Genomic DNA, 57,523 nt, shown 5'->3' on the forward strand with positions numbered 1-57,523 from the left:
TGTAGGCGCTTGCAACCGTAGCAGCTTCTGCTCGCAAACAGCGCCTTTTCCTGCCCAGATTACCTGACAACGAGCCGACTATGCTGCTCACGCTATCCGACAATGTGCTCGCCATCATCCGCGTCTGCTCGCAAACGGCAAAGGGCCGCTCATGGTATCTGCCAACTACAAAGTCGAGATTAGCAGTCATTTGCTGATGCGCGATGCTCACGCAGCTTTGTGGAACCCAAGATCAGAAAGTACACGATGGGGCAAACCACCATCAGCATCACTGCTGGATCGGTAGCCCATCTCGTTGGGCCATCGCTGTCCGGCTCACTTGCTACCGCGAGCATGAGCGCGATTGATCCTCGCACAGCGGCGTAGGTGGCAGGAACAAGCAGGATGTGGAGAAGCCACCCGTAGCGGAACCGCATGGCGCCAAACCAGCAGAGTACAGCTATGGCGGGTGGAGCGAGTGTGGCGGCTACGAAGCCGCAGAACCAAATGGCAAACCCTGCCGGAGTCAGCGTATCGCGATAGTAGCTGGCGATCCCATCCGGTCGCAATCCGAGAGCGACGAAAGAGCCTGCGACGACAACGGCACCCAAAGCCGTCAGTCCGACGCCACGCAATGTCCCGTGTCTCGGCATCAATCTATGCAATCCAGTAAGCCATTGATCAGGCTGCTCGCACTTTGGCTCGGAAGAAGGTCGTTTCCGACCCAATCAGATCGGGGTCGATCCCGCTCTCCTCGGCGGCCAGTTGCTGGATGATCCGCCAAATCTCGGGGGCGGTGAGGCGCGCGCCGTCGCGGGCAAGCCTGCCACGGTTCTGCTCCGTGACCAGTCGGGCGAGATCGCCGATAGTGTCGCACCTCCGAGGTAATCGCCGGCGGTCGAGGTGCCGTAACCATAGCCCCGCGTAGGCGCTCGCTCCAGCAGCGAAGATGCGAAGGGGAGGTGCCAGCGTCGTGAAGGCGAGGATCGCGACCGCGACAGCGAAGCAGAGACCACTGACAATCCCAAGCCATCCGGCTCGCGTCGCCGGCATCTTGAGGTCGGTATCGGCTTCCAGGTCGCTGAACGCTTGGCGCAGCTTCCCACCGATCAGCGGCGCCAACGGCGCATCCGGCCCGACGTGCCGGCCAAGCCCGAGCGCGCGTCGAAGCCTGTAGAACGTCATCTGCGTGGCGCATGTCGTGCCGCCCCCGCTGTAGGCTGCGACATGCGCGACGACATGGTCACGCACCTCGCCGAACGTTGTCCAAGGCAGGTTCGAGCGCAGGCGCAGATCGAAGGTGCGCTCGATTGCGAGGAAGAAGTCGGTGTCGTCGCCATCACCGACCCAGCCAACCGTATCGAGCACCTGCATGAACCCGGCTCCTCAGCGGTTCTGCAAAACGACCGTTTCTGACGAGCCGATCGCCTTGCTGGGCCGGCAACGTAAATCTGCGGGCCGCACTTTGTCAAAACTGTTCTGGAAACCCGCGTCGCAAAACGGTATGCCCCGCACGAGTTTGGAGAAGATCAGACGCTCATGCGGGTCGGCTATGCCAGGGTCAGCACCAGCGACCAGAACCCCGAGCTCCAGCTCGATGCGCTGCGGCGGGCCGGCTGCGAGCGGGTGTTCACCGAAAAGGCGTCGGGCGCGCGCGATGACCGGCCCGAACTGGCGCGCATTCTGGAAGACGTGCTGCGCGCAGGCGACACGCTGGTTGTTTGGAAGCTCGACCGCCTCGCCCGCTCGCTCAAGAAGTTGATCGCCACGGCCGAGGATCTGGAGCGCGAGAAGATCGGGCTGGTGTCGCTGACCGAGAGCATCGACACGACAACGCCGGGTGGCATGCTCACCTTTCACGTGTTCGGCGCCATCGCGCAGTTCGAGCGTGCCCTGATCCGCGAGCGAACTACCGCGGGGCTAGTGGAGGCGCGCCGGCAGGGTCGCAAGGGTGGCCGCCCATCGGCAATGCGCCCGAGCGACGTCGCCGCGGCACGGGCGATGATGAAGGAGGGCACGTTGCCGGTGCGCGACATCGCCAAGCGCATGGGCGTGTCGGTCGCGACCCTCTATCGCTATGCAGGCAAGCGCGGCAGCGGTGCATCGATCAAGGAGGCTGCAACAGCCCATGGCTGACCGGGCGAAGCGACCGCCTGGAGAGGCGCTGATCGATCTTCGCCGACGGTTGTCGCTGTTGCCCCCACGCGACCCCGGTCGCACCGAGATCATCGCCCGTGCGGCCGAGGCCTATGGCATCTCCATCTGGACCCTTTACCGGGCGTTGCGCGAGCTGAACCGCCCCAAGTCGGTGCGCCGGTCCGACCATGGTGCGACGCGGGTTGCCCCGCAGGCCGAGATGGAGCGCTACGCCGAGATCGTCGCCGCACTGAAGATCAGGACCACCAACAAGAAGGGCCGGCACGTTTCGACCGCCCGCGCCATCGAGTTCCTGGAAACCGATGGCGTCGAGACGCCGGAGGGCCTGGTCAAGGTAGCACCCGGCCTGCTGAAGCGGGCGACCATCGACCGGCTGCTCCGCTCATCAGGGCTGGACTATGCCCGCGTGACCCGCCCCCACGCAGCCGTTCGTTTTCAGGCGCGGCGATCCAACGAGCTGTGGCACTTCGACATGAGCCCGTCCGACCTCAAGCAGGTCGAGGCGCCGCTCTGGATCGAGCAGGGTCGCGGCAAACCCACGCTGATGCTGTTCTCGGCCGTCGATGACTGCTCGGGCGTGGTCTACCAGGAATATCGCAGCGTCTATGGCGAGGATGCCGAGTCCGCGCTGCGCTTTCTATTCAACGCCTTCGCCGCCAAGCCTGAGCCCGAACTGCCGTTCCAGGGCCTGCCGGTCACGATCTACATGGACAACGGCCCGGTCAGCCGGTCGCGCGTGTTCCAGTCGGTGATGGGCAGCCTCGGCGTGCGCGTCCTCACCCATCTGCCGCCGAAGGCCGACGACCGGCACACCGCGGCCCGCGCCAAGGGCAAGGTCGAGCGGCCGTTCCGCACGGTGAAGGAGGTGCACGAGACGTTGTACCACTTCCACAAACCCAAGGACGAGGCGGAAGCCAATCTGTGGATGCGGCGTGCGCTGGTCACCTACAACAACGGCGACCATCGTTCCGAGCCACACGCGCGGATCGAGCACTGGCTGCGGCACCTGCCCGGCGATGGCGTGCGGGCCATGTGTTCATGGGAGCGGTTCTGCGCCTTCGCTCGTGAGCCCGAGCGGCGCACCGTTGCGGGCGACGCGACCGTCTCGGTTGAGGGCGCTTCCTACGAGGTCGAGCCCGAGCTCGCCGGCGAGACGGTGACGCTGCTCTGGGGGCTGTTCGACCAGCAGCTCTTCGTGGAGCATGACGGCAAGCGGCATGGCCCTTACGAGCCGTCGCGCGGCGCCGTGCCGCTCTACCGCTATCGCAAGTATCAGAAGAGCCGCGCCGAGGAGCGGCTCGACAAGGTGGTCCGGCTCGCTGACCAGCTGGGGCTGCCCCGCGCGACCGTGACGGGCGGCGACCGGCCGCTGCCGTCGCTGCCGCCCTCCACCGCAGGGCTCGCGGTGCGGCAAACACCTTTTCCGGAGCCGGCGGTCGAGACGGCATACCCGACCGGGCTCGCGGCGCGCCACGCCATCGTCGACCAGCTCCGGCGACCGCTCGGCTCGCTGCCTGAGGCAGACCGCGCCTTCATCGACGCGCTGCTGGGCGAAACGCTCGACAAGACCATCATCGCTGACCGCATCCGAGAGCGGTTCCAGTCAAGACGGGGGACAAGCTGATGCTCGCCGACGTTCAATCCAGCTACGGGCTCGCCCGCCCGTTCCAAGGCGTCGGCAACTTCGAGACAGAGCATCAGCGCAACCTCGTGCGCGAGGTCTGTGCGGCCGTGCAGACCGGCAGGTTGATCGTCGTCTCCGGCCTGGTCGGATCGGGCAAGACGCACCTGCTGCGCCGCATCGAGGACGAGCTGGCCCGGGCGGGCAAGGTCGCCGTCGCCAAGTCGCTTGCGGTCGACAAGCGCCGCACCTCGTTGCCCTCGCTGATCGAGGCGCTGTTCTACGATCTCTCGCCCGGTGACCGTGCCCAGGTGAAGATTCCCAAGCAGGCCGAGCGCCGCGAGCGCGACCTGCGCGACATCATGCGCAAGGGCAAGCGCCCGGTCGTACTGGTGGTCGACGAGGCGCATGACCTGCACCACAAGACGCTGACCGGCCTCAAGCGGTTGATGGAGGTGGTGGCTGATGCCGGCGTGCTGCTGTCGGTCCTTCTGGTCGGCCATCCTCGGCTACGCAACGACCTGCGCCGCCCGCAAATGGAAGAGATCGGCTACCGCACGACCACCTTCGACTATGAGGGCATCGGCGCCGAACGCCGCGACTATGTTGCCTGGCTGCTCGGCGCCTGTGCGGCCGAGGGGGTCAAGGTTGCCGACTTGATGAACGAGGACGCGATCGACCTCATCGCCGAGCGCCTGCGCACCCCGCTCCAGATCGAGATGCACCTGACACTCGCCTTCGAGCAGGGCTTCCGCTTCGCTGCCAAGCCCGTCACGGCCGAGATCGTCGAGCAGGTGCTGTCGCGGGCGATTGACGACCTCGAACCCACGCTGACGCGCAACGGTTACGATGCGGGCGCGCTCGCCAGCCAGCTCAACACCCGGCCGTCCGACATACGCGCGTTCCTCGCCGGAACGCTGGACGCCGAACACACCCGCGACCTGACCGAGCGGCTCCGCGAAGCCGGTGTGCCGATATGATACTGGCTGTCCTCGCCTTGGTATCTCCCGCACGCGGACGCAACGCATGTCGTCTGTGCCACCGATTGTGGACGTTGCGCTTCTCTCATAGCCTGCCGGCATGAACAGGCATCTTACCGCAGCTTCTTTATCGATCGTCAGCTTGCTCAGCGCGTGCTCGGCCTCGGCCGAGAGGAGGTTGGAGGGACGAGTCTTCGACATCCCGAGAGCCAACGACATATCCGACAATGATAAGCCGTTCTTTCTACCAGCGCTCGATCCCAGCGACGGGTTCTCGTTCTACCTAAATCCGAGCGCAAGCTTGCCGGAGCGAAACTTGGTGGGCGTGGCAAGCAAGAAGCGGATGTGTGCCCGCGCAGCGGGAACAGAGGCGCTTGTCAACTCGACTGTCTGCGCAAGTCGCCCGCTTTCATGGCGCGGCCGAACACTGCGCAAGGTAAGTGATGGTGTTTTCTGGACATACCAGTTGCCAGCCGAAGCAGGTCAGAAGCGTCCTCCATCGCTGGCGAGTTGCTCCGCCATGGGCGGAGGCTCGCGGCCGGGGCTCTGCACGGCCAATCTGCCGTATGACAATCTCGTGCTGACGATTCACTTCCGAGACAATCAGGTCGGCTCGCTCCAGGCATTATACGATCAATCCGTTGCTAGCCTGAGGAAGTGGGAGCGCTGATGCTTACGGCAAACCCGGCGGGAACGATCGCTGCCAGACCGCTCACCGGCACTCCTCGCTATTGGCAGAAAGCGAGAACAGGCCTTCTCCGTTTGCGAGCAGGCGCGGATGATGGCGAGCACATTGTCGCATAGCGTGAGCAGCATGGCCCACCTGCTGTCAGCAAATCTGAGCAGAAATCCGCGCTGTTTGCGAGCAGAGGCCAGTATCTTTGCAATCGCCTACAGCTAGCCAGTGCGGGCGAGACGTTGCGCCCCTGCAGCTTGGTGACCATCCCTGCGTAATACTTCAGGCCCTGCACCACGCTGCCCACCATCCATTCGGCGAAGGCGATGGGCATGCCGTTGTCGACCACCTCGATCTCCGCGATCGTGCGCGCGTCGCGCTCGAACAGTTCGGCAAGTTTCCACATTACGTCGGCGCGCTTTTCAGGCGTGAGGCCCTGCCAGCGCCGCTCGTCGAACGCGCGGCGGGCGGCCTGCACCGCGCGGTCGATATCGCGCGCGTCGCCCTCCGCGACGTGGGCGACGACTGTGCCGGTCGCGGGATTGCGCACCTCGAAGGTCTTGCCCGAAGCGGCATCGTGCCATTCGTTGTCGATGAACAGGCGGTGCTGTCCGCCGACATGCGCGAGAACGGCTTCGTTGGGATCGTGGAGGGCCATGGCGTGTTTCCTTGGTTCGGCCCCGCCGCTTTACGCAGCGGGGCCGTGGGGGGAGGGGAGGTCAGAAGCGGACGGTTCCCTGCAGCAGGACTTCGCGTGGGCGGCCGATGCTCACCCACACGGCGTCGGGCGTGCCGAAGGGTTTTTCGGCGCCGGCGACGCCGTAGTACTTGTCGGTCAGGTTGCGGCCAATGAGGGCGATTTCCCAGCCGTCGTCCTCGGCATGGAAGCGCGCCGTCGCATTGAGGACAGCGAAGCCCTTCTGGTAGCCAACGGGATTCTGGTTCTCCAGCAGCCAGTACCCGCTGGTGTAGCGCGCGTCCGCCGACAGGCCGAGCGCGAGCCCGCTGCCCAGCGGCGTGTCGTAGCCGATCCCGCCAGTCACGTTCCAGCTGGGTGCGCGCACGAGGCGGGTGCCCGAGAGGTCTTGCGTGGTGCCGTTGCAGCCTTCATCCGCGCTTTGCCCGGCATAGCAGGGGGCGGAATCGAAGTTGAGGTATTCGGCCTTGTTGTAGCCCACCGCGCCGCGCAGGGTCAGGCCCTCGCTGGCCGTGAACGAGGCGTCGGCTTCGACGCCGGTGGCGCGCGCCGAAGCCGCGTTGCGGATGGTGAAGGACGGCGGCGAGGGGTTGAACGAGGTCAGCTGCAGCCCCTTGAAGGTGTAGCGATAGCCAGTGAGGTTCACCAGCAGGCGGCGCCCCATCAACTCGCCCTTGAAGCCGATTTCGCCGCCGTTCGCCTTTTCCGGCGCAAAGCCGAGGTCGGCGACGGTCTGCCCGGCGGACAGGATCGAGGGGTTGGAGAAGCCGCCCGACTTGTAGCCGGTCTTGTAGGCGCCATAGATCGTCGTCGACGGGCTTGGCCGCCAGGTTACAGTGGCTTCGGGCGAAATCTGGTCGTCCGAGAACCTGCCCTCGGTGAACACTCCTTCGTCGGCGGTGATGCCCAGCGGCGCGAAGTTCTGATTGACGAAGCTGTTGCCTTGACGGGTCTTCTTGGTCTCGCGCGTCCAGCGGGCACCGCCAGCCAGTTCGACGGTATCCAGCACCTTCCAGATCAGCTGGCCGAAGGCGGAGTAGGTCTTGCCCGAGTTGGCGGTCAGGAACTGCCAGTTATTCGTCTGCCCGTTGCGTGGATCGGGGCCGACATTGGCGACGAAGCCATTACCGCGCGTGTCGCGCTTTGAGCTTTCAAAGTAGAACCCGGCTGCAAAGTCCAGCGGGCCGCCCAGGTTCGAATTGACCCGCAGTTCCTGGGAGAAAGCCTGCGATTTGTCCATGTTTGCGCCTGCGACGATCGGCGTCGCATCGAACGAGAAGTTGTCGAACCCGTCGTTCTTGTAGTGCCAGAAACCGGTCACCGATGTGAAGGTCAGCTTATCTGCGCGGTAATTCATCGTCAGCGAGGTGAGCACCGATTGGTACCGGGTGATCGGAACGCCGCCGTTGGCGTCGGGATAATTCGCCGTCAGATCGGGATTGAACGCACCGAGCGATCGCTTTCCGTTGAGCTTGCAGTCCCCGTAGGGATCGGTGACGTAAGTGCCGCTCAGAATATCAAGCGTGCGCGAGTTGCCCGAGCACAGCAGTTCCGTGCCCGCTGTCTCGCCATTGTCGCGCAGACGATCGCCGAAAAGCTTGAAGGTGGCATCGAAATCGCTGGTGGGTTTCCATTCCAGCGTCAGGCGGCCCAGCACTTCGCGGGTGCCGGGATCGCGGCCGTGAGCGGCGCCGACGCTCGGGAAATCCGGCGCGCTCGGCACGGTGACGGGACCGGCGACATTACGGATATACCCATCCATCTTGCTGCCGCGCGCGGCCACCCGGAAGCCCAGCGTATCGGTGATCGGGCCGGAGATCGCGCCTTCGACGAAGCGTTCGCGGGCGCGGAATTCATAGCCGGCACGTCCATAGCCTTCCAGGGTATCAGTCGCCCCCTTGGTGCGCAGCGAGACGACGCCGCCCGGACTGTTCTTGCCGAAGAACAACGCCTGCGGACCCTTCAGGACCTCCACCTGCTGGATGTCGAAGAAGCTCTGCGCGACGAGGCGGCCGCGGCTGATCTGGAGGCCGTCGATATTGAGCGAGACGGTCTGGTCGATACCGGCGTCGAGTGCGGATGAGCCGAGGCCGCGAATGGTGAAGCTGGCACCCGCACCGCCCCCGCCGGTCTTGGCCAGGATCACCTGCGGGATCATCTGGCCAATTTTCTGCAGGTCCGTAGAGCCGCTGCGTTCAAGCTGTTCGGCGCTGATGGCGGTAATCGCCACCGGCACGTCCATCAGGGTTTCCTCGCGGCGGCGAGCGGTGACGATTATGTCGCCCTCTATCGCGGTCGCCTTGCCGGTATCCTGCGCCTGAACTTGCGTTGGCATCACAGTGCCGGTGGCCAGCACCAGCGCAAGGGCGCACCCCGGATTCCATTCCTGTCTCATAGCCATTCGGCCTCCCCGGTTTCCTCATGCCCAACCGGCGCGATGGACTTCGCCATCTGTCACCACCACGGCCCGAGTTAGGTGCCGTTGCGGGCTCAGGTTAGAAGGGGGCAGAACGCGCGAGCAACGGTGGATTTGGAACCGGAAATACAGGTTTGAGATGGTTTCTGATTTGGATTTCTATTTATAAATAGAATCTACGAATTACGACCTATCATAAATCAACTAAATTATAATCGGTTCGATTAAAAAGTATGTTTATTGTATAAAAATTCAAAAACGACTGTTTTTTTCATTAAAATATAAGGATACTTGGTGGGCATAGGAAGATAATGTGAGAAATTTGTAGCGCAGTGGTGCCGTCAGATGGGTAGGCCAATCAGTGCAAACTGGTCTTCGAGGAACTTTTTCTGTCTGCGGGGAGACCAGCTGCGCGGTTCGAACATCGCTTGCGTAGCGATGCCTACCAGCAGCGTGACAATCTGACGGCTCGCCCGCCGGGCTTTTTCGCGCGGCAGGCCGTGCTCCTTGTGCAGCAGTTCCGCGAAATCGCGCGAGGCGATGCGCACTTGCACGCGCTCCTCGTGAGCGACGTCTGGGTCGGTGCAGGCGAGGTGGTACTGTGCAAGGTAGATGTGCCAGTCTTCGCGGCTTTCATGATCGATCGGCATCTGCGCCAGAGCGCAGGCGAGGGGGCTGCCGCCCGTCGCTTCGTAAGCGCGGCGGATGCGCGCCTGAGTGCGCAGGATCACTTTGCGGTACACCGCGATCCATAGCTCGCGGCGATCGGCAAAGTGGTGATTGATGGTTGTGGTGCTGCAGCCCATCGCGGCGGCGAGACGGCGCAGCGTCAGCCCTTCCAGCCCTGCTTCGCACACCAGCTTTATGGCCACCTCGGCAATATCATGGCGCCTTGCCGTGCGTTCCACGCGTGAGGCCTTCGGGCGGTGTATCACCCAGGCCGGCAGCGAATCGTTCCAGACGGCGAGAGGGTCGGTCGGGTCAATCAGTAGTGTCATGCGTCGCAAAATCCCTCTCCCAAGGGTTGCCTGCCGGTCTTGCGCCGGCAGGTCTGCGGGCCGAAAGCTGCAACCAACTCGCGCGTGAAGGCAAGTCTTGTGTTCCATCCTATGCCTATATTATCAGGCGATTGCCTTAATATAATGATGCCGATACATCCGCTCCGTAAGAACAATCGGGAGAACGGATCGTGAGAAGGCTCGAAGGACGGGTGGGAATCGTGACCGGCGGATCGTCCGGCATTGGCGCAGCCTGCGTCAGGCGGCTGGCCGACGAAGGCGCCAGCGTTGTGCTGGCCGATGTGACGCTCACCTCGGAAACTCACGGGGCGGCAATGTGTCTGCCGCACGACGTGCGCGATGAAGCCCAGTGGGAGCAGGTGGTGACGACCACCCTCGAACGGTTCGGCCGGCTCGACTTTCTCGTGAACAACGCCGGAATTACCAGCACTCAGCCGATCGAGGAGGTGACGCTCGACTTGTGGGAGAACATCCTCGCCATTAACCTTACCGGCACGATGCTGGGTTGCAAACATGCGGTGCGCGCGATGCGCGGCAATCCGGGCGGCGCGAGCGGTTCCATCGTCAACATCTCGTCGATGGCAGGCTTCGTCGGGCTGGCGCAGTCGGCCGGATACAACGCGACCAAGGGCGGCGTTCGGCTGCTGACCAAATCGGTCGCGGTGCGGTGCGCCACTGAGTATGGCTCGATCCGCTGCAATTCCCTGCACCCCGGAGCCATCGACACGCCGATCCACGAGCGGCGCCTGTCCTCGGCGCCCGATCGTCAGGTCGCGCGCGCAGCCATGGATGCGCTGCAGCCGGTGGGCCGCATGGGCACAGCCGAGGAGATGGCTGCTTGCGTGGCATTCCTCGTCAGCGACGATGCCAGCTTCGTAACCGGCACCGAACTGATCGCCGATGGCGGCTGGCTGGCGGATGGCGGTACCACTCGTCTGCCGCCCACGCGAACGATGTCCACGCAGCGACCGGCATGAGCGCCGCCGGGGTGCTGTTCTTGCCTATTCGCATCGGCGAGACCGGGATACGCGACCGCATGGCCATGGCGCCGATGACACGTGAGTTCTCTGCGGATGGGGTGCCGGGCGTCATCGTTTCCGCCGTGCATGGGGCGGGCAGGGAGATTATGCCGCAATTGTGGCACGTGGGCGTGAAGGGTTCTGCCACTGCGGTTAACCGCTGACCGCGAAGCGGAAGCCTCTCCACGTCTGGCCTGCTTGGGACCGGAGAGCCGATCGCTTCGTGCACCAATCTTGAAAGAATCCAGCAAAGCACTTGCTAATGCGATCCACTCTCATTAGCGGGGGCGCGGAAGAGGAAATCGGGGCTCGCAACGCCAATCGGCACGCGCCTTTTTCGAGGAGCACACCGCTTTTCGTGAATAGGGGTCGACCAGATAGTGCCACGTTGCTTTTCGCCGTCTCGCGCGCATTCCCTTGCGTCTTGCGTAGCCGCAATCCCGCTGATGCTTGGCATTGCCGCCCCCGCATCTGCAGATGAGGCACCTGTCGCCGATGATGCCGGAGAAAGCATCGTCGTAACCGCGCGGGCGCAGAAACTCTATCGCGTGACCAATACAGAGATCGGAAAGATCGCTGCCGATCCCATGGACGTGCCGCAGTCGGTGCAGGTCATCAACAGTGAGATGATCGAGGACCAGGGCGCGCGCGACATCCGCGATCTGTATCGCAACGTGCCCGGCGTCAGCGCCGACAATTACGCGACCGTCACCTATCGCGGCTTCAGCCAGGACGTGACTTATTACGACGGGCTTCGCGGCGATCCGTTCCAGACGTTTTCGGTTCCCCAGCTTTTCACCATCGAGCGGGTGGAGTTCCTCAAGGGACCGGCCGGAATGCTCTACGGTTCGGGCTCTCCAGGCGGCACGATCAACTATGTTACCAAGAAGCCTGGCGACGTGTTCGGCGGAAACGTGCGCGTGATCGGCGGCGGGCGCAACCGCTACGGCGGGTCGGCCGACGTGACGGGACCGCTTGATGCAGCGGGCGACATCACCGCCCGCGCAGGCCTGTTTTACGAGGACATGGACAGCTATCGTGACAAGGCCAGCAGCCGTACTTTCGTGGGCGATGCCGGCTTGGCCGTGAAGCTTGCTCCGGACACCAAGCTGACGGTGCAGCTGACCGACTACGATCAGAACCTGCCGGGTAATCGTCTGCGCGGCATTCCCATCGATGCCGATGGCAATTTCTACGCCAAGCGCAGCTGGAACCACAACGACCCGGATGATTACATCCGCTACAATGGCCTCGTTACCCAGGCCCGGCTCGACAGCAAGCTGACCGATGCGCTTTCGTTCAATGCCGCTGCCCGTTGGTTCAAGTATGACGAGGACCAGAAGTACCACGAGCCGGTCGCCCTGCGCGATACCGACGCTGATGGCGTCTACGACACCATCACCCGCGAATACCGCGACCAGAAGCGCAAGGTGGACGGGCTTTCGTTCGGTGCCAACCTCGTCGCCAAGGTGTCGACCGGGTCGGTCGACCACACCATCCTGCTGGGGGGTGACTGGTATCGCGAGAATTCGAGCGGCACCAATTACGCCACCCGCAGCGTTCCCACCCGCTCGCTGATCGACCCTGACTACACGACGGACAGCCGCCCCGATCTGTCGAACGTCACCCCGTCCTACTCGGACGCGCGGGCGCTGCGCCGGGGTGTTTACCTGCAGGAGCAGATGGGACTTGGCGAGCACGTGATCCTGGTCGCAGGCCTGCGCCGCGACTGGTTCGACGATGCCGACTATATCGAAGGCGCAGATGCCAGCGCCGCGGCGACGACCTGGCGCGCTGGCGCGATCTACAAGCCGCGCAAGGACGTCTCGCTTTACGTCAGCTGGTCCGAAGCGTTCGAGCCCCAGAGCGTGACCGACCAATCGCCGCTGGCGGGCGGTCCCTTCGCCCCCGAGACCGGCAGCCAGTGGGAAGTGGGCGCCAAGACCGACCTGATGGACGGACGCGTCCAGGCTACCTTGGCAGCCTATCGCATCGTGCGGCGCAATGTTCTGCAGATTGACGACAGCCAGGATGCCGTGAATGGCATAGACCAGCTTGCTCCCATCGGCGAAGTCACCAGCAAGGGTATCGAGGCGACGCTGACCGCCGACATCACCAATGACTGGCTCGTCTCGGCCAACTACGCCTACAACGATACTCGCGTGACCGGCTCGGTCGAAGGACAGGCGGTGGATCGCTCCGTCGGCGGCCGCTTCCCCAATGCGCCGCAGAACAAGGCGGGGTTCTGGACCCGCTACCAGGTTGCGGCAATCGACACCGCGTTCTCGGTCGGTGGCCAGTACGTGTCCTCGCAGATCGACCGCAGCGGCGACCGGCTGAAGCCCTTCACCGTCTTCGATGCCACGATTTCGCATGATTTCGGGATTTTTGACGCCAAGTTCCGTATCGAGAACATCTTCGACAAGTTTTACGCGGTTTCCGGTTTCACGGGTCCGAAAGGCGCTTACATCGGCAACGCACGGAGCTGGTTCGTCGAGCTACGCCGAAAATTTTGAAGCTCACCTAGGGGGCAGCCGCGTTTTCCATGTCGCGCCGAGCAGGGCTTGTCGCGATGCTTGAAGTGCTCAAGCGCGCGGAGGTCGACTTTGTCTGAGCGGCCATACCCAACGGCATCCCCGAGGCGGTGGGAGCCAAACGGGCGGCTGCGCGGATCGGCCTGTCGCTTGGCATCTGCTTCATGATGGATAGCGACCACCGCATTAAATCGGGAGCAAGCCTCAAAGGGCTGTAAAGACCGTCGATGCGCGGGCTGGCGACGCCAGAGCAGAATATTACGACATTAATTGCTCGCATTCGAACTCTCGCTCGAACCGGGAGACCGGGTCCGGTGCGTGCGCAGCGTTAGGCCAAATGTGATCGCAAATGACAAGATCGAGCTGTGTCCGAACTTACCACCTGTCTCTTTATTGCATCCATCCAGCTATTGCGGCGCTACATACTCCGAAAGTGAGCGGGTGCACGCATCCTCCCAGAATCCGCACCCGCTCACCTCGGGGAACAGTGGATGTTCGGTTCCCTGAAAAAGCACCACCCTGATTGAAAAGCGGCGTCAAGAGATGATGGGCCGATGCTACTGCCAGGAATATGGAGAGAATTCAGTTGGGCCTTTCCGCGCTACGGCGGCCTTGCCTGGCTAACAGTCGGGAGTGCTATTGCCGCAGCTACCCATAGAGATCTAGCTTTCTTCGGTTTCGCCCAACCATACGTCGAGCAGACGGTTCAGCACTTTGAGAACTGCTGCGAGGCTTTCGATGGGCAAACTTGCATAGGCATCGTCCAGCGCCCGTTCGATGTCGTCCTCTGTGACGGGGCCACCAACCATCACGGTCAGCACCATCGATAAGGTTGTCGCATCTTCAATAGGCAGTGCGGCGCCGGCAGCTGCGACCGCCTCGCTGGCGTCATCTTCAATGGCGTGACGAAGGTGTTCGATCGAGTCCATAAGGCGCTCCTGAGTCGGAACACCCTACTACGCTCATGGGCCGCTTCTGGCGAACGATCCCTTGAGGATTGCGCAATTGTCCGGGGGGATGCCGAAAGTTAATCGCAATATCCGATGGACATAAGTGAAGCAGGATCGCTCAAATTTATTGAGTCATGCCGATTTTATTGGGATACCGCCTCAGTGGTATCCGAGCGGTATGCGGATATTTTCGCTGAAAAGCCTGGCCTAATCACGCGTTTCCAGCCGTTTGCGCGATTATTTTAATATTTTTTAGTAATTGCAAAGCCGGTGGTTATTTCAAGCCAACGGCGCGGCCAGACCGTGACCCTGCGCCAGGCGATCTGGGTTGATGCCGCGTAACGCCGCAAACAAAATACTGGGCGCTTACCGCGAACCGATCGCCAGGAAGCGGTCTTCGCGCTGGCGCACGATTTCCGCTGGAGTGTACGCGGCCAGAACGGACAGTTCGCGGCAAAGCGCATCCGCCAAAGCGCGGGCAGTGACGGCAGGGTCGCGGTGGGCGCCGCCGGTGGGTTCGGGCACGATGGCGTCGATCACCTTGAGGGCGAGCAGATCCTGTGCCGTCACCTTCATCGCGGTGGCAGCGTCTGCAGCCTTGTCTGAGGTGCGCCACAGAATCGACGATGCACCCTCGGGCGAGATCACCGAGTAGATCGAGTGCTCCAGCATCAGCACCTTGTTGGCCGCCGCGATGGCGACCGCGCCGCCTGAGCCGCCTTCGCCCAGGATTGCCGCAACCATCGGCACTTCGAGCGCGAGGCAGGCTTCGGTCGAACGGGCGATGGCTTCGGCCTGGCCGCGCTCTTCCGCCTCGATGCCTGGGAAGGCGCCGGCGGTATCTACCAGCGTCACCACCGGCAGGCCGAACTTGCTGGCCATCTGCATCAGGCGGATCGCCTTGCGATAGCCTTCGGGCTTTGCCGAGCCGAAATTGTGTTTGATGCGGCTGGGCGTGTCATGGCCCTTCTCGTGGCCGATCAACATCACCTTGCGCCCGTCGAGCGTGGCCAGGCCGCCGATGATCGCGGCATCCTCGCCGTAGGTCCGGTCGCCGGCCAGCGGCACGAAGTCGGTGAAGATCAGGCGCAGGTAATCGACCATGTGCGGGCGCTGCGGGTGGCGGGCGACCTGCGTCTTCTGCCAGGGGGTGAGTTTGGCGTAGGTCGCCGCCAGCATTCCGGCGCTCTTCTTTTCGAGCTTGCCGATTTCGCTGTCGATGTCGAGGGCGCTACCGTCGGCGGTGGCGCGCAGTTCCGCGATGCGCGCTTCCAACTCGGCGATCGGCTTTTCGAAGTCCAGGAACGAAATCATGCTCATCCAGTCCGTACCGTCGTCGCCGGAGGGGGACGACACCACATTGTATTCACTCACCCGTCATCCTGAACTTGTTTCAGGATCCATCGCGCCGATCGACCTGCCGTGCGGGCCGAGGAATGGACCCTGAAACAAGTTCAGAGTGACGGTTTGGTGTGGGGCGGGCTGTGCGCTCGCCCCACAAACTTAGCCAGCCCGCTTGGCGAGCCATTCTTCCAGCCACTTGATCGTATAGTCGCCCGATTGAAACTCGGGATCTTCCAGCAGGGCCTGGTGCAGCGGGATCGAGGTTTTTACGCCATCGATCACCATCTCTTCCAGCGCGCGCTTCAGGCGCATGATGGCGCCGTTGCGGCTGCGGCCCGATACGATCAGCTTGCCGATCATCGAATCGTAGTACGGCGGAATGCGGTAGCCGGTGTACAGCCCCGAATCGACGCGCACGTTGAGGCCGCCCGCCGCGTGATAGCCCGTGACCTGCCCCGGCGAGGGGGTGAAGTTCCACGGGTCTTCCGCGTTGATGCGGCACTCGATGGCGTGGCCCTTGAACTCGATCTGGTCCTGCGTGAAGGCCAGGTCCTGGCCGTCAGCGATGCGGATCTGTTCGCGTACCAAGTCGACGCCGGTGATCGCCTCGGTCACCGGATGTTCCACCTGCAGGCGGGTGTTCATCTCGATGAAGTAGAACTCGCCGTTTTCCCAGAGGAACTCGATGGTGCCGGCGCCGCGATAGGCCATGTCGGCCATGGCCTTCGCCACGATGCCGCCCATGCGGTCGCGCTCGGCGGGGGTGATGACCGGGGAGGGCGCTTCTTCCAGCACCTTCTGGTGGCGGCGCTGCAGCGAGCAGTCGCGCTCGCCCAGATGGACCGCAGCGCCCTTGCCGTCACCGAAGATCTGGAATTCGATGTGCCGCGGGTTGCCGAGGTACTTTTCCATGTAGACGGTGGCGTCGCCGAAGGCGGCCTTCGCCTCCGAACGGGCCTGGCCCATCTGGCTTTCGAGTTCTTCGGCGCTGTTGACGACCTTCATGCCGCGACCGCCGCCGCCCGATGCCGCCTTGATGATAACCGGGTAGCCGATGGTCTCGGCCAGCGCGCGTGCCTCGGCAAAGTCCTCGATCGCGCCGTCGGATCCGGGGACCAGGGGAAGACCCAGCGCGCCTGCGGTGCGCTTGGCCTCAACCTTGTCGCCCATCGTGCGGATGTGCTCGGGCTTGGGTCCGACCCAGGCGAGACCATGGGCTTCTACGATCTCGGCGAAGCGGGCATTTTCCGAAAGGAAGCCGTAGCCGGGGTGGATCGCGTCGGCCTGCGTGATCTCGGCGGCCGATATGATCGCGGCTACGTTGAGGTAGCTGTCCTTCGCGGCCGGCGGGCCGATGCAGACCGCGTGGTCTGCCAGGCGCACGTGCATGGCGTCGGCATCGGCGGTGGAGTGCACCGCGACAGTCTCGATGCCCATCTCGCGCGCGGCGCGGTGGATGCGCAGTGCGATTTCGCCGCGATTGGCAATCAGGAGGCGCTTGATGGCCATGTCAGTCCCGTTCTCAGCCGATCACGACGAGCGGCTGGTCATATTCGACCGGCTGCTGGTTGTCGACGAGGATGGCCGTCACGGTGCCCGACTTGGGCGCGACGATCTGATTCATGACCTTCATGGCCTCGACGATCAGCAGGACGTCACCCTGCTTCACGGCCTTGCCCACCGAGATGAAATCGGCGGCGCCCGGCTCTGCGGCGAGGTAGACGGTGCCGACCATCGGCGACTTGACCGCATCGATCGGAGCAGCGGCAGGCGCGGCTTCGGACGCGACGGGCGCGGCTGCCGGAGCAGCGGCCAGAGGCGCAGCCGCGAAGGCCGGGGCCGCCGCCATCTGCTGGATCATCTGGCGCGAGACGCGAATCTTGCGCTCGCCGTCCTCGACCTCGATTTCAGACAGGCCGGTTTCGGCCAGTAGTTCGGCAAGCTCGCGAACCAGGGCGCTATCGATATTCACGCGACTTCCTTTCGTGCAAGATATCCGAGCAGCATAGCCAGCGTGCCTTTGAGGTCCTTGCGGTGGACCACCATGTCCACCATGCCGTGAGCATGGAGGTACTCGGCGCGCTGGAAGCCGTCGGGTAGTTTTTCTCGGATCGTATCCTGGATCACGCGCTGGCCGGCAAAGCCGATCAGGGCGCCGGGTTCCGCGATCTGCACATCGCCAAGCATGGCGTAGCTGGCAGTGACGCCGCCGGTCGTTGGATCGGTCAGGACGACGATATAGGGCAGGCCCGCAGCGGCAAGCCGGCGGGTGGCCACGGTGGTCTTGGGCATCTGCATGAGGGACAGGATGCCCTCCTGCATACGCGCGCCGCCCGCAGCGGTGCAGATGACGTAGGCGCAGTTCTCGGCGATGGCGGTGTTGACGCCGGCCACGAAGGCCTCGCCCACGGCCATGCCCATCGAGCCGCCCATGAACTTGAAGTCCTGCACGCCCAGCACGGCCTTCGCGCCCTCGATCGTACCGAGCGCATTGGTCAGTGCATCGGGATAGGGGTTGGCGGCGCGGGCGGCCTTGAGGCGGTCGGGATACTTCTTGGTATCGCGGAAATTCAGCGGGTTCTCGGGCACCTTGGGGGCGGCGAGAACGGTGTATCCGGCGTCCAGCAGCTGATCGAAGCGCGTTTTAGCGCCGATCCGGCCGTGGTGCTCGCACTTGGTGCACACGGAAAGATTGGCCTCGAAGTCCTTGGCGAACAGCATTTCGCCGCAGCTGGGGCACTTCATCCAGAGGGTGTCCGGGGTGTCGCTCTTCGCCAGGCTGGAGAGCGAATTGCGGACCTTGTCGAGCCAACTCATTACGGTTTCGTACCAATCCTGCAGAAAAAGGGCGACGAGATTTGGCCAATACCCTTGTAGGGCCGCGTCTCGAACACGTCCGGCAGGCGACCCGGTTGCCCATTTTCCAAGGTGCCGGTGCCAGAACGAGGCGGGCCCATTAGAGGAATCCTCGTGGAGGCCGCAAGGCAAAATGGCCTTGGTTGTGGGCAAGTCGGGTTCGGGGGCATCGCGTGGGCGTTGCGCCGGGGCGATATAGCGGCGTTGATTGGATTCATAAATAGCGAGGATCGCGAAATGTTCTTTGAAAGTATGAATTATTGGATACATCCATAGTTCGACGGCGGGCTTGAGACTAGCTGTGGAAATTCGTCGGCGGGATAAATCTTCAACAAGCTCTGCGGGCACGGATCTCGCGGAAATGCGACTTTGCCGTCATCCCGCCTATCCTCAGCTGTCGAAGGACTCCCGCCGGGCACCGCAACATGCTTGCCATTCGGCGCACCTGCCCCGACATGAGCCCGGCACGACAGGAGCGCGGAAGCTGGACGATACGCAGACCACCGGCGCAGTCGCGATCAGGGCGCTGCGCAGTGACTATACCGAAGCGGCGGGCAAGCGAACTGACCTGTCTGTCCCGGCAGAGGCCCCCATTGCCATAGAGACCAACGGCATCGCTTACGCAGTGATGATGGCGACCCCGATTGACCTGTCCGACTTCGTCACCGGCTTCCTAATGGCCGAGGGGCTGGCGCTGGTGGGCGAGGTCGGCGATGTCGCGCTCCATGCCACCGACAACGGAGAATGGGGGGCCGGCTATGTCGCCCGCGTCAACCTTCCGTCTGAACGTCTCGGCCCGATCCTCGAACGGGCACGGCGGCGGGTGGGGGACAGTTCCTGCGGCATTTGCGGCATCGAGGGGGTGGAGGCCGCATTGCGCCCCCTGCCTATGCTGGCGCGCCGGTCCGCAGCGAAACCGCAAGCAATCAGACGCGGCCTGGTCGCCATGCGCGAAGGGCAGGCGCTGGGCCGCCGCACCCGCGCCACCCACGCCGCCGCCTTTTGCGACGAGGAGGGCCGCGTCCTTCTGCTGCGTGAGGACGTGGGCCGGCACAACGCGCTCGACAAGCTGGTCGGTGCGCTGGCGCGGGCCGGTATCGAGGCCGGCCAGGGATTCATCATCATGACCTCGCGCTGTTCCTACGAACTCGTCGAAAAGACCGTGCGCGCCGGGTGCCCGCTGCTGGTGACGATTTCCGCCCCCACTGACCTTGCCGTGCGGCGCGCCCGCGCCGCCGGACTGGCGCTGGCGGTGGTGGCCCGCGACGATTCCATGCTCATCGTCGATCCCGGTCCGTCGTTCGTCGAGGAGTGATGCTGCGGGCCGTCCGGTTTTCCTTGTAGTCGCGCGGGCGGGCACATAAGTTTCGCACCGTCCGGGTTTTTCACGAGGATTAGGCTTACAATGGCAACGACCGCCACCGATACTGCAGGCGAACTCAAGCTCACGCCGCCCGATCCGGTGCCGACCGTCCAGCCCGAACGGGCCGCAGGACTGGTCCCGGTGGCCGACGAGGCAAAGTCCAAGTTGCAGGTACGCGTCGAGGAATTCGTCGCGGATCTCGTCTCGCAGGACGCCAGTTCGCCCGAATTCGGCCGCCGGGTCGACCAGCTGACCAGCATGGGCCGCAAGGAAATCGCCGAGGCTTCGGGCCATTCCAACCGCTTCCTCGATCGCCCGGTGCGCGCCATGGGCAAGGATGAAGGCGTAGGCGCCGATCTGGCCGAACTGCGCCGCACGGTGGAGGCGCTCGACCCTAGCCGCCAGGGCAACCTGATGGCGCCGCGCAAGCTGTTCGGGGTGATCCCGTTCGGCAGCAAACTGCGCAACTATTTCGACAGCTACGCCAGCTCGCAAAGCCACATCAGCGCCATCCTCGCCCGCCTTCAGGGCGGCAAGGACGAGCTGCTGATGGACAACGCCGCCATCGACGTGGAGCGGCAGAACCTGTGGGCCGCGCTCGGCAAGCTGGAGCAGATGATCTTCATGTCCCGCGCGCTCGACACCGCGCTGGAAGAAAAGGCGGACGACCTCGACCATAGCGATCCGGCGAAGGCCAAGGCGCTTCGCGAATCCGCATTGTTCTATGTCCGCCAGCGCACGCAGGATCTGCTGACCCAGCTTGCAGTCTCGGTTCAGGGCTATCTCGCGCTCGACCTCGTGAAAAAGAACAACGTCGAACTGGTGAAGGGCGTCGACCGCGCCTCGACCACCACCGTCGGCGCGCTGCGCACCGCCGTGACGGTGGCGCAGGCGATGGCCAACCAGAAGCTGGTGCTGGAACAGATCACCGCGCTCAACACCACCACCGCCAGCATCATCGATGCCACCGGCCAGATGCTCAAGGACAACACCGCGCGCATCCACGAGCAGGCGGCAAACTCGACGATCCCGCTGGAGACGCTCAGCCGCGCCTTCCAGAACATCTACGATACGATGGATTCGATCGACACCTTCAAGCTGAAGGCACTCGATTCGATGAAGCAGACGGTCACGGCGCTCGAAGGCGAAGTCGGCAAATCCAAAGCCTACATCGCCCGCGCACAAGGACAGTCCGAAGGGCTGGCGCAAGGTGACGGCGCAGCGGCCAAGTCGCTGCTGGAGGCTCTGGACTAACCGGCTATGGCACAGGTTCCGGCACGTGTTTCCCAGGATATCGTGCGCGCCGCTCGGCGGCAGCGTTCGATCCGGCTCTACAATGCCCGCAAGGAGCAGTGGCGGCATCGCGGCCGCCGTCTGCGCCGCGCGTTCCTGGCGATGGCGGGCATCTACATCGCCGGGCTGGTGGCGGCATTGGCATTGGGCGGTGTGTCTTTCACGGCAACCCTGCTCACGTTCCTTCTGGGCGCGGCGGTGTTCACCGTGCTGTCGATCTATCCGGCGAGCCCGCGCACGCACGTCGAGGATCTGAACAGTGCCAGCCTGATCGAACTCGCCGGTTCGACCGAGCTGTGGCTGGAAGGCAAGCGCCGCGCGCTGCCCAACGCCGCCGTCGATGCGGTGGACATGATCGGCGTCCGCCTCGAACAACTGGCGCCGCAGCTCGCCGTGCTGGACGAGCGCGGACCCGCCGCACACGAAGTCCGCAAGCTGCTGGCCGAGCACCTGCCCTCAATGGTCGAAAGCTACACCCGCATCCCTGCTGCCCTTCGCAGCAAGACCGGGGCGGGCGGTACCAGTCCGTCGGAGCAACTGGTCGACGGTCTTTCGGTCATTGCCGACCAGATCGAGGCGATGAGCGAGGACCTCTCGCAGGGCGACATCGACGCGCTGGCGACCCGCCGCCGGTTCCTCGAGGTCAAGTATGTGGGCAGTGATTGAGCTGCGGGCCCGCGCCAAGGCACCGTCAACTGCTGGCGTCCTTTACCGTTTCCATCGCCACGAACGTTGAAGTGCTGGCGACATGCGGCAGGCTGGAGATCTTCTCGCCCAGCACCATGCGGTAGCGGCGGATGTCGGCGGTGCGTACCTTGAGCAAGTAGTCAAAGCTACTGGCGATCATGTGGCATTCCTCCACTTCGGGAATGCGGCGTACCGCGCGGTTGAACTCCGTCAGGGCGCTCTCGCGGGTGTCGGACAGCTTGACCTCCGCGAAGGCGACATGATCCAGCCCCAGGCTCACCGGATCGACCACCGCCTTGAAGCCCCGGATCACACCGTTTTCGACCAGCCGCCGCAGCCGGATCTGGCAAGGCGTTTTCGACATGCCGACCGCCTTGGCGAGGTCCGTCACCGTGATCCGTCCATCGGCGCGCAGGACCGCGATGATCTTGCGGTCAAGTTCGTTCAGTTCGACCGTTTCCTTGACCTTGGTCATGCATATTGCCCTGATGGATAGCTCAAATAAGTTGATATGGATATATCGGTGGCAGTGAAAAGGCAGACCGACAAGCGCGAATCGGCTAGATTTTCCCTATGAGCACGTCGCCCGCACCCTTTGCCGCCTTCGCCCCCGCCATCCGTGAACTGTCGCCCTTGCGCCGGACTATCGCGGAGGCTCGCCGGCGGGACGAGGCCGCATGTCTGGCCCCGCTGCTGGATGCGGCAAGCCTGTCCGAGCCAATGCGCGCCGCAGTGCGCCAGACCGCGACCGATCTTGTGACGACCCTGCGCGCCAATCACAAAGGCACCGGGGTGGAAGGGCTGGTGCAGGAATACGCGCTTTCCAGCCAGGAAGGCGTGGCGCTCATGTGTCTGGCCGAAGCGCTGCTGCGCATTCCCGATCACGCCACCCGCGACGCCCTGATCCGGGACAAGGTTTCCGGCGGCGACTGGAGCGGGCACCTGGGCGGCGGCAAGTCTTTGTTCGTCAACGCCGCCACCTGGGGTCTGGTGGTGACCGGAAAACTGGTCGGCTCGGTGGACGACCGGGGCTTGGGAGCGGCGCTCACCCGCCTGATCGCGCGGGCCGGTGAACCGGTGATCCGGCGCGGCGTCGATCTGGCGATGCGGATGATGGGCGAGCAGTTCGTCACCGGCGAAACCATAGCCGAGGCACTCAAGCGCGCGCGCGAACTGGAGGCGAGGGGCTTCCGCTACAGCTACGACATGCTGGGCGAGGCGGCGACCACGGCGGCGGACGCGGCGCGCTATTACGCAGATTACGAAAATGCCATCCATGCCATCGGCAAGGCCTCGGCCGGGCGGGGCATCTATGAAGGGCCGGGCATCTCGATCAAGCTCTCGGCGCTGCACCCGCGCTATGCCCGCGCGCAATGCGAACGGGTCATGGGTGAACTGCTGCCGATGGTGCAGGCGCTGGCGGTGATGGCCAAGGGCTACGACATCGGCTTGAACATCGACGCCGAGGAAGCCGACCGGCTCGAACTCTCGCTCGACCTGCTGGAAAGCCTTGCGCTGGACCCGGCGTTGGCAGGGTGGAACGGGCTTGGTTTCGTGATCCAGGCGTACGGCAAGCGCTGCCCGATGGTGATCGACTGGATTGTCGATCTTGCCCGGCGCGCGGAGCGCCGGATCATGGTCCGGCTCGTCAAGGGCGCCTACTGGGACGCCGAGATCAAGCGCGCTCAGGTCGATGGCCTCGTCGATTTCCCGGTCTACACCCGCAAGGTCCACACCGACGTCGCCTATGTCGCCTGCGCGCAGAAACTGCTGAGCGCCCCCGACGCGGTGTTCCCCCAGTTCGCCACCCACAATGCGCAGACGCTGGCGACGATCTACCAGCTTGCCGGGCCGGACTTTGCCGTGGGCAAGTACGAGTTCCAGTGCCTGCACGGCATGGGCGAACCGCTCTATTCGCAGGTCGTCGGGCCGGATAAGCTGAACCGCCCCTGCCGCATCTACGCACCCGTCGGCACGCACGAGACACTGCTCGCCTACCTTGTGCGGCGACTGCTGGAGAACGGTGCGAATTCCTCCTTCGTCAACCGCATCGCCGACCCGGCGGTACCTGTTGCCGAAATGGTTGCCGATCCGGTCGACGTTGTGCGGGCCATGGTCAATCCCGGTGCGCGGCACGATCTGATTGCGCTCCCTGCTGATCTTTATGCTGGCCGGGCGAACTCTGCCGGCATTGATCTGACAGACGAGATCGCGCTGGACGTGTTGTCAAAAGAACTCGAGGCATCTGCACGAGCAGAATGGCGCGCGCTGCCCGAAGGCGTCGATGGTCTGGGCCTGCCGGTTCGCAATCCCGCCGACCACGGCGACATCGTCGGCACCGTGATCGAGGTGGCGCCTGACGACGCCGCAGCCGCCGTAGCCCGCTCCGCTGCCAGCGCATGGCCGCTTGTGCCGGTTGCGGATCGTGCCGCGGTCCTCTCCCGCGCAGCCGATATCATGCAGGACCGTATGGGCGCGCTCATGGGCCTGGCTATCCGCGAAGCAGGGAAATCCGCCGCCAACGCCATTTCGGAGGTGCGCGAGGCGATCGACTTCCTGCGTTATTACGCCCGCCAGGCCGAAGACACCTTTGGGCCTGAGCAGGCGCCGCTGGGGCCGGTGGTCTGCATCAGCCCGTGGAACTTCCCGCTGGCGATCTTCGCCGGGCAGGTCGTCGCCGCGCTGGTCGCTGGTAACCCGGTGCTGGCCAAGCCTGCGGAGGAAACCCCCCTTATCGCGGCTGAAGCGGTGCGCATCCTCCACGAGGCGGGGGTGCCGCGCGACGCGCTGCAACTGATGCCCGGGGCAGGCGAACTGGGCGCAGCACTCGTCGGCGCGCCGCAAGTTGCCGCCGTGATGTTCACCGGTTCGACCGAGGTGGCGCGCCTGATCCAGCGCCAACTTGCCGGGCGGCTTTCGCGCGAAGGTCGTCCGATCCCGCTGGTCGCCGAAACCGGCGGCCAGAACGCGATGATCGTCGATAGCTCGGCGCTGGCCGAACAGGTGGTGGCGGACGTCATCGCCTCGGCCTTCGACAGCGCGGGCCAGCGCTGTTCGGCGCTGCGGGTGCTGTGCCTTCAGGAAGATGTCGCCGACCGCACGCTGACGATGCTCAAGGGCGCGCTTGGGCAATTGCGCGTGGGCAATCCGGATCGTCTCGCCATCGACATCGGCCCGGTCATCAGCGCCGAGGCGCAGGCCAATATCGAGCGCCACATCACCGCCATGCGCGCCAAGGGCTGCAAGGTGGAACAGGTCGCACTGGGCGGAGAGGCCGCATCGGGCACGTTCGTTGCCCCGACCATCATCGAGATCGGCAGCATCGACCAGCTGGAACACGAGGTTTTCGGACCCGTCCTGCACGTCGTGCGCTTTCGCCGCGACGATCTGGCCAAGCTCATCGAAGCCATCAATGCCACCGGCTACGGCCTGACGTTCGGCCTGCATACGCGCCTCGACGAGACGGTCGCGCGGGTGACCTCGCAGGTCCGCGCGGGCAATCTTTACGTCAACCGCAACACCATTGGCGCCATCGTCGGCGTCCAGCCTTTCGGTGGGCGCGGGCTATCGGGCACAGGTCCCAAGGCGGGCGGGCCGCTCTATCTTGGGCGTCTGACCCAGGTGCCGCCGGCCGTGCTGCCTGGCGCCGCAGCGGCGTCGGCGCTGCTCTCCGATTTTGCGCAGTGGCTGGAAGCGCATGGCGAACACGCCGCCGCGGAGGCTGCCCTTGCACTGGGCGTGTGCTCGGCGCTTGGCATGGTGAGGGAGCTTCCTGGTCCGGTGGGTGAGCGCAACCTCTATGCGCTCCATCCACGGGGTCGGATCCTGCTGCGCCCGGCGACCCGAGAGGGGCTGTTCGGCCAGATCGCGGCGGTGCTGGCGACGGGCAATCGCGGCGCGGTGGAGGGCATGGAATTGCCCCGCGGGCTGCCGGCCGACATCGCCGCCCGGTTCGCTGCCGACCCGGTCGAACCTTTCGCGGCATGTCTCGCCGAGGGCGATGCAGCTGCGGTGCGCGGTGCCTGCGAATCGGTTGCCGCACTGGCAGGGCCGATCGTGCCAGTCCACCTGTGGGAGCACGGAAACCCTGTTCAGGGCTTCGGGCCCGGCGGCGCCTGGCTGCTGGAAGAGGTCTCGACCTCGATCAACACAACCGCTGCGGGGGGAAATGCCAGCCTGATGATGATCGGCTGACAAGTCTCTGGCGCAATTGCGAAAAACGCCTTGCGTCCGGGCATATTCCGGGTCGCGTCGCCGCAAATGCGGCCCCTTCCGGCGGATTGGATGCAACTCGTGGTCATTTTTACTGTTGCTTCATTGCTGCTTCACTGCGTTTCATTACCGTAATGCGGGGAGGGCACGGCAGGCTGGAGTTGTAGGATGGGCAGAATGATCATCGACGCCGCCACCAGCCTCGACGGCTTTTGGGCCGATGCACGCGGCCGCAGTGTCATGCGTGCCAGCGACTTGCACGGTTCGGGGCTATCGGGCCGTCTGGGCGATGTATGCGGGGCAGTGGTGATGAGCCGCCGCTCGTTCGACCTCTCCGGCGACCCCAGCTGGATTGGAGAGGCCTATGCGGCGCAGACCCCTGTTTTCGTGGTCACCGACACCCCGATAGCCAGCGTTCCGGCCAATGGACCGCCGGGGTTACGTTTTCTCGGTAGCTACGCGGATGCTTTCGCCGCAGCCAGGCAAGCCGCAGACGACCGCGCGGTTCTGGTGGTGGGCGAGGCCAGCGCCCTGAAGGCCGCCATGCGAACCGGGGAGGCGGATGAGATCTGGCTGCGCATGACTGCCCGAACCCTGGGGCGCGGCTCCGCGCTGTTCGAGGATGGTATACCGGTGGAGAACTACTTCGTTTCCGAAATGGAGACGACGTCCGACGCCGTCCACATGCATCTGGAAAAGCGTATCGGCGCCTAAACTTGTCCTTGCCACTTAGGCGGGCGCGGCGTGCAATGTCTCGCGCCTGTGGAGGGAGATCGTCACCAGGAAGATCGCGAGGCCGCCCAGCGCCAGCCCCGATCCGATCCACCCGGTCGAAGTCAGGCCGTAGCCGGCGCTGATCGCAAGCCCGCCAAGCCACGGACCCAGCGCATTGGCCATGTTGAAGGCGCTGTGGTGCGCCGCAGCCGCCAATGCCTGCGCGTCTCCGGCCACGTCCATGAGGCGCGTCTGGAGGATCGTGCCGAGGCCGCCGCCGAAGCCGATCAGCAGCACCACCAGGCTCAGCGTCCAGATATTGCCCGCCAGAAGCGAAAACAGCGCCAGCGACACCGCGCTGAACAGCAGCGCCGCAATAGCGGCCTTGGTCTGTGCCCGGTCGGCGACCCAGGCCCAGAACAGGTTGCCCACCGTCATGCCGACGCCGAAGACCGCCAGCACTGCCGGGACAAGGCGTTCGGACACGCCGGTAACCTCGATCATGGTCGAGGCGACATAAGTGTAGACGCAAAAGAGGCCGCCGAAGCCGATGGCGCCGGTCAACAGCGTCAGCAGTACCTGGGGACGACGCAGCGCGCCCAGTTCACGCAGCGGGCTCGCCGACGCGTCGGCATGCTGGACGGGCGCATAGAGGGCGACGAGTGCCATCGTGATGACCGCGAGCACCGAAACCACCGCGAAACCGCTACGCCAACCCAGTTCCTGCCCGAGGAAGTTCGCTACCGGCACGCCGATGATCGTCGCCACGGTCAGCCCAGACATGACCATCGCTACCGACTGCGCACGCTTGTTGGCAGGCACCATCGAGGCGGCAACGAGCGCGGCAATACCGAAATAGGCGCCGTGGGGTAGGCCGCTGATGAAGCGGCATATCAGCAGAAGTGGATAGCTTGCGGCCATCGCCGAAATACCGTTGCCGATGGCGAAGATCGCCATAAGGGCGATCAGCAGCTTGCGGCGCTCGATCTTGGCGGCCAGCACGGCGATGACTGGCGCACCGACCACCACGCCCAGCGCATAGGCGCTGATCGCATGGCCCGCTTCGGGTTCGCTCAGGCCCAGATCGCGAGCAAAAAAGGGAACAAGGCTCATCGCCGCGAATTCGGTGGTGCCGATAGCGAAGGCACCCATCGCCAGCGCCAATGTGACAAGGGCAGGGTGCACGGGTTTGGTCTGTGAGTGATTGGTCATGTTGCAGCGCAAAATAGGGCTATATCCCCGTTTACGCTACCCATCGCGAAAGCTTGTGGCCCTTGCGTTTTTCGCATCGCAAAAATCGATTTGGGCAATCGCGCTGCTTGCGCGCCGTCTGGCGTGGCCCCGTCTCTCCCGCCCTCATGAGGGCAGGGCGAGACCGGGGCGTCGCCAATTTCAGAACACCGGGTCGAAGCCGGGGGGCAGTTCGCCCGAGCCTGCGCCGCCCGCGCCGTCTTCCTGGCCGGGGACGTGAATTCCGCATTCAGTCTTGTCCCAACCCTTCCAGCGGCCGGAACGCGGGTCCTCGCCGGCTGCAACCTTGCTGGTGCAGGGCATGCAGCCGATCGAGGGATAGCCTTCCGCCACCAGCGGGTGCGCGGGCAGATCATGTTCTTCAATATAAGCGGCGAGGCGCTCTGGCGCCCAGTCGATCAGGGGGTTGATCTTCAGGCGGCCCTGGGTGTCAGTCGTATCGATTTCAAAGCGCGGCAGGCTCGAACGGGTCGCCGCCTGGAACGACTTGCGGCCCGAGAACGAGGCATCGAAGCCGGCGAGGGCCTTGGCCAGCGGTTTGACCTTGCGGATCTCGCAGCAGCCGTCGGGGTCCCATGACCAGCGCAGGCCGTTCTCGTCCTTCTTGGCGATTTCCCCTTCGTCCGGCACGAGATTACGCAAGTCACGCAGGCCAAGCCGCGCGATCAGAAGGTCGCGGTAGGCCAGTGTCTCGGGAAAGTGCTTGCCCGTCTCCAGGAACAGCACCGGCACGGCTGGGTCCACTTGCGCGATAAGATGCAGCAGTACCGCGCTTTCCGCACCGAAGCTGGAGACTATCGCCATTTCGCCCGCCATACGTTCCTTGATCAGCGTCTCAAGCATCTCGCTCGTGTCGCTGCCACGGAACAGGCGGTTCAGGCGCACCGCGTCCGCCTCAGCGAAACGGGGGGTGGTGTCGATACGGTCGCGCGCCCTGATATCGGCGCGGCCGTTCTTAGCTTCGGTACGGAGCATTGGGTTATCCCTTCTGCCGGGCTCTCAAGCGGGGTGACGCTTCGCCCAGATCGCCTGGCGGCCGTCCACGACAGTCGCCTGGTAGACATTGTCCCAGCGGGCGAAGGCATTCTTCGCATCGTCAGGGTTGAGCGCCTTATCGGGCGCGAAGGCGTCGAAGCCACAGCGCTGGAGGTGGCCGAGCATGTCGATCACCACGTCGCCAACAGCACGCATTTCCCCGGTGTATCCGGCTTCGCGCAGGAGCCGGGCGGAGGAATAGCCGCGCCCGTCGGTCCAGGCCGGGAAGTTCACTTCGATCAGAGCCAGACGGTCCAGCTGTGGCAACAGGGCGCGGGCGTCATCGCCCGGCTCGATGCGCACGGCGGTGGCGTTTGTCTGCGCGAAATCTTCGGCAACGAAGGCATCCACGGTGACGGCGGCATCGTTGACGGCTTCGTCGTCACGGAAGCGGAACTGGACTTCAACCATAGATGGCCTCCTTGAACGGATCCATGCCGATACGGCGATAGGTGTCGAGAAAGCGCTCCTCGCCCTGCTTGTTGGCGAGGTAGACCTGGGTGGCCTTTTCGACCGCATCGACCACGCCGTCCTCGTCGAAGCCAGGACCGGTGATCTTGGCGAGCGACGTGTCCGCGCCCTCGCTGCCACCAAAGGAAAGCTGGTAGTTTTCGACGCCCTTCTTGTCGACGCCCAGAATGCCGATATGGCCGGCATGGTGGTGGCCGCAGGCGTTGATGCAGCCCGAGATCTTGAGCTTCAGTTCGCCGATCTCGGCCTGCTTTTCGGCGCTGCCGAAACGCTGCGAAATCTTCTGCGCAAGCGGGATCGAGCGGGCATTGGCAAGGCTGCAATAGTCGAGGCCGGGGCAGGCGATGATGTCGCCCACGGTGTCGATGTTGGCGGTGCCGATGCCGGCTTCGTCCAGCGCTTTCCAGACGGTGTAGAGGTCAGCCTTCTTCACGTGCGGCAGGACGATGTTCTGCGAGTGGGTGACGCGCAGTTCGTCGAACGAATAGTCGCGGCCCAGGTCCGCCATCAGGCGGATCTGGTCGGCGGTGGCGTCACCGGGGATGCCGCCGACCGGCTTGAGGCTGATCGTGGCGATGATGTAGCCGGCCTGCTTGTGCGCGGTGGTGTTGCGCTCAACCCAGAGGCGGAAGTCGGGATCGGACAGGTCCAGATCGTCGGCCGCGCCGGTTTCGAAGGCGGGGTTGGCGAAGTGCGCCATGATGCGTTCCAACTCGGCCATCGGCGGCTCGATCGGCTGGGTCAGCAGGTGGGCGAACTCTTCCTCGACCTGGCGCACGTATTCGTCGCGGCCCAGTTCGTGGACGAGGATCTTGATGCGTGCCTTGTACTTGTTGTCGCGGCGGCCGTAGCGGTTGTAGACGCGCAGGCATGCCTCGGCGAACGTGATGAGCTGGTCCAGCGGCACGAAGTCGCGGATCATCGGTGCGATCATCGGGGTGCGGCCCATGCCGCCGCCTGCGTAGAACTGGGCGCCGATCTCGCCTGCGTCATTGCGGATCATCTTGATGCCGATGTCATGCAGACGCATCGCCGCGCGGTCCTTTTCGGACGCGATGACGCAAATCTTGAACTTGCGAGGCAGAACCAGGAATTCCGGGTGGAAGCTGGACCACTGGCGCAGCATTTCCGCGTAAGGGCGCGGGTCGATCACTTCGTCGGCGGCGGCGCCGGCGAACTGGTCGGAACTGATGTTGCGGATGCAGTTGCCGCTGGTCTGGATGGCATGCATTTCCACCGTGGCGAGCTCGGCCAGAATGTCGGGCGTCTCATCCAGCTTGATCCAGTTGTACTGGATGTTCTGGCGGGTGGTGAAGTGGCCATAGCCGCGGTCATACTTGTCGGCGATGTCGCCCAGCAGGCGCATCTGCACCGAGTTGAGCGTGCCGTAGGGCACCGCGACGCGGAGCATGTAGGCGTGGAGCTGAAGGTACAGGCCGTTCTGCAGGCGCAGCGGCTTGAACTGGTCCTCGGTCAGTTCGCCCGAAATGCGGCGGCGGACCTGGTCGCGGAATTCGGCGACGCGCGTGTCGACCATCTGCTGGTCGTATTCGTCATATTTGTACATCAGATCACCCAGTTCACGGCTTGGGGGTCGGAGGGCTTTAGCGTCAGGTCGAGCCGCACGGTGGGGCCAAGTGCCCGGATGCGCTCCTTGATGTGGCCGGGCCGCACGCCCGTTTCGTCCTTCACGCCGTCCACCACGTAAGCGGCGAAGACGTTCTGGACGCCTTCCTCACGCGCGATGATCGCGGCGCCGCCATCGGCCACGTCGGCACTGTCGTTCACATCGAGCGACCAGCCTACGCCGGTCCACCAGATGACGGCGCCGGACTTCAGGTCGTTGCCCGTCAGGATTTTCACTGTACTGCCTCCAGCGCGAGTGCGCGAATGGTGTTGTCCGCTTCCGCGGTCACGTGCCCGATAACGATAAGCGCCGGGCTTTGCACCCTCTCGCTTTCGACAAGGTCGGCAAGACCCGCCAGCGGCCCGCGCAGCACGCGCATGTCGTCGCGTGTGGCCTTCTCAACCACGGCGACGGGCACATCTGGAGCAAGGCCGTCGGCCATCAGCTTGTCCGAGATGTCGCCAGCGGTGGCGACGCCCATGAAAATTACCAGAGTGCGCCCCTTGCCGGCAAGACCCGACCAGTCCTGATCCGAGAGGCCCTTGCACTGGCCGGCCACGAAGCTGACGATCGAGGCATGGTCGCGGTGGGTCAGCGGGATCTGCGCTGCGGCGGCAGCGCCAAGAGCGGAAGTGATACCGGGCACCACTTCCACCGGCACCCCGGCGGCCTTGCAGGCTTCAGCTTCTTCGCCGCCGCGCCCAAAGATGAAAGGGTCGCCCCCCTTGAGCCGCACGACGTCGTGACCGGCGAGAGCCTCACTCACAAGGAGAGCGTTGATCTCTTCCTGCCTCATGGTGTGGCGCGAACGGCTCTTGGCGACTGAGACGAGGCGGGCCCCAGGACGGGCCATTGCCATGATCGAGGGATCGACGAGTCCGTCATGCACGACCAGTCCAGCATTCAGCAGCAGCCGGGCGGCGCGCAGCGTCAGCAGGTCAGGATCGCCCGGGCCTGCGCCGACGAGCCAGACTTTGCCAATTGGGCCCTTGCGCTCATTCGAGGCGCGGCCGCCGGAGTCGGAATTCGATACCATGTCGGGGCAGATGGCGATCATTCCCGCGCTGCGCCAGCCAGAATGACTTTCGCACGGCTAAGTGCAACTTTATGGCCGCTGCGTTACCTAACCTAACGGCATCGCTGAAAGGTAAAATGACCGCAAAGGCAAAAAAGGGCGTTTTTCTGCGACTCGGGAGCTTCATTAAGCTGTGTGCTAACCAAATCTTAACCGCACCAGTGGACATTTGTACAACCTAGGGAGGCGGTACGAATGCCGATTGCGGCCCATTTTGAAATAAACACGGCCAGAGACGGCTATCTCGGCGCAGAATCGGAGGGGCAACCTCGTCCCGAGCGGCGCAGGCTGCTTCTGACGACGCAAGGCGCGCTCGAATCGGGCATCGAAACGCCTGTGACGATTCACAACTTTTCCGAAGGCGGCGTTCTGCTCGAAAGCCGGGTCGCCTTGGAGATCGGCGAGTCGATCGAGCTGGAGCTTCCCGAGGCGCCTCAGGCGCGCGCCCGGGTGATCTGGTCAAGCGGGCCACTTTACGGCTGCGCGTTCGATGCGCCGATTCCCGCCGCAACGCTTAGCGCGGCAAAGCTGCGCAGCGCCGTGCAGGGCGAACTGGGCGTGGCGCCGCCGCCTTCTCCCGCCGGGCCTTCGGCCATAGGGGGTGAAAGCCTGGGGGAACGGCTGCACCGTCTGCGCAAGCTGCGCGGCCTTACGCAGGGTGAACTCGCCAACCGGCTCGGCGTCAGCAAGCCGACCGTCTGGGCTTGGGAGCAGGGGCGGGCCCGCCCAATCGAGGATCGCATCGAGGCGATCGCTGAAGCGCTTGGCGTGGAGAGCGCGGATTTGCGCCCAAGTCGTACCGTACCAGGCCTGTCAGACCTCATATCGCGGTGCCGCGAGCAAATTGCCGCTGCCGTGGAGACGACCCCGGACAAGGTCCGCATCATGATCGAGCTTTGATCGGCTGAGCCTGATTTGACCTGCGTTCCTGACCCAAGTCCCCGTTAACCTCGATTCGACGGCCGCCTTTGAATTTGCATATTCACGCCATCCTTAATCGATGGTAAACATCTTGATAAGAAAAGATAAAGCATAATTCAGTTAACTAACAGAACTAATTGCGCTTCATTTAAGATGTTGAATTCGAAATTCGTTTGAAAATTGTGATCTTGATCTGTTTGTTGAAAGACAGTCGGACGGACTCGCAATCTGGTGCTGGCCAATACAGCCAGAAACTTCATCGAATCGTAGTGGGCACGGCATTCGGGACGCAGTCGGCATGGGCATGAATTTCACTTTTCAGGAAAGCTCCGTCCTCTACGGCATGCTGGCCGAGAGTTCGACCGACGTGATCCTCAAGACCGATCCCAAAGGCTTCATTGTTCACGCGACCTCTGCGATCGCCGACCTTGGAATTCGGGTCCCCGGCAGCGAGGCCGGGCGCGAGGCAAATGCGCTGGTGGGGCCGCACCTGCTCGACCTGGTAGCGCCTGAAGCCAAGCAGCAGGTAGCCCGGGCCCATGCCCGCGCCATGGCAGGTGAGGACATCGACTGGATCGAATTCCCCGCCCTGGGTAATGACGAGCGCCGACGCTGGTTCGAGATCCGCCTGCGCGCGCTGCTGCGTCATGACGGCGCGCCTTATGGGGTGCTGGGCGTCATGCGTAATGTCGACGAACTGCGCTCGCTGAGCGAACGGTTGTTCACAGCGACATACACCGATCCGCTGACGGGGTTGACCAATCGCACCGCCTTCATCTCGATGCTCGAGCACATGATGGAGGCCGGCATCGACGGTTGCCTGGCGCTTTTCAGCATCGATTTCTTCCGCACCATCAACATGCAGTACGGGCAGAGCGTTGGCGACGAAGTGCTGACCGTCTTCTCCGACCTCCTTCGCGAGATGCTGCGTACCGAGGACATCATCTCTCGCATCGGGTCCGAGCGCTTTGCGGTGATCCTGCCGCGCGTCACTGCGGCCGAGGCTGAAGGCATCTGCCGCCGGGTGGTGACGACACTGGCCGAACTGAAGCAGAAGGTGGGCACCAGTCACTTCGCAATGACCGCCAGCGCCAGCGTCGCGAGGATTGGTACCAGCCTCGATTCCACCATAGAGCGCGCCGAGATGGCGCTGTTCGTGGCCAAGGCCAAGGGGCGCAACCGGCTGGAAATGGAAAAGCCTGTACGCCTCGCGGTAGGGTGACGCGCGTAGCTCTCTCGTGTCCCGTTAAGTAAGTAGGGCCCGCTGTCGTCCTATCTTTCCAAGGGAACATTGAGGACAATGGGCAATTCTTCATTTATCGAATAAATGGAGAGCGAAAATGGGTAAGGGAATTCTCTTGTGGCTTATCGGCATTCCCATTCCAGTGATCCTTCTGCTCTGGCTGTTTTTCCGATGAGCTTCATCGCAGCTTGGCAGCTACCCTGACCGCAGGATGATATGATCGGCGAGGGCACAAGGCCCATCAGCTTACGCCTGATCGTATCCGTCCGCTTTTCCGCGCAGCGCTTTTATCAAATCGCGCATGGCCTCGGTATCGCGCAGATTCACGTCGCGCTGGGGATAGGGTACGCGGATACCGTTCTCGCGCATGAGACGCCACAGGGTCTTGAGAACGTCGGACCGCACATTGCCTACGCCCTCTTCGGGATCGGTGATCCAGACATGGATCACGAAAGCCACACCGTTCTCGCCAAAACTGTCCAGCCACACAGTTGGCGGGGGTGCCACGAGCACGCGTTTTACAGAGCGTGCTGCCTCCAGCATCAGTTCCTCGGCACGCTCGATATCTGCGGCGTAAGGAATAACCACCGGCACCTGGATACGCACGTTACGGCTGGAATAGGACCAGTTCTCTACCTGATTGATCATCAGGTTTTCGTTGGGAATCAGATATTCCTTCTGGTCTCTCGTGGTAAGCGAAACAGCGCGGATACCGATACGGCGGATCTGGCCGAAAGTGTACTGTCCGCCCTGGTCGGCGATGGCGATCACATCCCCCGGCTTGATAGACTTGTCCATCAGCAGGATAATGCCCGCGATCAGGTTACCGAAGGTCTTTTGCAGACCGAAGCCGATGGCGAGGCCGAAGGCTCCGGAGAAAACCGTGAGCGCGGTAAGGTCTATACCCAGCACGTCGATACCGACGAGGATCGCCAGGCCCCAGATGAACAGGCTGACCATTTTTTCGGTCAGCAGCCGCTGCGTAAGATCAAGACTGCTGGCGCGCGAAATGATGCGGCTCGACAGGCGGCTGGCGGCCCAGGCAGCCGAGATCAGCAGGGCCAGCACGGCCAGCACGACGAACAGGTCCCATACAGAGAAGCGCGTTGCGCCCACCTGCACAGCCAGCTTGTCTAGCGTGTTGACCACATCGCCAATGGCGTCGCTGCGCGAGGCGACGGCGTCCTTGATGCCGTCGGCGCCGGACATCGGCTGGGGCGGTATCACTACCGCCGTAGCCGAGGGCGAAGGCGTTGCAGTCGCGGCGCGGGTAGCCGTGGCGAGGGGGCCCGGGGTGGTCATCCTTCTCGCCAGGCGGCGAGCGCCTGTTCGAGGTCGGCGATAAGGTCGCCCGCATCTTCCAGCCCGATGGCCAGGCGCACGCCGTGGCTGTCGCCGGCTTCATGCGGATGCGGCGGCCAGGCCATGCGGCTGCGGCAGGCGGAGGGGTCGATCGGCACCACCAGGCTCTCGAACCCGCCCCAGGAATAGCCGATTCCGAAAAGGGTGAGGGCATCGACGAAGCGGTTGCGCGCGGCTGCGGTACCGCCCTTGAACGTGAAGCTGAAAAGCCCGCAGCCGCCGGAAAAATCACGGCTCCAGATGTCGTGTCCCGGCGCGCCGGGGAGCATCGGGCACAGCACTTGCGCCACTTCCGGCCTTTCGTTTAGCCATCGCGCAATGGCCAGCGCGCTGTCAGCTTCGTGGCGCAAGCGCAAGTGCAGCGTGCGCAGGCCGCGTAGGGTCAGTGCGGCATCGTCAGGTGAAACGACGGTGCCCAGCTGCTGTGCGCGTTGGCGCAGCTTCGCGTAGAGTTCCGGCCCGGCGCTCGCGCTGCCCATCATCACGTCGGAATGACCGCCGACATGCTTGGTGAGGGCCATCAGCGTAATATCGATCCCGCGTTCCAGCGCTGGAAAGCCCAGCGGCCCTGCCCAGGTATTGTCGAGCACCGAGACAGCCCCTTTTTCTCGGGCGATCCGGGCGAGTTCGGGCAAGTCGCACATCTCCATGGAGAGGCTGCCCGGCGCTTCCAGCAGCACGGCGCGGGTGCGCTTGCAGAAAAGGCGCTCGTAGGCGGCGATGTCCAGCGGGTCGAAGAAGCGTGGCTCGATGCCGAAATCAGTTAGCAGGCCGGTGCCGGTAGCGCGGGTGGGGTCATAGGCATTGTCGCTGATCAGAACGATGTCGCCCGGCCGAAGCAGGGTCAGCATGACCCCGGCGATGGCGGCAAGGCCAGAAGGGTAGAGCACGGTGCCCGCCGCTCCAGGCTCGATCGCGGTCAGCGCATCGGCCAGTGCCCACTGTGTGGGAGCGCCGCGCCGGCCATAGAAGAAGCGGCCATCCTCGTTCGTGCGGGGGCCTTGTGCAAGCGCGGCGGTATCCGCGTAGAGATGCGTGCTGGCGCGCCAGACGGGCGGGTTCACCACCGGCCCGGTCCATTCGCTGCGCCGTCCGGCACCGACGATCCGGGTCGCGGGGGCCTGCGGCAGTTTGGAAAGCTCGTGGAGGCGCTTGCTGGTGTCCAATGTCATCTCCGTGTGTCACTGGGTAGACTCCTAGGACATTTTGACGAGCCTGGGAATCGCCCGATATTCCGGGAGGTTGTCAGCCGGCGGCTTGGTGCTGGTCGCTGCGCTGTAGCGGGTAGGGCCGTGCAGCCTCGACTTCGCGGGCGGCGAGTTCGCGATGCTCGCGCGGGCCGGTGTCCAGGCGCAGCGGGGAAAGACCCGCTCCGCCGCCCTCGATCCCTACCGTGTAGACGCGGCGCAGTGCGATAGCATCGTTGACGATAGACAGGCGCACCAGCGGTATGAAGAACGAGGCGGCGGCCTGTTGCAAGGGGCGGATGGCGTTGAGCGGCAACTGTACTTCGCCGGTCAGCGTCACGCTTTCGCCGGCGGCGATGCGCGGCACGGACTTGAGGGCGGTCAGGACTTCCACAGGCGGCGCAAGCTGCTCTTCGGGCGACATAGAGCCGTGGGCTCCGATCATGTCTCCCAGGAGCTGGCCGGCCGGCAGGTCGATCGCGGCGGCTATCTCAATCCGGTAGTGGAGCGTTGCGTAGACCAGCGAAAGGCGAAGGCTCACAGGCTCGAAGGCGACTTCTATCCCCGCCGGTTCGCCGGCCGGCGCAAGGGGAGGTGGCGCGAACGCGGGCTGCGGCGCGGTCTTCGCCGGTGCAGCAGCGATTTCGGGTGCCGGAGCCGGAGACGGAGCAATAGCAACGGGTGAAGGGGCGACCTGTTCGGGTTCCTCCCATTCTTGGGCGTCAGGCTGTGCACGGCCACGGCGCAGGAGGAAACCGAGTACGCCCAGAACCAAGAGGGCCAAAGGCGCGGACCACCACCAGAAAGGCCAGCTTTCCTGCATAGCCACTGGCGCTGCAGCCGGCGTTTCCTCAGCCGCGGTGGGCTCGGCGGTCGGAGCGGCCACGCGGGGCGCCGGCGTGGCGGAGGTTGTAGGCGTGACAAGCGGCGTATCGGCGGTAGCCGCTGCCTGCGGTGTGGGCTGCGCCCTCGGCTCTGCGGAAGGCGCAGCGGCGCTGGGGGCCGGGCGAGGGCGCGTTGAAGGCTGCGCAGTGGGCGCGGGCGTGACGCGAACGGCAGGCGCGGCGGGCGGGGTGATCGTGGGAACGGCGGTCGGTGCCGGTTGCGGCTGGCTGGCCCGTTCGCCCGGCCGCACTACGGGATTCGCGCCGTCGACCGGACCCTGCTCACGCGAAGCCGTGGGCGCCGCCGTCGGCTCGGGCAAACTCCAGGTACTGGCCGATTGCGCGAGCGCAGGAGATAGGACAGGCGATACCGTGAATACGGTCGCGGAAAGCGCGGCTGCCGTAGCCGCGCGCGAAATGGTTCTGCTGTTGCCCCTCATGACCCTGCTACCGTCGCCCAATTCGCTGTGAACCGCGTGTTAATGCCCATGCTCACACGCGGCCAGCCGTTGCAAGCCTCGGTCAGTCACACTGTGCGCTTGTCTTGTCGATAGCTTGGCGGCATGGCTTCACAAATGAGCGATACAACGTCCCCCTCCATGCCGATGCATCTCGGCCAGCAGAGTACACTGCCCGCCTCGCCAGAACAGGCAGTGCTGGATTATGTGCCAAATCCACGCGCCGGCAGTTTATATCTTGTGCGTTTTGCCGCGCCCGAGTTCACATCGCTATGCCCGGTGACCGGCCAGCCCGACTTCGCCCACCTAGTGCTCGATTATGCGCCGGGTGAAACTATCGTCGAATCCAAGAGCCTCAAACTGTTCCTCGGCTCGTTTCGCAACCATTGCGGCTTCCATGAAGACGTGACGGTAGGTATCGGCCAACGGTTGGTCGACGAGATGAAGCCCAGGTGGCTGCGCATCGGCGGCTACTGGTACCCGCGGGGCGGCATCCCGATCGACGTCTTCTGGCAGTCGAGTGCGCCGCCTGAGGGGCTTTGGGTGCCGGACCAGGGCGTTCAGAGCTATCGCGGCCGGGGCTGATTAAAAGCCCGCGTCGGCAAATCTGGCGCCATTTACACGCGTAAGGTCGATCACGCCGCTGCCAATGGAAGCCATTTGGCGATTGCTCAAGCACTGAGCATAGACGGTGGGCGCTTCGGCGCGGCGAGCAGCGTCAGTATCGAGCGCTGCGTCGATTCCGGCGGCGCATCGCTCGCGCGATTGAAAAGTTTGTGCCGGAGCGGCGGAAATCCGCTCGCAGGCGGTGCCGTCGTCCGAACACGCGAACAGGGCGAGGGCGAAGAGGGTTGCGCTCATGGTGAGTTCTCCTTCCTTGCATAGGGAACGGACGCGGGCGCCCATGTATCCCGGCGCGGCCCGAAATATTTCCCTTTGACCGGGGGTTCTTGCGGGCCGAAGGCGATAACGGACTGGAACCGCACGGCCTGCCGCGCGTATTAGCCCCACTCATGGACCAGACCAAAGCCAAGCTCATCATCCGCCAGGCCACCGTCGCGGATGCGCCGGCGATCGCCCGCCTCTCAGTCAAAGTGTATGGTAAGGCCGATGCCTTCACCCGCGCCGAGATTCGCGGCCAGCTCATCAATTTCCCCGAAGGCCAGTTCGTCGCCGAATATGAAGGCAAGGTGGCGGGCCACTGTGCGACGATGATCGTCACCGCCGACCTCGCCTTCAAGCCGCACACCTGGGAAGAGATCAGCAATGGCGGCTATGGCCGTCCGCCCGCACCCGAGGGCGACGTCCTCTATGGCTTCGAGGTCTGCGTCGATCCCGATTACCGCCGTCTTCGGATAGGCCAGCGCCTGTACCGAAAGCGCAAGGAGGTATGCCAGTACTTCGAGTTGAAGGGCATCGCCTTTGCGGGCCGTATGCCCGGCTACTCGCGCCGCAAGCGCCAGTACCCTGATCCGGCTGCCTATGTGCAGGCCGTGCGCGACAAGAAGATCCGCGACCAGGTCATCAACTTCCAGATGAACGAGGGCTACGAACCGCGCGGCATTCTACCTGACTATATTCCTACCGACCGCGAGAGCGGCGGGAACGCGGTCATGATGTACTGGGTCAATCCGCTTGCCCCGCGTGATACCGGCAAGGCAGTGCCGGGCCTGAAGGAGCGCGTGCCCTCCAGCGTGCGCGTGGCCACCGTCCAGTTCCAGATGCGCAAGATCGAGACAATCGACCAGTTCGAGGAACAGGTCGAATATTGGATCGATGTCGCGGCCGATTACGAGAGTGATTTCGTTGTCTTCCCGGAATTGTTCACCCTCGAACTGCTCTCGATCGAGGAGACGAAGCTGGAGCCGGTGGAGGCGATCGAAAAGGTCGCTACGTACACCGACCGCTTCGTGGAATTCATGCAGCGCATGGCGGTCAGCTACAATATCAACATCATCGGCGGCTCGCACCCCACCCGCGTCAAGCTGGGCGGCGGCAAGAGCGAAATTCGCAATATCGCCTATACCTTCCTGCGTGACGGCGCGGTGCATGAGACGCAGAAGCTGCACCCCACTCCGTCGGAGCGGCGCTGGTGGAACGTGCGCGGCGGCTACGGCGCCAACGTCATCCCCACCGATTGCGGGCCGATCGGCGTCATGATCTGCTACGACAGCGAGTTCCCCGAACTGGCGCGCCACCTCGTCAACCAGGGCGCGCTGATGCTGTTCGTGCCGTTCTGCACCGACGAGCGGCGCGGCTACCTGCGGGTGCGCTACTGCGCCCAGGCCCGCGCGGTGGAGAACCAGTGCTATGTCGTGACCTCGGGCGTGGTGGGCAACCTGCCCAACGTCGAGAACATGGACGTTCACTACGCGGAGAGCGCCATCCTTACGCCGTCCGACTTCCCCTTCGCCCGGGACGGGGTGGCGGCGGACACCGCGCCCAATACCGAGACGATCGCCATAGCCGACCTCAGCCTCGATGCGCTGCTGACGGCGCGGCAATCGGGCGCCGTCCAGAATCTCAAGGATCGCCGGTTCGACCTTTACCGCGTGGAGTGGACCCAGACCCCGGGCGATTGATGGTCTGCGACACCGTCGGCGCTGCGCATTCGCGATTTGGCGCGAAAGGCGCCGTGGTCTATGCGCGATCGTATACCACCTGATGGATGCCCATGACAACAGATCCGTACTCCAGCTCATTACAGGGCGTTGCCAGCCAGCGCGTCGCCGACATTCTCGCGGGGCGCATCCTGTCGGGCGAACTCCCTCCGGGAGCGCGGATCAAGCAGGACGAACTGGCGGACGAACTTGCCACCAGTCGCATTCCAGTGCGCGATGCCTTGCGCATGTTGGAGGCAAGGGGCCTGGTCGTCATACGGGCCAATGCCGGTGCGCGTGTCATGACCCTGACACGCCGCGATCTGGAAGTCTCCTACGAGATCCGCGAGCGCATCGAACCGCTGCTACTGGCTGACAGCGTGCCGCATCTGACCGGCGAAGACCTCGCTGATTTGCGCAAAGTTATGGAGCGTAACCAGGGCGCCACCGATGTCGAGGAGGCGATGGCGCTGGAGCGCGAGTTTCACTGGATTACCTATCGCCGGCATTCCACCCCGCTGCTTGCGCAGATCGTGGAACGCATTTGGGATACGACTCAGAGCTATCGGCGGGATTACAGGAAGCTGGCGATGGGGCATACCATGACGGGCGCAGGCCGTACGCACGATGTCGAGCATCAGCTGCTCTACGATGCCGTGGCCAAAAAGGAGGTCGAGACCGCGCAAGCGGCGCTCGTCCTGCACATCCGCCGCACCCGTGCCGAGCTCGCGCGCCATAGCGGCGTGCTGGCGAATCCCGGTTCAGGCGCTCGGAACGAAGCGGGATAGGCCCGCATATTGGATACACCGGGCAACCGGCCCGCGCGTTACACTCCCAGTACGAGAACGTCGTCGGATCTGGGCGGCTGCGCCTCGTAGGAGGGTAGGGGCGTGAAATTCTCGTCGATCAGTTCGAGCGTAGCCAAGCCTGCCAGTTTGAACTGGCCAAGTTGCTTTTCGTCTTCCGAACGCCAGTTTTTGCTCAGATTCAGCGCGCTGAGAAACAAGTCTCCGTGCCGCTGGAAAAGCAGATGAGGGGCAAGTCTGATGGTAGCGCCATTATAGGACGCCGCGACGATTTTCTTGTGGGCGATAGCCTCTAACAGCTTAAGGCGTGGGTCGCTCATTAGGATTACCTAAGTATTGTCATATCGATTGTGCGTTGCAGCATATTCTGCTTTCGCACTCAAAATTGCAAGTCCCTTTCCAGCTTTGGCACCCTATGCGTCAGACAGGACTTGAATTCACCGTCCGCCAGCGAATTTCTTGCGGCACTGCACAATGACACTTGCCGCCCCGTAACCCTGTGCTAGCCATGATGCGGAAGAGTGGGAGAGGGGGGAGGTCGCCCCCTGACCTGGCGATAACCGGCGTCGTCACGACGCGCCGAAAATGGCGCTGTGGCGACCTGTCAAGGAGAGCTTTCGTGGCCAGCGAACCCGTGTCCGACACCAAGCCGACAGCCCCATCCGATTTCGACAAGCACATCATGCGCGTGCTGCGCAACCGGGTCGGCAAGGACGAACGTGCGGCAAAGCAGCACGACTGGTACAGAGCCGCGATCTATGCGCTGCGCGACGAGATCATCGACCCCTGGTTCGAATCCACGCGCCGTACTTACGATGCCGGTGACAAGCGGGTCTACTATCTCTCGATGGAGTTCCTGATCGGCCGCCTGCTGCGCGACGCCCTGTCCAACATGGGCATGACGCGCGAGATGGAAAAGGCGCTCGCAGCCCACGGCCTCGACCTTGCCGAACTGGAAGAGATGGAACCGGACGCCGCGCTGGGCAACGGCGGCCTCGGGCGACTGGCGGCCTGCTTCATGGAGAGCCTCGCCACCCTCGACATCCCTGCATATGGCTACGGCATCCGCTATATGAACGGCATGTTTCGCCAGCGCATTGAGGATGGCTGGCAGGTCGAACTGCCTGAAACCTGGCTGGCCCATGGCAATCCTTGGGAATTCGAGCGGGTGGAGAGCACTTACCTCGTCGGCTTCGGCGGTGAAGTTGCCGCGCAGGGCGACGGCGTGATCTGGAACCCGTCCGAGAAGGTGGAAGCCACCGCCGTCGACACCCCCGTCGTCGGCTGGAAGGGCAAGCGCGTGAACACGCTGCGCCTGTGGACCGCGAACCCGATCGACCCGCTCAAGCTGGATGCTTTCAACGCCGGCGACCACCTCGGCGCGCTGGCCGAGCAGATGCGCGCCGAAAGCCTCGTGCGCGTGCTTTATCCCGCCGACTCCAGCCCGTCCGGCCAGGAACTGCGCCTGCGGCAGGAGTATTTCTTCACCGCCGCATCGATCCAGGACATCGTGCGCCGCCATGTCCAGTACGCCGGCGATATCCGCACCTTGCCGGAAAAGGCCGCGATCCAGCTCAACGATACGCATCCCTCGGTGGCGGTGGCGGAACTGATGCGCCTGATGGTCGACGTCCACGGGCTTGAGTTCGGCGAGGCCTGGGAGGTGTGCAAGAAGACCATCTCCTACACCAACCACACCCTGCTTCCCGAGGCACTGGAAACCTGGCCGCTGCCGCTGTTCGAACGGTTGCTGCCGCGCCACATGCAGATCATCTATGCGATCAACAGCCGCGTCCTGCGCGAGGCGCGCAAGGCCGGTCTGACGGACGCCCAGATCGCCGCGATCTCGCTCATCGACGAGAGCGGGGAGCGCCGTGTACGCATGGCGAACCTTGCCTTCGTGGGCGCGCACTCGATCAACGGCGTGGCCGCGCTGCACACCGACCTGATGAAGGAGACGGTCTTCGCGGATCTCCACGCGCTTTACCCCACGCGCATCAACAACAAGACCAACGGCGTCACCCCGCGCCGCTGGCTGCAGCAGTGCAATCCGGGTCTTACCCAAGTCATCACCGACGCCATCGGCCCGGAATTCCTTGATGACGCGGCCAGGCTCACCGACCTCAATGCGCTGGCAGAGGACGCCGCGCTGGGCGAGCGTATCGGCGAGGTGAAGCGTGCCAACAAAGTCGCGCTGGCGGACCATATCCGCAAGACCATAGGCATCCGCCTTGATCCCGATGCCATGTTCGACGTGCAGATCAAGCGTATCCATGAATACAAGCGCCAGTTGCTCAACCTGATCGAGACGGTCGCCCTCTACGACCAGATCCGCAGCCATCCGGAGCAGGAGTGGGTGCCGCGCGTGAAGATTTTCGGCGGCAAGGCGGCGCCCAGCTATCACAACGCCAAGCTCATCATCAAACTGGCCAACGACATCGCCCGGCGCGTGAATTCCGACCCCTCGGTCGGCGGGCTGCTCAAGGTCGTCTACGTGCCCAACTACAATGTCAGCCTGGCTGAGCGGATCATTCCCGCAGCCGATCTGTCGGAGCAGATTTCCACCGCCGGCATGGAAGCCTCGGGCACCGGGAACATGAAGTTCGCGATGAACGGCGCGCTCACCATCGGCACGCTCGACGGTGCCAACGTCGAGATCAAGGATCACGTCGGCGACGACAACATCGTGATCTTCGGCCTCACTGCCGAGGAAGTCGCCGCCAAGCGCGCCGACGGCTATAACCCGCGCGAAGTCATCGAAGGTTCGCGCGAACTGGCGCAGGCACTTTCGGCCATCTCGTCCGGGGTGTTCTCGCCCGACGATCCGGGGCGTTACGAAGGGCTGGTGAACGGTCTCTACGACCATGACTGGTTCATGTGCGCCGCCGATTTCGACGCTTACGCCGCCGCGCAGCGCCAGGTCGACGCGCGCTGGGTGGACACCGCAGGCTGGCGCACCTCGGCGATCAGGAACATTGCCAACGTCGGGTGGTTCTCATCAGACCGGACCATCGGTGAATATGCCAAGGACATCTGGAAAGTTCTGTGAAGCCATCCGAAAACGCCATCGATTCCCTGCTTCAAGGAACCAACGCAGACCCGTTCTCGCTTCTCGGCACCCATCCCGGACCTGATGGCACCACCTTGCGCGCGATCCTGCCGGGCGCGGAGACGGTCGAGGCGTTCAGCCTCGACGGTGCCCGTCTCGGCACTCTAGACAAGGTGGACGATCGTTTCCTCTTCGAGGCGCGCCTGCCTGTAACGCCGCAGCCGATCCGCTACCGCTGCACCGCGCGCGGCAGCGACTGGCTGGTTACCGACCCGTACACCTTTGGTCCGGTGCTGGGCCCGGTCGACGACCTGTTGATCGCGCAAGGCACGCATTTCCGCTTGTTCGACAAGCTGGGCGCACACCTGATCGATCATGAGGGCGCATCGGGCGTCCACTTCGCCGTCTGGGCGCCCAACGCCGTGCTGGTCAGCGTGGTGGGCGATTTCAACGACTGGGACGCAGGGCGCCATGTGATGCGCAGCCGCACGGACATCGGCGTCTGGGAAATCTTCATTCCCGATATCGCCGATTACCGCGCCTACAAGTACCACATCGTCGGCGCCGATGGATCGGTGCAGCCGCTGAAGGCCGATCCGTTCGCCTTCATGGCCGAAATCCGGCCGAACAACGCCTCGATGACCGCCGTGCCCGCCAAAGTGGACTGGGGCGATGAGGGGCACCGCGCGCACTGGGCCTCGGTCGATGCGCGCAAGGTGCCGATCTCGATCTACGAGGTCCACGCAGGATCGTGGCGCCGCGATCGCTGGAACTGGTTTCTCGACTGGGACACCATGGCCGATCAGCTCATCCCCTATGTCGTCGAGATGGGCTTCACCCATATCGAGTTCATGCCGATCAGCGAGCATCCCTACGATCCGTCGTGGGGGTATCAGGCGACCGGGCTGTTCGCCCCGTCCTCGCGGTTTGGCGAACCCGCCGGCTTTGCCCGCTTCGTGGACGGCGCCCACCGTGCCGGCATCGGCGTGCTGCTCGACTGGGTGCCTGCGCATTTCCCGCAGGACGATCACGGCCTTGTCCGGTTCGACGGCACCGCGCTGTACGAACACGAAGACCCCCGACTTGGCTTCCAGCCCGACTGGAATACGCTGATCTACAACTTCGGGCGCCGCGAAGTGCAGAGCTTCCTGCTCAACAACGCGCTGTTCTGGGCTGAGCGTTATCATGTCGACGGTCTGCGTGTGGATGCGGTCGCCTCTATGCTCTACCGCGATTATTCGCGAAAAGCGGGAGAGTGGATACCAAATCAGGAAGGCGGGCGCGAAAACTGGGAGGCGGTGGAGTTCCTGCGCGCCACCAACCGCGCGCTCTACGGCCAGCACCCCGGCTTCATGACCATGGCGGAGGAATCCACCTCCTGGCCCGGCGTCACCCAACCCGCCTATGAAGGCGACGGCAAGGGCAAGGAGACCGCGCTCGGCTTCGGTTTCAAGTGGAACATGGGCTTCATGCACGACACGCTGCGCTACATGTCGCGCGATGCGGTGCACCGGCGTTACCACCACGATGACCTGACCTTCGGGCTAGTTTACGCTTTCTCGGAAAATTACGTGCTGCCGCTCAGCCACGACGAAGTGGTACACGGCAAGGGTTCGCTACTCGGCAAAATGAGCGGCGATGATTGGCAGAAATTTGCGAACCTTCGCGCCTATTACGCGTTCATGTGGGGATATCCTGGCAAGAAGCTTCTGTTCATGGGTCAGGAGTTCGCACAGCGCCGCGAATGGAGCGAGGAGCGCGCGCTTGATTGGGACTTGCTCGGCGCTCCAGCCCATGAAGGTATTCGTAACCTGGTGAAGGATTTGAACCGTCTCTACCGCACCAAGCCAGCACTTCATGCGGGCGATTGCGAAGGTGATGGCTTCGAATGGCTTGTGGTCGACGATTCCGAAAATTCGGTGTTCGCTTGGCTGCGCAAGGCGCCGGGCGTGAACCCGGTGGCGGTGATCGCCAACATGACGCCGACGATGCACACGAATTACAGTGTGCCATTGCCGTTGGCGGGCAAGTGGAACGAGATCCTGAACAGCGATTCCGTGCATTACGGGGGCACTGGCAAGGGCAATCTCGGACAGGTGAAGTCGGTGGACGGGCGTGCGACAGTCACGCTGCCGCCTCTTGCGACGATAATGCTAGAATTCGCCGGTTGAACACCGGGATCAGATGACTTCAACAATCAAACGGCAGGCGCGGCCAATGGAGAGCGAACGATGAGAACCCCGTCTGGGCCGCTGGCGCGCGATGCCATGGCCTACGTCCTTGCCGGCGGGCGCGGTAGCCGCCTCAAGGAATTGACCGACAACCGGGCGAAGCCTGCGGTCTATTTCGGCGGCAAGGCGCGCATTATCGATTTCGCGCTGTCGAACGCCATCAACTCGGGTATTCGCCGCATCGGCGTCGCCACGCAGTACAAGGCGCATAGCCTTATCCGGCACATGCAGCGTGCGTGGAATTTCATGCGCCCCGAGCGTAACGAGAGCTTCGACATTCTGCCGGCCAGCCAGCGCATTTCCGAACTGCTATGGTACGAAGGCACGGCGGACGCGGTCTACCAGAACATCGATATCATCGCGGTACACGATCCCAAATACATGGTCATCCTGGCGGGCGACCACGTCTACAAGATGGATTACGAGCTGATGCTGCAGCAGCACGTCAACTCGGGCGCGGACGTGACGGTGGGCTGCCTGGTGGTGCCGCGCATGGAGGCGACCGAGTTCGGCGTCATGCACGTCGACAACGCCGACCGGATCACTGCATTCGTGGAAAAGCCGGCAGATCCGCCGGGCATTCCAGGGCAGGAGGACATGGCGCTCGCCTCGATGGGCATCTACGTCTTCAACACCGAGTTTCTGTTCGACCAACTGCGCCGCGACGCCGCCGATCCCGACAGCAAGCGCGATTTTGGCAGCGATCTCATCCCCTACATCGTCAAGCACGGCAAGGCGCAGGCCCACCGCTTCACCGACAGCTGCATCCGCGCGGCCGAGGAAATCGGCGAATACTGGCGCGATGCAGGCACGCTGGACGCCTACTTCGATTCCAACCTCGACCTGACCGACACCGTCCCGCAGCTCGACATGTACGACCGCGAATGGCCGATCTGGTCCGACGCGGTGGTCGCCGCCCCCGCCAAGTTCGTCCACGACGAGGAAGGCCGGCGCGGCCATGCGATCTCATCGCTGATCTCCAACGACTGCATCGTGTCCGGCGCGCTCGCCCGGCGTTCGTTGCTGATGACGGGTGTGAAGATGGGCAGTTTCTCGTGTGTAGATGAGGCCGTCATCCTGCCGTACAGCAACATTGGCCGCAGCGCGCGTTTGAGCCGTGTCATCATCGACTCCGGTGTCCGCATTCCCGAAGGCCTCGTGGTGGGCGAAGACCCCGAGCTTGACGCCCGTCGCTTTCGACGCACCGAGAATGGAGTGTGCCTCATCACCAAGCCGATGATAGATCGACTGGGGCTGTGATGGCGGCATGACGATCAAGGTCCTTTCGGTCGCTTCCGAAGCGGTCCCGTTGGTCAAGACCGGTGGGCTCGCGGATGTTGTGGGGGCGCTTCCCGGCGCTCTCGCCCCGCATGGGGTGGAAACGACGACCCTGCTGCCCGGCTATCCATCTGTAGTCTCAGCATTGAACCGGCCGAGAGCGGTCCACGCCTGGGATTCGTTGCTTGGAACGCCGGCGCGCTTGCTCTCCGGCACGCTGGAAGGCGGCCACCCGCTGTTGGTGCTCGACGCCCCGGCGCTCTTCGCCCGTGAAGGCGCTCCCTATACCGACGCGGCAGGTCGCGATTGGGCCGACAACTGGCAGCGTTTTGCGGCTCTTGGCCGAGCCGCGGCCGACATCGCGGGTGGCGCCTTGGTCAAGCGGGGCAAGCAGCAGAGTTTCGACCTCGTCCACGCGCATGATTGGCAGGCCGCGCTGGCCCCCGCCTACTTGCGCTACGCACCTTATGGGGCGACCCGTACACCTTCTGTCATCACCATTCACAACATGGCTTTCCAAGGCTGGTCCGGCCCTGAGGTTTTCCCTCAGCTCAGCCTTCCCGCAGAGGCCTGGGCTCTCGACGGCGTCGAATACCACGGAGGGGTAGGCATGCTGAAGGCAGGCCTTGCCAGCGCCAATGCGATCACCACCGTCAGCCCGACATATGCGCGAGAAATACGCTCAGCCACCTTCGGCATGGGTCTTGAGGGCGTGATCGTGGAGCGCGGTAACTCGGTTCACGGCATCCTCAACGGCATCGACGCGAAAGTATGGGATCCAGCTGGTGATCTTTCGCTTGCCGCCCGTTACAGTCATCGGTCTCTCGACAAGCGCCGGGCCAACAAACGCGCACTTGAGGCTGAGTTTGGTCTGGATGCAGGGGATGGACCACTGTTCATCGTCGTTACCCGTCTGACCTGGCAAAAGGGCATGGACGTGCTGCCTGAAGTGATCGACCATCTGGTCGGCATCGGCGGGAGGCTGGCGCTGCTCGGCTCAGGGGATGCCACGATCGAGCGCGACCTTTTCAAAGCTGCAGCTCGTCATCCTGGCCGCATCGGTATCCGCGTGGGATATGACGAGTCGCTGTCGCATCGGATGCAGGCGGGCGGCGATGCGATTATCATCCCCTCGCGGTTTGAACCTTGCGGCCTGACGCAGCTTTACGGCCTCGCCTATGGCTGTCTGCCCGTGGTCGCGCGCACCGGAGGTCTTGCCGACACGGTGATAGACGCCAATCCCGCCGCACTCGCTGCGGGCTGCGCGACCGGGGTGCAATTCGATGGCGTCTCCTACCACGCCCTCGCAGCGGCGCTTACCCGCACCGTAGCGCTCTATAGCCAGCAGGACGTATGGGTGCGCCTCCAGAAAAATGCGATGAAGTGCGACTTCTCGTGGAAGGCCAGCGGAAGGGCTTACGCGGACCTATATGCCGCGCTGATCGCATGACCATGCTCGGCGCGCATGTTGAAGGGGGGCGGACCCGCTTCGCGGTGCGCTCGCCCCATGCGCACAGGGTCTGGCTCTGCCGCTTTGATGGAGATGTGGAAACCCGGCACTTGATGGAGCGAGGCGGGTCGGACTGGACCATTACACTACCCGGCGACTTGGCCGGTACTCGGTACGGCTATCGCGCTGCCGGGGAATGGGCGCCGGACAAGGGGCTGTGGTTCGATCCGGCCAAGCTGCTGGTAGACCCCTATGCTGTCGCATTGGACCGCCGCTTCGTGCAAGATCCTCGCTTGGCCCTCTTTGGGGAAGATACCGCGGATATCGCCCCGCGTGCGGTCGTACCTTCGCCGCTCATTGCTCTGACGCCCGAGCGCCCCCGTTTTGCCCGCGGCGGCCTTGTCTACGAACTCAATGTGCGGGCATTTACAATGCTGCACCCCGATGTGCCGGAGTCCCTGCGCGGCACAGTCGCTGCGCTGGCTCACCCGGCGGTGCTGGGTTATTTGAAGAAGATCAAAGTTACTGCCGTAGAGTTGATGCCGGTAGTCGCCTGGATCGACGAGCGTCATTTGCCGTCGCTGGGCCTCGTCAATTCCTGGGGTTATAATCCGATCGCCATGATGGCGCTTGACCCTGGCCTGTGCCCCGGCGGCGTGGCCGAACTGCGTGATACTGTTGCCGCGCTGCACGCAGAGGGGATTGGCGTACTGCTCGACCTCGTGTTCAACCACTCGGGCGAGAGCGACACGGCGGGCGGCATATTGTCGCTGCGCGGACTGGACGACGCTGCTTATTCGCGCGCGCCCAACGGTGATCTGATCAACGATACCGGCTGTGGCAATACGCTGGACTTTTCAAATCCCGCCGTGCGCCGCCTGACTGTCGATACGATGCGCCATTTCGTTGTCCATTGCGGGGTAGACGGTTTTCGCTTCGATCTAGCCCCGGTATTGGCAAGAGGCCCCGGGTTTGATCCCGCCGCCCCGATTTTCGCTGAGATTTCCGCCGACGCGTCACTGGCTGACCGCATTTTCATTGCTGAGCCGTGGGACATCGGTCCAGGCGGCTATCAACTCGGTCAATTTCCCGAGAACTGGCTGGAATGGAACGACCGCTTCCGCGACGATGTCCGCCGATTTTGGAAAGGTGAGGGCGGTATTGGGGCACTGGCGACGCGGCTTGCGGGTTCATCAGACATATTCGGTCAGCAAAGCGATAGGGGATGCCGATCGGTAAATTTCCTAGCTGCCCATGATGGATTCACGTTGGCTGATATGGTCGCCTATGAACAGCGCCATAACTGGGCGAATGGTGAACAAAATCGGGACGGCCACGGCGAAAACTTCAGCTGGAACAATGGCGTTGAAGGTCCGAGTGACGACGCGGCCGTGATCGCGGCGCGAAGGGTGGATATCAAAGCCTTGCTCGGGACGCTTTTTGCATCTTCAGGTACGATTATGCTCACCGCTGGAGACGAATTCGGTCGCACGCAGCAGGGCAATAACAATGGCTATTGTCAGGATAATGCGATCGGATGGGTTGACTGGGTGGGCCGCGATCAAGACTTGGAAAACTATGTCGGCGCCCTGTCGGCGGAGCGAGCAGCGCACCTCTCCTGCTATGAACGCTTTCCGGCACCAGTTCGTTGGCTCACTCGCGAAGGCGGTGCAATGGCGGTTACCGATTGGGAGAGGGCGGGTGAGGGGTGGCTCAATTGCGCTGCCGAGGACGAAAATGTTCCCTTCGCCTTTCGCATCGATCGGGCTGCTCGATGCGTCAAGATCGGGCCATAAGGCGGTACTATTTCGCTGCGATCACGATGCCTTGAAAGTTGGGGTAATGCTCGACAGTCAAATCTCTCTCTTCATTGCCGGATACCGATCCTGCAATTCTGTAATTTAACTTGCGTGCAAGGAAGATTGCTCGCTCCATCGCTTCCCGCGCTGACACGCGAGGAGCTGCAAAGTGAGCGGCCTGATGTTCACTATCTTGACCGCCTGCTGACATTTGCAAATTGACTTGCTGAGTCGATGTGGCTTCTGCGGTCATTGCCTGGCTGCTTTTATCCTTGGAGAAAACGCCATGTTGGTCAGTAGACCCCCCGCGAGGCCAGTACAGCAGGAACAGTGCGCAGGCAGATCGAGAGGTCGTAGAACAGAGACTTGCGCAGGGCGTAGAGAGCGTCGAGCCGGACGCGGGCCTCATAGGAAACCTCATTGCGACCGCTGACTTGCCACAGGCCGGTCAGACCGGGGCGAACTGAGCAATAAGCGTTGAAACGTGGCCCGTAACGGCGAATTTCGGCTTCGATGATTGGGCGCGGCCCAACGATGCTCATATGGCCGGCGAGGATGTTGAAAAGCTGTGGCAATTCGTCGAGGCTGCTTTTGCGCAGGATCGCACCGATTGGCGTGATGCGCGGATCGCTGCGCAACTTCTGGTCGCGCTCCCATTCCAGGCGCGCTTCCGGCGATGATTCGAGGACTGCGTTCAGCACTTCCTGCGAATTCACCACCATGCTGCGGAACTTTAGGCAGGGAAACAGCCTCCCGTCGCACCCGACCCGTCGCTGCACGAAGAGGACAGGTCCCGGCGCAGATAGCTTGATTGCGATTGCGGCCAAGATCAGGAACGGAAGGAACACCAGAATGGCAAGGAACGCTACGGTAATGTCGAACACCCTTCCGCTGGACGTAGCCCTTGCGGCTGCGTTTTCCGATCTGACGAGGCCGGCTTCATCCCCGGGCTGAAGAGTAATGAAAGGTGTTCCAGTTACACTTGCGGCGCCGCCGCGACTGGGGAGATTCTGGTAAATAGTGAAGGGTGCCACAGCCCCGTTCCCCGCTGTATCGCCATAATGAGTCGAGAGAGCTTCCATCGATCCATCCATCTGTTAGGTAACGGAAATCTTGCTTGGCGCCCGACATCCTTATTGGTTTATCGCATGGTAATACAAGTTAAAGAGTGGTCAATAAGGTCTTGCTGCAATGCGGCATGAATAATCTGTCCGATTACAATCTATTCATCGGCCCGTGTTTCGGTTTTGAAAAGCATGCCCCCATGAATCCGCCGAATGGGCGATATTTTCAAACATCCATAATGAATGATGCGAAAAATTAATTCTTCAAACCGGATCATTCCTCGCTCCTGATTAAAGAAGTCTCGTTCAACCCTGACTAGTCTTGGATTTATACAATCGATTGGCGTACTCGCAGGAAGCAAGGTTGATCTCGTTTACCCGAATCGCCGAATGTTCGTGATCGCCTTGGGCTGAGACCCGGTGGAAGCCATGCGGCGACTTTGCATGGACACAATGCGAGGATTGGGGTTTCAATTGTTTCTAGAACGGGTTTCAACCCTCGCGGAATGCGCGTTTGAACTGATCGGACAGTGGCTTGAGAATGTAACTGAGCATGGTGCGGCGACCAGTTTGGATGAAAGTTTCTGCCGGCATTCCCGGCCTCAGCCGTAATTCGCCCAGCTTGGCGATTTCCGCCCTGCCAAGCGCCACGGTTACTCGGTAGAAGGCGCTGTGGGTCGTCTTGTCGTCGGTCCGGTCAGCGGAGACATGCGTGACCGTGCCGATCAGTTCCGGCGTCGTCCGGGTGGAAAAGGCGCTGAAACGCACCGTGGCCGTTTGGCCTGCATGCACCTGGTCGATATCCACGGGCGAAATGGTAGCTTCGACGATCATGTTGTCATCGTCAGGAACGATCTCGAGGATGGTCTGTCCTGCAGGGACGATACCGCCCACGGTGCGATAAGCGAGCTTGTCGACTACGCCCGCCTGCGGGGCGCGGATTACCGCACGTTCGTAGCTGTCATCGGCAGCTACAAAGGCCCGACGAAGTTCGCTCACACGCGCCAAGACGTCCATCAGTTCAGCAGCTGCCGTGCTGCGCGCTTCCGCGTCGATCGATCCCATCTGCAAACGCAGTTCGCCGATGCGCGCGACACCGGAGACTGCACCTTCGCGGGCGCTGCCGGCCTCAGCCGCGAGACCTGAGGCCGAGCGTTCCAGGGCGTTCAGCCGGTCGAGCGTGGTATAGCGCTTTTGGTAGAGCTTGCGCGTGGCGTCGAGTTCGTCGTTTATAAGCGTCGCCTGATCGTTGAAGCTTTGCGCCTTGGTGCGTGAACTGGCGACATCGGCCTGGGCTTGGCTGATCCGTTGCCCCAGCTGCGCGATCATTGATCTGCGTGTATCGCGGCGGAGGATGAAGGTCTTGCGCTCCTGCTCCAACAACGCGGCGATGTTGGGATCGCCGGCCCGGCGTGTGAGTTCGGCTGGGAAGACCACGCCAGCAGCATTATCCCGCTCGGCCGTCAATCGCGCCGCACGGGCGAGCAACTGGTCGACATTCTCGCTGGTGTAAGTCGCCGCGGCGCCGCTGACTTTCGAATCCAGCCGCATCAGCGCCTGTCCCTTTTTCACATGGGCGCCATCGCGCACCATGATGTCAGCGACGACGCCGCCAGAGGGATGGCCGATTTCCTTCACATATGTCGAAACGGTGACCTCTCCCGGCCCGATCACGGCGCCGGTCATCGGCAGGAAAGCCGCCATTCCGCCAAGCCCGAATACTAGAGCGGCGCAGAGGAACACGCCTGCGCGCACTTCCTTGTGCAGGCTTTTTTCCGGCGCGTATGGCCCGGGAAGGACGGGCAAGGTTCCGGTTTGCATGACGATCTGTTGGGACACGGGACTTTACTCGGCTGACTGGGTGGAGGGGGATGGCGGCGCCGGATTGAAATTGATGCGCTTGAGCATCTCGGTACGCTCGCCCATTTGCATGAGCTGGCCGTCGGCCATGATCATGATGTGGTCGACATGGGCGAAGACGGTGGGGCGATGGCCGACAATGACTACGATTGCGCCGCGTTGTTTGGCGGCGCGCACAGCCTCGACAAGGGCGTCCTCGCCAGCCGCGTCAAGGTTGGAATTGGGCTCGTCGAGTACGATCAGGAACGGATTGCCATAGAGCGCGCGGGCCAGTGCAATGCGCTGCTTTTGGCCCGCTGAAAGACCGCCCCCGCCCGGGCCGCCCAGCACGTACTCGTAACCGCCCGGCAATGCCACGATCATGTCGTGAACGTCGGCGGCGCGGGCAGCGGCGATGATCGCCTCGGGGTCGGCTTCGGCCTCGAAGCGGGCAATGTTCTGCGCGAGCGTACCGTCGAACAGTTCGATGGCTTGGGGCACGTAGCCGATGTCGCGGCCCAGAAGCACGGGATCCCATTGCTCCAGAGAGGCACCGTCGAGCCGCACCGCGCCGCGCAATAAGGGCCATGCACCAGTGACGGCGCGCATCAGCGTCGATTTACCGGATCCGCTGTGTCCGATTACGGCCAGCGCTTCTCCGGCCGAGAGGCGGAACGAAACGTTTGCGACGGTAACCTTCTGCCTACCCGGGGGGGCGCAAACGACGCCTTGCACTTCGAGGCTGGCTTTAGGTCGCGGTAGCGGCATCGGTGCCTCGCGGAGGGGTATGTGTTCCAGCAGTCCGGTCAGACGGCGCCAAGCCTGGCTTGCTTCGGTCATCGGTTTCCATTGCCCGATCGTCTGCTCGACAGGCATCAAGGCACGCGCACTCAGGATCGAGCCGGCAATAATGACACCGCCGGTCGCATCGCCGTCGATGACCAGGAAGGCGCCCACGGCCAGCACGAAGGATTGCAGGAACAGGCGGAAGGCCTTGCCGATCACTTGCATCCGGCCGGCAGCACCGGCCAATTCGTCGTGGGAGGAGATCAGGCTGAGGCTGATTGCGTCCCAACTGGAACGGCGGCGGCCACCCATGCCCAGCACCCGTAGAACTTCACCGTTGCGGCGCACGTCCTCTGCCATGGTGAAGCGCGCGGCTGTAACGGCTGCGGCCTGTAGAGCGGGCCCCCGGGTTTGGCGGTCACCCAAAACCATCAGCACGATCATCACAAGCACGCCTGCGAGCGTGGCTAATCCGAGCACCCAGTGAAACAGCGTCAGGATCAGCAGGAACATGAGGACATAGGGAAGGTCCAGCAGCGCAAGCGGGCCTGCCCCGGTTATGTAGCCGCGCACAAGATCGAGATCGCGCACCGGCGCAGCGCCGGAGGGCAGGGGGCCAACTTCCTGTTCATGGCGACTGATTACATCATAAAGCCGGTCGCACAGGCGGCGATCAGCTTGAGCGCCAGTATGCAGCATCACGCGGGAGCGGATCACGTCGATGGCGCCCTGAAATATATAGGCTACGGTCACCATGAGCAGCAGTCCCGCAAGCGTCGCACCGCTGCGGCTGGCCAGGACGTCGTCGTAGACCAGCAACATGAAGAATGAGCCGGACAGCAGCAGTATGTTAAACACGGCGCTGAACGCGAGGATCGGCCACAGGACGGGAAGCACTGCTTGCAGCATTCCCCGAACTCCGGCGAACAGGTTTTCTCTGGCCGGATCCATTCTAACAATTCCTGATGGTGTTGAGTTGCGGGCGGAAGCCGCGCATTATGAGCGGCATCTTCATTGCCCTTCGGGTTCCGGGGCCATGACATGGTCCGGTTCGGCATCGTTCTCGACCTGGACGGCCGATGCTTTGAAATTATCATCCACGGCGACCGAGTCGATTATCTCGACGAGCGGCCCGGTCGGCAGCCCCGCGAAGGGAACCGAGTTGTAGGCGTTCGGATCGAAGGGCGGAGTACCCGGCGCGAAACTGTCCGCGCGCAATTGGCCCATGGCGCCCAGCAGCAAGGCATGTTGCACGTAGAGCTGGGCTTCGGCTTGCGCTCGTGCCTGGCGCGAAGTGAGAAGGTCGCGCGCGGTGTCAAGCACGTCGAGCGAGGTTACCTGCCCGGCAAGCTGTTGCTGCTGCGCGCCATCAAGAGCGCTTTGCGCGGCGGTGACGGCACGGGTGTACGCGGGCAGGGCGCGGCGGGCGGCAGACAGTTGGTCCCAATAACTGGCGATGTTCTCGCGGACGCCTCGCGAAGTCTGTTCCAGTTGCTGGGTCGCGGCATCTGCCAGTTGCTTGGCCTCGCGGATACGGGCGGAGAGAAGGCCGCCGGAATAAAGCGGCACGGTAAGCCCCACCTGCACTTGCGCGGAAAGTTCGCGCGTATTGTCGTTTTCGATCGTCAGCGATGAACGGGCGACACTGCCCTGAACCCCGACATAAGGCCTTGCATTGCCGCGGGCCTGCGCGATCCGGCCTTGCGCTGCGGCAAGGTCGAAGCGGGCGGATGCGAGCACCGGGCTGGATGCAGCGCCCATTGCCTGCGCTTCCTCGATTGAGCGCGGAAGAGGAGGCAACTGCGGTAGCGGCAACAGCCCATCTGGATAATGGCCCAGGATGTTGCGGTAAGTGTTGCGGCTGGCCTGCAGGTTGCCTTGCGCCAACTCCAGCTGCGCCTGGCCGCTGAAGATACGGTTGCGGGTCTGCTGCAGGTCTGTCTCGGTGGCGTAGCGCGCGGTGTAGCGGGCGTTGATCTGGTCGAGCGTCTCGGTCAGCTGGGATAGGTTCTCTCGGGCAATGCCGACCAGTTTCTCGTCGCGCAGGACGGCGGCATAGGCAATGACCACGTTGGCCATCAGGTCCTGCTCGCTGGAGTGCATGTCAGCAACCGATGCGCCGTATCCGGCTTGCGCGATGTTTCGCTGAGCGCTGAGCCGGCCGAAGGTAAACAGCGGCTGGTCAAGTGAAAGCGAGAGCTGCGGCGTAAAGCCATCCTGCCGCAGCACTGTGACGTTGCTCTGCGTGACGCGGCGCCAGGCATAGCGATAGCTGGCGTCGGCAGTGAGCGTGGGGCCGAACTGGGCCTTGGCCTGACGCATGCGTTCTTCGGCTGCGCGGGTGGAAGCACGGCTCGCTTCGACGCCGGGGTTGTGCTGGTAGGCGATGGCCATTGCCTCGCCGAGCGTCTCTGCCGATACCGGCGCGGGCATCGCTGAACACAGCAATAAAGGCAGCCAGGGCAAGGTCTGTATTTTCGCAGCCATGGTCATGTGCATGTTTGCGCTGTTCTTCATCAGGCGGATTTCATGCGCGGGCATGGTGAATATTGCCCTGAGATGGAGCCTGGGATTTCCCCATAGAACCATC

At 63.3% G+C, this 57,523-nt stretch carries 50 protein-coding genes; 23 read left to right on the forward strand and 27 right to left on the reverse strand.

All coding sequences use genetic code 11. The features are described from left to right. Together V474_RS26715 and V474_RS22360 are read right to left on the reverse strand one after the other, a co-directional pair. A partial coding sequence (locus V474_RS26715) for a hypothetical protein (RefSeq protein ID WP_216628565.1) occupies window positions 1-211 on the reverse strand: 211 nt, incomplete at its 3' end. 449 nt (window positions 212-660) lie between these two features. Next, entirely contained in the window at window positions 661-1,353 is a 693-nt protein-coding gene (locus V474_RS22360) for a hypothetical protein (protein ID WP_007685994.1), read from the reverse strand. Window positions 1,354-1,518: 165 nt separating this feature from the next. Here V474_RS22360 and V474_RS22365 point away from each other — a divergent pair, with 165 nt between their 5' ends. From V474_RS22365 to V474_RS25870, 4 genes are all read left to right on the forward strand, one after another. Further along, on the forward strand, window positions 1,519-2,115 hold the full coding sequence (locus tag V474_RS22365) for a recombinase family protein (protein ID WP_007685993.1): 597 nt from the start codon (window positions 1,519-1,521) through the stop codon (window positions 2,113-2,115). Further along, window positions 2,108-3,760 carry an IS481 family transposase gene (locus tag V474_RS22370; protein ID WP_007685992.1) on the forward strand — a complete coding sequence of 551 codons (1,653 nt, stop codon included), beginning with the start codon at window positions 2,108-2,110 and terminating at the stop codon, window positions 3,758-3,760. The genes V474_RS22365 and V474_RS22370 overlap by 8 nt, the downstream gene beginning before the upstream one ends. Beyond that, the gene (locus tag V474_RS22375) at window positions 3,760-4,737 is read left to right on the forward strand and encodes an ExeA family protein (protein WP_007685991.1); all 978 of its coding nucleotides are present in this window, start codon (window positions 3,760-3,762) and stop codon (window positions 4,735-4,737) included. The genes V474_RS22370 and V474_RS22375 overlap by 1 nt, the downstream gene beginning before the upstream one ends. 100 nt (window positions 4,738-4,837) lie before the next feature. Next, window positions 4,838-5,407 (forward strand): hypothetical protein, encoded by a 570-nt coding sequence (locus V474_RS25870; protein WP_062121710.1) that lies wholly within the window; start codon window positions 4,838-4,840, stop codon window positions 5,405-5,407. Between the two features lie 58 nt (window positions 5,408-5,465). On the opposite strand, the gene V474_RS22380 is transcribed toward V474_RS25870, so the two are convergent. The 3 genes from V474_RS22380 to V474_RS22390 all read right to left on the reverse strand — a co-directional run bounded on the left by V474_RS22380 (window position 5,466) and on the right by V474_RS22390 (window position 9,524). Beyond that, window positions 5,466-6,071, reverse strand: a complete 606-nt coding sequence (locus tag V474_RS22380; protein ID WP_059153445.1) for an aldehyde dehydrogenase family protein — start codon at window positions 6,069-6,071, stop codon at window positions 5,466-5,468. 61 nt (window positions 6,072-6,132) lie between these two features. After that, entirely contained in the window at window positions 6,133-8,511 is a 2,379-nt protein-coding gene (locus tag V474_RS22385) for a TonB-dependent receptor (protein WP_082699972.1), read from the reverse strand. Between the two features lie 356 nt (window positions 8,512-8,867). Next, window positions 8,868-9,524, reverse strand: a complete 657-nt coding sequence (locus tag V474_RS22390) for a TetR/AcrR family transcriptional regulator (RefSeq protein WP_059153447.1) — start codon at window positions 9,522-9,524, stop codon at window positions 8,868-8,870. Between the two features lie 191 nt (window positions 9,525-9,715). On the opposite strand from V474_RS22390, the gene V474_RS22395 reads away from it, so the two are divergent. From V474_RS22395 to V474_RS22405, 3 genes are all read left to right on the forward strand, one after another. Continuing rightward, complete coding sequence (locus V474_RS22395; protein ID WP_201786088.1) at window positions 9,716-10,522, forward strand: SDR family NAD(P)-dependent oxidoreductase; 807 nt, start codon at window positions 9,716-9,718, stop codon at window positions 10,520-10,522. After that, window positions 10,519-10,728, forward strand: a complete 210-nt coding sequence (locus V474_RS22400) for a hypothetical protein (protein ID WP_059153449.1) — start codon at window positions 10,519-10,521, stop codon at window positions 10,726-10,728. Before V474_RS22395 ends, V474_RS22400 begins: the two co-directional genes overlap by 4 nt. A gap of 282 nt (window positions 10,729-11,010) precedes the next feature. Continuing rightward, window positions 11,011-13,080 carry a TonB-dependent siderophore receptor gene (locus V474_RS22405; protein ID WP_059153450.1) on the forward strand — a complete coding sequence of 690 codons (2,070 nt, stop codon included), beginning with the start codon at window positions 11,011-11,013 and terminating at the stop codon, window positions 13,078-13,080. Window positions 13,081-13,760: 680 nt separating this feature from the next. On the opposite strand, the gene V474_RS22410 is transcribed toward V474_RS22405, so the two are convergent. From V474_RS22410 to accD, 5 genes are all read right to left on the reverse strand, one after another. Next, complete coding sequence (locus V474_RS22410) at window positions 13,761-14,027, reverse strand: hypothetical protein (protein ID WP_059153451.1); 267 nt, start codon at window positions 14,025-14,027, stop codon at window positions 13,761-13,763. Between the two features lie 387 nt (window positions 14,028-14,414). Beyond that, window positions 14,415-15,362 carry an acetyl-CoA carboxylase carboxyltransferase subunit alpha gene (locus tag V474_RS22415; protein ID WP_059153548.1) on the reverse strand — a complete coding sequence of 316 codons (948 nt, stop codon included), beginning with the start codon at window positions 15,360-15,362 and terminating at the stop codon, window positions 14,415-14,417. Window positions 15,363-15,551: 189 nt separating this feature from the next. After that, on the reverse strand, window positions 15,552-16,901 hold the full coding sequence (gene accC, locus V474_RS22420) for an acetyl-CoA carboxylase biotin carboxylase subunit (RefSeq protein ID WP_059153452.1): 1,350 nt from the start codon (window positions 16,899-16,901) through the stop codon (window positions 15,552-15,554). A gap of 13 nt (window positions 16,902-16,914) precedes the next feature. Next, window positions 16,915-17,364 carry an acetyl-CoA carboxylase biotin carboxyl carrier protein gene (gene accB, locus V474_RS22425; protein WP_148649519.1) on the reverse strand — a complete coding sequence of 150 codons (450 nt, stop codon included), beginning with the start codon at window positions 17,362-17,364 and terminating at the stop codon, window positions 16,915-16,917. Continuing rightward, window positions 17,361-18,209 (reverse strand): acetyl-CoA carboxylase, carboxyltransferase subunit beta, encoded by an 849-nt coding sequence (gene accD, locus V474_RS22430; RefSeq protein ID WP_059153454.1) that lies wholly within the window; start codon window positions 18,207-18,209, stop codon window positions 17,361-17,363. The genes accB and accD overlap by 4 nt, the downstream gene beginning before the upstream one ends. Before the next feature lie 400 nt (window positions 18,210-18,609). On the opposite strand from accD, the gene fdhD reads away from it, so the two are divergent. The 3 genes from fdhD to V474_RS22445 all read left to right on the forward strand — a co-directional run bounded on the left by fdhD (window position 18,610) and on the right by V474_RS22445 (window position 21,570). Beyond that, window positions 18,610-19,563: a formate dehydrogenase accessory sulfurtransferase FdhD gene (gene fdhD / locus V474_RS22435; RefSeq protein ID WP_082699975.1), complete on the forward strand. Its 954-nt coding sequence runs from the start codon at window positions 18,610-18,612 to the stop codon at window positions 19,561-19,563. A 90-nt stretch (window positions 19,564-19,653) separates the two neighbouring features. Continuing rightward, window positions 19,654-20,865, forward strand: coding sequence for a toxic anion resistance protein (locus V474_RS22440; RefSeq protein WP_059153455.1), 1,212 nt, complete (start codon window positions 19,654-19,656; stop codon window positions 20,863-20,865). A 6-nt stretch (window positions 20,866-20,871) separates the two neighbouring features. Then, entirely contained in the window at window positions 20,872-21,570 is a 699-nt protein-coding gene (locus V474_RS22445; protein WP_059153456.1) for a hypothetical protein, read from the forward strand. 25 nt (window positions 21,571-21,595) lie between these two features. Here the strand turns inward: V474_RS22445 and V474_RS22450 are convergent, their stop codons facing one another. Further along, on the reverse strand, window positions 21,596-22,066 hold the full coding sequence (locus tag V474_RS22450; protein ID WP_059153457.1) for an Lrp/AsnC family transcriptional regulator: 471 nt from the start codon (window positions 22,064-22,066) through the stop codon (window positions 21,596-21,598). Between the two features lie 98 nt (window positions 22,067-22,164). Here V474_RS22450 and putA point away from each other — a divergent pair, with 98 nt between their 5' ends. Beyond that, the gene (gene putA / locus V474_RS22455; RefSeq protein WP_059153458.1) at window positions 22,165-25,785 is read left to right on the forward strand and encodes a trifunctional transcriptional regulator/proline dehydrogenase/L-glutamate gamma-semialdehyde dehydrogenase; all 3,621 of its coding nucleotides are present in this window, start codon (window positions 22,165-22,167) and stop codon (window positions 25,783-25,785) included. A 195-nt stretch (window positions 25,786-25,980) separates the two neighbouring features. After that, complete coding sequence (locus V474_RS22460; RefSeq protein WP_236711400.1) at window positions 25,981-26,517, forward strand: riboflavin biosynthesis protein RibD; 537 nt, start codon at window positions 25,981-25,983, stop codon at window positions 26,515-26,517. Window positions 26,518-26,532: 15 nt separating this feature from the next. On the opposite strand, the gene V474_RS22465 is transcribed toward V474_RS22460, so the two are convergent. The 6 genes from V474_RS22465 to cobA form a co-directional block, all read right to left on the reverse strand. After that, window positions 26,533-27,729: an MFS transporter gene (locus tag V474_RS22465; protein WP_059153460.1), complete on the reverse strand. Its 1,197-nt coding sequence runs from the start codon at window positions 27,727-27,729 to the stop codon at window positions 26,533-26,535. Between the two features lie 180 nt (window positions 27,730-27,909). Next, window positions 27,910-28,743, reverse strand: a complete 834-nt coding sequence (locus V474_RS22470) for a phosphoadenylyl-sulfate reductase (RefSeq protein ID WP_059153461.1) — start codon at window positions 28,741-28,743, stop codon at window positions 27,910-27,912. 24 nt (window positions 28,744-28,767) lie between these two features. Beyond that, a complete protein-coding gene (locus tag V474_RS22475) occupies window positions 28,768-29,214 on the reverse strand; it encodes a DUF934 domain-containing protein (RefSeq protein ID WP_059153462.1) in 447 nt (148 codons plus the stop codon). After that, window positions 29,207-30,841, reverse strand: coding sequence for a nitrite/sulfite reductase (locus V474_RS22480; RefSeq protein ID WP_059153463.1), 1,635 nt, complete (start codon window positions 30,839-30,841; stop codon window positions 29,207-29,209). The genes V474_RS22475 and V474_RS22480 overlap by 8 nt, the downstream gene beginning before the upstream one ends. Continuing rightward, window positions 30,841-31,137 (reverse strand): DUF2849 domain-containing protein, encoded by a 297-nt coding sequence (locus V474_RS22485; protein WP_059153464.1) that lies wholly within the window; start codon window positions 31,135-31,137, stop codon window positions 30,841-30,843. Before V474_RS22485 ends, V474_RS22480 begins: the two co-directional genes overlap by 1 nt. Further along, complete coding sequence (cobA, locus tag V474_RS22490) at window positions 31,134-31,937, reverse strand: uroporphyrinogen-III C-methyltransferase (protein WP_059153550.1); 804 nt, start codon at window positions 31,935-31,937, stop codon at window positions 31,134-31,136. Before cobA ends, V474_RS22485 begins: the two co-directional genes overlap by 4 nt. A gap of 234 nt (window positions 31,938-32,171) precedes the next feature. On the opposite strand from cobA, the gene V474_RS22495 reads away from it, so the two are divergent. After that, entirely contained in the window at window positions 32,172-32,876 is a 705-nt protein-coding gene (locus V474_RS22495) for a helix-turn-helix domain-containing protein (RefSeq protein WP_059153465.1), read from the forward strand. A 325-nt stretch (window positions 32,877-33,201) separates the two neighbouring features. Next, window positions 33,202-34,119 (forward strand): GGDEF domain-containing protein, encoded by a 918-nt coding sequence (locus V474_RS22500; protein ID WP_236711401.1) that lies wholly within the window; start codon window positions 33,202-33,204, stop codon window positions 34,117-34,119. 267 nt (window positions 34,120-34,386) lie between these two features. On the opposite strand, the gene V474_RS22505 is transcribed toward V474_RS22500, so the two are convergent. The 3 genes from V474_RS22505 to V474_RS22515 form a co-directional block, all read right to left on the reverse strand. Next, window positions 34,387-35,442: a mechanosensitive ion channel family protein gene (locus V474_RS22505; protein WP_059153467.1), complete on the reverse strand. Its 1,056-nt coding sequence runs from the start codon at window positions 35,440-35,442 to the stop codon at window positions 34,387-34,389. Beyond that, window positions 35,439-36,674, reverse strand: coding sequence for a cystathionine beta-lyase (gene metC, locus V474_RS22510; RefSeq protein ID WP_059153468.1), 1,236 nt, complete (start codon window positions 36,672-36,674; stop codon window positions 35,439-35,441). Before metC ends, V474_RS22505 begins: the two co-directional genes overlap by 4 nt. Before the next feature lie 73 nt (window positions 36,675-36,747). Then, a complete protein-coding gene (locus V474_RS22515; protein ID WP_148649520.1) occupies window positions 36,748-37,575 on the reverse strand; it encodes a hypothetical protein in 828 nt (275 codons plus the stop codon). A 31-nt stretch (window positions 37,576-37,606) separates the two neighbouring features. Between V474_RS22515 and V474_RS22520 the strand changes: the two genes are divergently transcribed. Continuing rightward, window positions 37,607-38,044: a hypothetical protein gene (locus tag V474_RS22520; protein ID WP_148649521.1), complete on the forward strand. Its 438-nt coding sequence runs from the start codon at window positions 37,607-37,609 to the stop codon at window positions 38,042-38,044. 104 nt (window positions 38,045-38,148) lie between these two features. After that, entirely contained in the window at window positions 38,149-38,616 is a 468-nt protein-coding gene (gene queF, locus V474_RS22525) for a preQ(1) synthase (protein WP_059153471.1), read from the forward strand. Here queF and V474_RS22530 read toward each other — a convergent pair whose 3' ends face one another. Next, a complete protein-coding gene (locus V474_RS22530) occupies window positions 38,617-38,892 on the reverse strand; it encodes a hypothetical protein (RefSeq protein WP_059153551.1) in 276 nt (91 codons plus the stop codon). A 152-nt stretch (window positions 38,893-39,044) separates the two neighbouring features. Between V474_RS22530 and V474_RS22535 the strand changes: the two genes are divergently transcribed. Beyond that, window positions 39,045-40,613 (forward strand): carbon-nitrogen hydrolase family protein, encoded by a 1,569-nt coding sequence (locus V474_RS22535; RefSeq protein ID WP_059153472.1) that lies wholly within the window; start codon window positions 39,045-39,047, stop codon window positions 40,611-40,613. 92 nt (window positions 40,614-40,705) lie between these two features. Beyond that, window positions 40,706-41,419, forward strand: a complete 714-nt coding sequence (locus V474_RS22540; protein ID WP_059153473.1) for a GntR family transcriptional regulator — start codon at window positions 40,706-40,708, stop codon at window positions 41,417-41,419. Between the two features lie 38 nt (window positions 41,420-41,457). Here the strand turns inward: V474_RS22540 and V474_RS22545 are convergent, their stop codons facing one another. After that, window positions 41,458-41,757: a hypothetical protein gene (locus tag V474_RS22545; protein WP_059153474.1), complete on the reverse strand. Its 300-nt coding sequence runs from the start codon at window positions 41,755-41,757 to the stop codon at window positions 41,458-41,460. Window positions 41,758-42,056: 299 nt separating this feature from the next. On the opposite strand from V474_RS22545, the gene V474_RS22550 reads away from it, so the two are divergent. Genes V474_RS22550 through glgX form a run of 5 tightly spaced genes read left to right on the forward strand, consistent with a single transcriptional unit; the run spans window position 42,057 to window position 51,241 of the window. Then, window positions 42,057-44,486, forward strand: a complete 2,430-nt coding sequence (locus V474_RS22550) for a glycogen/starch/alpha-glucan phosphorylase (RefSeq protein ID WP_059153475.1) — start codon at window positions 42,057-42,059, stop codon at window positions 44,484-44,486. Then, a complete protein-coding gene (glgB, locus tag V474_RS22555) occupies window positions 44,483-46,657 on the forward strand; it encodes a 1,4-alpha-glucan branching protein GlgB (protein WP_059153476.1) in 2,175 nt (724 codons plus the stop codon). The genes V474_RS22550 and glgB overlap by 4 nt, the downstream gene beginning before the upstream one ends. 60 nt (window positions 46,658-46,717) lie before the next feature. Beyond that, the gene (glgC, locus tag V474_RS22560) at window positions 46,718-47,977 is read left to right on the forward strand and encodes a glucose-1-phosphate adenylyltransferase (protein WP_082699976.1); all 1,260 of its coding nucleotides are present in this window, start codon (window positions 46,718-46,720) and stop codon (window positions 47,975-47,977) included. A gap of 7 nt (window positions 47,978-47,984) precedes the next feature. Then, window positions 47,985-49,445 (forward strand): glycogen synthase GlgA, encoded by a 1,461-nt coding sequence (glgA, locus tag V474_RS22565; RefSeq protein WP_059153478.1) that lies wholly within the window; start codon window positions 47,985-47,987, stop codon window positions 49,443-49,445. Next, window positions 49,442-51,241: a glycogen debranching protein GlgX gene (gene glgX / locus V474_RS22570; RefSeq protein ID WP_059153479.1), complete on the forward strand. Its 1,800-nt coding sequence runs from the start codon at window positions 49,442-49,444 to the stop codon at window positions 51,239-51,241. Before glgA ends, glgX begins: the two co-directional genes overlap by 4 nt. A gap of 7 nt (window positions 51,242-51,248) precedes the next feature. Here glgX and V474_RS25875 read toward each other — a convergent pair whose 3' ends face one another. The 5 genes from V474_RS25875 to V474_RS22590 all read right to left on the reverse strand — a co-directional run bounded on the left by V474_RS25875 (window position 51,249) and on the right by V474_RS22590 (window position 57,450). After that, window positions 51,249-51,497, reverse strand: a complete 249-nt coding sequence (locus tag V474_RS25875) for a hypothetical protein (RefSeq protein WP_148649522.1) — start codon at window positions 51,495-51,497, stop codon at window positions 51,249-51,251. A 40-nt stretch (window positions 51,498-51,537) separates the two neighbouring features. After that, window positions 51,538-52,128, reverse strand: a complete 591-nt coding sequence (locus V474_RS22575; protein WP_059153480.1) for a sugar transferase — start codon at window positions 52,126-52,128, stop codon at window positions 51,538-51,540. A gap of 672 nt (window positions 52,129-52,800) precedes the next feature. After that, the gene (locus V474_RS22580; protein ID WP_236711403.1) at window positions 52,801-54,114 is read right to left on the reverse strand and encodes an HlyD family type I secretion periplasmic adaptor subunit; all 1,314 of its coding nucleotides are present in this window, start codon (window positions 54,112-54,114) and stop codon (window positions 52,801-52,803) included. A 39-nt stretch (window positions 54,115-54,153) separates the two neighbouring features. After that, window positions 54,154-55,884 carry a type I secretion system permease/ATPase gene (locus V474_RS22585; protein WP_059153481.1) on the reverse strand — a complete coding sequence of 577 codons (1,731 nt, stop codon included), beginning with the start codon at window positions 55,882-55,884 and terminating at the stop codon, window positions 54,154-54,156. 60 nt (window positions 55,885-55,944) lie between these two features. Beyond that, window positions 55,945-57,450, reverse strand: coding sequence for a TolC family outer membrane protein (locus V474_RS22590; RefSeq protein ID WP_236711404.1), 1,506 nt, complete (start codon window positions 57,448-57,450; stop codon window positions 55,945-55,947). Window positions 57,451-57,523: the final 73 nt, after the last annotated feature.

The sequence above is a fragment of the Novosphingobium barchaimii LL02 genome (assembly GCF_001046635.1).
GTDB lineage: Bacteria > Pseudomonadota > Alphaproteobacteria > Sphingomonadales > Sphingomonadaceae > Novosphingobium > Novosphingobium barchaimii.

Excerpts from the sequence above, each read along its gene's own strand:
- V474_RS22360 (WP_007685994.1), bottom strand. The coding sequence starts at position 1,353 with ATGCAGGTGCTCGATACGGTTGGCTGGGTCGGTGATGGCGACGACACC.
- V474_RS22365 (WP_007685993.1), top strand. The coding sequence starts at position 1,519 with ATGCGGGTCGGCTATGCCAGGGTCAGCACCAGCGACCAGAACCCCGAG.
- V474_RS22370 (WP_007685992.1), top strand. The coding sequence starts at position 2,108 with ATGGCTGACCGGGCGAAGCGACCGCCTGGAGAGGCGCTGATCGATCTT.
- V474_RS22375 (WP_007685991.1), top strand. The coding sequence starts at position 3,760 with ATGCTCGCCGACGTTCAATCCAGCTACGGGCTCGCCCGCCCGTTCCAA.
- V474_RS25870 (WP_062121710.1), top strand. The coding sequence starts at position 4,838 with ATGAACAGGCATCTTACCGCAGCTTCTTTATCGATCGTCAGCTTGCTC.
- V474_RS22380 (WP_059153445.1), bottom strand. The coding sequence starts at position 6,071 with ATGGCCCTCCACGATCCCAACGAAGCCGTTCTCGCGCATGTCGGCGGA.
- V474_RS22385 (WP_082699972.1), bottom strand. The coding sequence starts at position 8,511 with ATGGCTATGAGACAGGAATGGAATCCGGGGTGCGCCCTTGCGCTGGTG.
- V474_RS22390 (WP_059153447.1), bottom strand. The coding sequence starts at position 9,524 with ATGACACTACTGATTGACCCGACCGACCCTCTCGCCGTCTGGAACGAT.
- V474_RS22400 (WP_059153449.1), top strand. The coding sequence starts at position 10,519 with ATGAGCGCCGCCGGGGTGCTGTTCTTGCCTATTCGCATCGGCGAGACC.
- V474_RS22405 (WP_059153450.1), top strand. The coding sequence starts at position 11,011 with ATGCTTGGCATTGCCGCCCCCGCATCTGCAGATGAGGCACCTGTCGCC.
- V474_RS22410 (WP_059153451.1), bottom strand. The coding sequence starts at position 14,027 with ATGGACTCGATCGAACACCTTCGTCACGCCATTGAAGATGACGCCAGC.
- V474_RS22415 (WP_059153548.1), bottom strand. The coding sequence starts at position 15,362 with ATGATTTCGTTCCTGGACTTCGAAAAGCCGATCGCCGAGTTGGAAGCG.
- accC (WP_059153452.1), bottom strand. The coding sequence starts at position 16,901 with ATGGCCATCAAGCGCCTCCTGATTGCCAATCGCGGCGAAATCGCACTG.
- accD (WP_059153454.1), bottom strand. The coding sequence starts at position 18,209 with ATGAGTTGGCTCGACAAGGTCCGCAATTCGCTCTCCAGCCTGGCGAAG.
- fdhD (WP_082699975.1), top strand. The coding sequence starts at position 18,610 with ATGCGACTTTGCCGTCATCCCGCCTATCCTCAGCTGTCGAAGGACTCC.
- V474_RS22440 (WP_059153455.1), top strand. The coding sequence starts at position 19,654 with ATGGCAACGACCGCCACCGATACTGCAGGCGAACTCAAGCTCACGCCG.
- V474_RS22445 (WP_059153456.1), top strand. The coding sequence starts at position 20,872 with ATGGCACAGGTTCCGGCACGTGTTTCCCAGGATATCGTGCGCGCCGCT.
- V474_RS22450 (WP_059153457.1), bottom strand. The coding sequence starts at position 22,066 with ATGACCAAGGTCAAGGAAACGGTCGAACTGAACGAACTTGACCGCAAG.
- putA (WP_059153458.1), top strand. The coding sequence starts at position 22,165 with ATGAGCACGTCGCCCGCACCCTTTGCCGCCTTCGCCCCCGCCATCCGT.
- V474_RS22460 (WP_236711400.1), top strand. The coding sequence starts at position 25,981 with ATGATCATCGACGCCGCCACCAGCCTCGACGGCTTTTGGGCCGATGCA.
- V474_RS22465 (WP_059153460.1), bottom strand. The coding sequence starts at position 27,729 with ATGACCAATCACTCACAGACCAAACCCGTGCACCCTGCCCTTGTCACA.
- V474_RS22470 (WP_059153461.1), bottom strand. The coding sequence starts at position 28,743 with ATGCTCCGTACCGAAGCTAAGAACGGCCGCGCCGATATCAGGGCGCGC.
- V474_RS22475 (WP_059153462.1), bottom strand. The coding sequence starts at position 29,214 with ATGGTTGAAGTCCAGTTCCGCTTCCGTGACGACGAAGCCGTCAACGAT.
- V474_RS22480 (WP_059153463.1), bottom strand. The coding sequence starts at position 30,841 with ATGTACAAATATGACGAATACGACCAGCAGATGGTCGACACGCGCGTC.
- cobA (WP_059153550.1), bottom strand. The coding sequence starts at position 31,937 with ATGGTATCGAATTCCGACTCCGGCGGCCGCGCCTCGAATGAGCGCAAG.
- V474_RS22495 (WP_059153465.1), top strand. The coding sequence starts at position 32,172 with ATGCCGATTGCGGCCCATTTTGAAATAAACACGGCCAGAGACGGCTAT.
- V474_RS22500 (WP_236711401.1), top strand. The coding sequence starts at position 33,202 with ATGAATTTCACTTTTCAGGAAAGCTCCGTCCTCTACGGCATGCTGGCC.
- V474_RS22505 (WP_059153467.1), bottom strand. The coding sequence starts at position 35,442 with ATGACCACCCCGGGCCCCCTCGCCACGGCTACCCGCGCCGCGACTGCA.
- metC (WP_059153468.1), bottom strand. The coding sequence starts at position 36,674 with ATGACATTGGACACCAGCAAGCGCCTCCACGAGCTTTCCAAACTGCCG.
- queF (WP_059153471.1), top strand. The coding sequence starts at position 38,149 with ATGAGCGATACAACGTCCCCCTCCATGCCGATGCATCTCGGCCAGCAG.
- V474_RS22530 (WP_059153551.1), bottom strand. The coding sequence starts at position 38,892 with ATGAGCGCAACCCTCTTCGCCCTCGCCCTGTTCGCGTGTTCGGACGAC.
- V474_RS22535 (WP_059153472.1), top strand. The coding sequence starts at position 39,045 with ATGGACCAGACCAAAGCCAAGCTCATCATCCGCCAGGCCACCGTCGCG.
- V474_RS22540 (WP_059153473.1), top strand. The coding sequence starts at position 40,706 with ATGACAACAGATCCGTACTCCAGCTCATTACAGGGCGTTGCCAGCCAG.
- V474_RS22545 (WP_059153474.1), bottom strand. The coding sequence starts at position 41,757 with ATGAGCGACCCACGCCTTAAGCTGTTAGAGGCTATCGCCCACAAGAAA.
- glgC (WP_082699976.1), top strand. The coding sequence starts at position 46,718 with ATGAGAACCCCGTCTGGGCCGCTGGCGCGCGATGCCATGGCCTACGTC.
- glgA (WP_059153478.1), top strand. The coding sequence starts at position 47,985 with ATGACGATCAAGGTCCTTTCGGTCGCTTCCGAAGCGGTCCCGTTGGTC.
- glgX (WP_059153479.1), top strand. The coding sequence starts at position 49,442 with ATGACCATGCTCGGCGCGCATGTTGAAGGGGGGCGGACCCGCTTCGCG.
- V474_RS25875 (WP_148649522.1), bottom strand. The coding sequence starts at position 51,497 with ATGACCGCAGAAGCCACATCGACTCAGCAAGTCAATTTGCAAATGTCA.
- V474_RS22585 (WP_059153481.1), bottom strand. The coding sequence starts at position 55,884 with ATGGATCCGGCCAGAGAAAACCTGTTCGCCGGAGTTCGGGGAATGCTG.
- V474_RS22590 (WP_236711404.1), bottom strand. The coding sequence starts at position 57,450 with ATGAAGAACAGCGCAAACATGCACATGACCATGGCTGCGAAAATACAG.